The 57,531-nt window shown below is 70.3% G+C and carries 49 protein-coding genes and 2 pseudogenes (2 of these 51 running past the window's edge); 39 read left to right on the top strand and 12 right to left on the bottom strand.

What is annotated here, in order from left to right:
* The 3 genes from rpoB to ACGH7X_RS23160 form a co-directional block, all read left to right on the top strand.
* A protein-coding gene (gene rpoB / locus ACGH7X_RS23150) for a DNA-directed RNA polymerase subunit beta (RefSeq protein ID WP_399887519.1) crosses the window boundary here: on the top strand, nt 1-3,274 show its 3' portion. 212 nt of this gene lie to the left of the window's left edge; only the last 3,274 of its 3,486 coding nucleotides appear in the window; its start codon lies beyond the left edge, outside the window; it ends in the stop codon at nt 3,272-3,274.
* 97 nt (nt 3,275-3,371) lie between these two features.
* Nucleotides 3,372-7,271: a DNA-directed RNA polymerase subunit beta' gene (locus tag ACGH7X_RS23155; protein WP_399887521.1), complete on the top strand. Its 3,900-nt coding sequence runs from the start codon at nt 3,372-3,374 to the stop codon at nt 7,269-7,271.
* Nucleotides 7,272-7,399: 128 nt separating this feature from the next.
* Nucleotides 7,400-7,801, top strand: coding sequence for a DUF3592 domain-containing protein (locus ACGH7X_RS23160; protein ID WP_399887523.1), 402 nt, complete (start codon nt 7,400-7,402; stop codon nt 7,799-7,801).
* 24 nt (nt 7,802-7,825) lie between these two features.
* Here the strand turns inward: ACGH7X_RS23160 and ACGH7X_RS23165 are convergent, their stop codons facing one another.
* A complete protein-coding gene (locus tag ACGH7X_RS23165; protein WP_399897276.1) occupies nt 7,826-9,118 on the bottom strand; it encodes a hypothetical protein in 1,293 nt (430 codons plus the stop codon).
* An 83-nt stretch (nt 9,119-9,201) separates the two neighbouring features.
* Between ACGH7X_RS23165 and ACGH7X_RS23170 the strand changes: the two genes are divergently transcribed.
* The 5 genes from ACGH7X_RS23170 (at nt 9,202) to tuf (ending at nt 14,919) form a co-directional block, all read left to right on the top strand.
* Nucleotides 9,202-10,257 carry a glycosyltransferase family 2 protein gene (locus ACGH7X_RS23170; protein ID WP_399887525.1) on the top strand — a complete coding sequence of 352 codons (1,056 nt, stop codon included), beginning with the start codon at nt 9,202-9,204 and terminating at the stop codon, nt 10,255-10,257.
* A gap of 287 nt (nt 10,258-10,544) precedes the next feature.
* Nucleotides 10,545-10,916 (top strand): 30S ribosomal protein S12, encoded by a 372-nt coding sequence (gene rpsL, locus ACGH7X_RS23175; RefSeq protein ID WP_003948652.1) that lies wholly within the window; start codon nt 10,545-10,547, stop codon nt 10,914-10,916.
* Between the two features lie 2 nt (nt 10,917-10,918).
* Nucleotides 10,919-11,389, top strand: a complete 471-nt coding sequence (gene rpsG / locus ACGH7X_RS23180; RefSeq protein WP_031045724.1) for a 30S ribosomal protein S7 — start codon at nt 10,919-10,921, stop codon at nt 11,387-11,389.
* Between the two features lie 39 nt (nt 11,390-11,428).
* The gene (fusA, locus tag ACGH7X_RS23185) at nt 11,429-13,555 is read left to right on the top strand and encodes an elongation factor G (RefSeq protein ID WP_399887528.1); all 2,127 of its coding nucleotides are present in this window, start codon (nt 11,429-11,431) and stop codon (nt 13,553-13,555) included.
* 170 nt (nt 13,556-13,725) lie between these two features.
* The gene (gene tuf, locus ACGH7X_RS23190) at nt 13,726-14,919 is read left to right on the top strand and encodes an elongation factor Tu (RefSeq protein ID WP_399887529.1); all 1,194 of its coding nucleotides are present in this window, start codon (nt 13,726-13,728) and stop codon (nt 14,917-14,919) included.
* Nucleotides 14,920-15,089: 170 nt separating this feature from the next.
* Here the strand turns inward: tuf and ACGH7X_RS23195 are convergent, their stop codons facing one another.
* Nucleotides 15,090-17,573, bottom strand: a complete 2,484-nt coding sequence (locus ACGH7X_RS23195) for an FtsX-like permease family protein (RefSeq protein ID WP_399887531.1) — start codon at nt 17,571-17,573, stop codon at nt 15,090-15,092.
* Between the two features lie 121 nt (nt 17,574-17,694).
* Nucleotides 17,695-18,464: pseudogene (locus tag ACGH7X_RS23200) on the bottom strand (ABC transporter ATP-binding protein).
* Nucleotides 18,465-18,643: 179 nt separating this feature from the next.
* Here ACGH7X_RS23200 and ACGH7X_RS23205 point away from each other — a divergent pair.
* The 3 genes from ACGH7X_RS23205 (at nt 18,644) to ACGH7X_RS23215 (ending at nt 21,841) form a co-directional block, all read left to right on the top strand.
* On the top strand, nt 18,644-19,969 hold the full coding sequence (locus ACGH7X_RS23205; protein ID WP_399887533.1) for a sensor histidine kinase: 1,326 nt from the start codon (nt 18,644-18,646) through the stop codon (nt 19,967-19,969).
* The gene (locus ACGH7X_RS23210) at nt 19,942-20,601 is read left to right on the top strand and encodes a response regulator (RefSeq protein WP_399897279.1); all 660 of its coding nucleotides are present in this window, start codon (nt 19,942-19,944) and stop codon (nt 20,599-20,601) included. The genes ACGH7X_RS23205 and ACGH7X_RS23210 overlap by 28 nt, the downstream gene beginning before the upstream one ends.
* A 106-nt stretch (nt 20,602-20,707) precedes the next feature.
* Nucleotides 20,708-21,841, top strand: a complete 1,134-nt coding sequence (locus ACGH7X_RS23215) for a hypothetical protein (RefSeq protein WP_399887535.1) — start codon at nt 20,708-20,710, stop codon at nt 21,839-21,841.
* 114 nt (nt 21,842-21,955) lie between these two features.
* Here the strand turns inward: ACGH7X_RS23215 and ACGH7X_RS23220 are convergent, their stop codons facing one another.
* The 5 genes and pseudogenes from ACGH7X_RS23220 to ACGH7X_RS23240 form a co-directional block, all read right to left on the bottom strand.
* Entirely contained in the window at nt 21,956-23,335 is a 1,380-nt protein-coding gene (locus ACGH7X_RS23220; protein WP_399887537.1) for a carbohydrate-binding protein, read from the bottom strand.
* 143 nt (nt 23,336-23,478) lie between these two features.
* The gene (locus ACGH7X_RS23225; protein WP_399887539.1) at nt 23,479-24,426 is read right to left on the bottom strand and encodes a LysR family transcriptional regulator; all 948 of its coding nucleotides are present in this window, start codon (nt 24,424-24,426) and stop codon (nt 23,479-23,481) included.
* A gap of 282 nt (nt 24,427-24,708) precedes the next feature.
* Nucleotides 24,709-24,888, bottom strand: a pseudogene (locus ACGH7X_RS23230) (hypothetical protein); the annotation flags it as partial.
* A gap of 16 nt (nt 24,889-24,904) precedes the next feature.
* Nucleotides 24,905-25,897, bottom strand: a complete 993-nt coding sequence (locus ACGH7X_RS23235; RefSeq protein WP_399887540.1) for a helix-turn-helix domain-containing protein — start codon at nt 25,895-25,897, stop codon at nt 24,905-24,907.
* 258 nt (nt 25,898-26,155) lie between these two features.
* Entirely contained in the window at nt 26,156-26,587 is a 432-nt protein-coding gene (locus ACGH7X_RS23240) for an ATP-binding protein (protein WP_399887542.1), read from the bottom strand.
* A gap of 705 nt (nt 26,588-27,292) precedes the next feature.
* Here ACGH7X_RS23240 and ACGH7X_RS23245 point away from each other — a divergent pair.
* The 7 genes from ACGH7X_RS23245 to ACGH7X_RS23275 all read left to right on the top strand — a co-directional run bounded on the left by ACGH7X_RS23245 (nt 27,293) and on the right by ACGH7X_RS23275 (nt 34,778).
* Complete coding sequence (locus tag ACGH7X_RS23245) at nt 27,293-28,180, top strand: helix-turn-helix domain-containing protein (RefSeq protein ID WP_399887544.1); 888 nt, start codon at nt 27,293-27,295, stop codon at nt 28,178-28,180.
* Nucleotides 28,177-28,386 (top strand): DUF397 domain-containing protein, encoded by a 210-nt coding sequence (locus ACGH7X_RS23250; RefSeq protein ID WP_399887545.1) that lies wholly within the window; start codon nt 28,177-28,179, stop codon nt 28,384-28,386. The genes ACGH7X_RS23245 and ACGH7X_RS23250 overlap by 4 nt, the downstream gene beginning before the upstream one ends.
* Nucleotides 28,387-28,925: 539 nt before the next feature.
* The gene (locus ACGH7X_RS23255) at nt 28,926-29,675 is read left to right on the top strand and encodes a Crp/Fnr family transcriptional regulator (RefSeq protein ID WP_399887547.1); all 750 of its coding nucleotides are present in this window, start codon (nt 28,926-28,928) and stop codon (nt 29,673-29,675) included.
* 94 nt (nt 29,676-29,769) lie between these two features.
* Nucleotides 29,770-30,552: a hypothetical protein gene (locus tag ACGH7X_RS23260; protein ID WP_399887549.1), complete on the top strand. Its 783-nt coding sequence runs from the start codon at nt 29,770-29,772 to the stop codon at nt 30,550-30,552.
* Nucleotides 30,549-32,846 carry a hypothetical protein gene (locus ACGH7X_RS23265; protein WP_399887551.1) on the top strand — a complete coding sequence of 766 codons (2,298 nt, stop codon included), beginning with the start codon at nt 30,549-30,551 and terminating at the stop codon, nt 32,844-32,846. Before ACGH7X_RS23260 ends, ACGH7X_RS23265 begins: the two co-directional genes overlap by 4 nt.
* Nucleotides 32,843-34,267, top strand: coding sequence for a hypothetical protein (locus tag ACGH7X_RS23270; RefSeq protein WP_399887553.1), 1,425 nt, complete (start codon nt 32,843-32,845; stop codon nt 34,265-34,267). The genes ACGH7X_RS23265 and ACGH7X_RS23270 overlap by 4 nt, the downstream gene beginning before the upstream one ends.
* Complete coding sequence (locus ACGH7X_RS23275; protein ID WP_399887555.1) at nt 34,260-34,778, top strand: Pycsar system effector family protein; 519 nt, start codon at nt 34,260-34,262, stop codon at nt 34,776-34,778. Before ACGH7X_RS23270 ends, ACGH7X_RS23275 begins: the two co-directional genes overlap by 8 nt.
* A gap of 44 nt (nt 34,779-34,822) precedes the next feature.
* Here the strand turns inward: ACGH7X_RS23275 and ACGH7X_RS23280 are convergent, their stop codons facing one another.
* Nucleotides 34,823-35,692 (bottom strand): helix-turn-helix transcriptional regulator, encoded by an 870-nt coding sequence (locus ACGH7X_RS23280; RefSeq protein WP_399887557.1) that lies wholly within the window; start codon nt 35,690-35,692, stop codon nt 34,823-34,825.
* Between the two features lie 78 nt (nt 35,693-35,770).
* Here ACGH7X_RS23280 and ACGH7X_RS23285 point away from each other — a divergent pair, with 78 nt between their 5' ends.
* The 6 genes from ACGH7X_RS23285 (at nt 35,771) to ACGH7X_RS23310 (ending at nt 40,969) form a co-directional block, all read left to right on the top strand.
* Nucleotides 35,771-36,541, top strand: coding sequence for an SDR family oxidoreductase (locus ACGH7X_RS23285; RefSeq protein WP_399887559.1), 771 nt, complete (start codon nt 35,771-35,773; stop codon nt 36,539-36,541).
* 1 nt (nt 36,542) lies between these two features.
* A complete protein-coding gene (locus ACGH7X_RS23290) occupies nt 36,543-36,752 on the top strand; it encodes a 4-oxalocrotonate tautomerase family protein (protein ID WP_399887561.1) in 210 nt (69 codons plus the stop codon).
* 192 nt (nt 36,753-36,944) lie between these two features.
* Nucleotides 36,945-38,303 carry an NADP-specific glutamate dehydrogenase gene (gene gdhA, locus ACGH7X_RS23295; protein WP_399887563.1) on the top strand — a complete coding sequence of 453 codons (1,359 nt, stop codon included), beginning with the start codon at nt 36,945-36,947 and terminating at the stop codon, nt 38,301-38,303.
* Nucleotides 38,304-38,562: 259 nt separating this feature from the next.
* Entirely contained in the window at nt 38,563-38,766 is a 204-nt protein-coding gene (locus ACGH7X_RS23300) for a cold-shock protein (RefSeq protein ID WP_399887565.1), read from the top strand.
* Nucleotides 38,767-39,027: 261 nt separating this feature from the next.
* Nucleotides 39,028-40,470: a DEAD/DEAH box helicase gene (locus ACGH7X_RS23305; protein WP_399887567.1), complete on the top strand. Its 1,443-nt coding sequence runs from the start codon at nt 39,028-39,030 to the stop codon at nt 40,468-40,470.
* Between the two features lie 85 nt (nt 40,471-40,555).
* Nucleotides 40,556-40,969: a CBS domain-containing protein gene (locus ACGH7X_RS23310; protein ID WP_399887569.1), complete on the top strand. Its 414-nt coding sequence runs from the start codon at nt 40,556-40,558 to the stop codon at nt 40,967-40,969.
* Here the strand turns inward: ACGH7X_RS23310 and ACGH7X_RS23315 are convergent.
* Nucleotides 40,954-41,313 carry a hypothetical protein gene (locus ACGH7X_RS23315; protein WP_399887571.1) on the bottom strand — a complete coding sequence of 120 codons (360 nt, stop codon included), beginning with the start codon at nt 41,311-41,313 and terminating at the stop codon, nt 40,954-40,956. The two genes, ACGH7X_RS23310 and ACGH7X_RS23315, sit on opposite strands and share 16 nt — an antisense overlap.
* 50 nt (nt 41,314-41,363) lie before the next feature.
* Nucleotides 41,364-41,720 carry a MerR family transcriptional regulator gene (locus ACGH7X_RS23320; RefSeq protein WP_399887573.1) on the bottom strand — a complete coding sequence of 119 codons (357 nt, stop codon included), beginning with the start codon at nt 41,718-41,720 and terminating at the stop codon, nt 41,364-41,366.
* A 529-nt stretch (nt 41,721-42,249) separates the two neighbouring features.
* Between ACGH7X_RS23320 and ACGH7X_RS23325 the strand changes: the two genes are divergently transcribed.
* From ACGH7X_RS23325 to ACGH7X_RS23355, 7 genes are all read left to right on the top strand, one after another.
* The gene (locus ACGH7X_RS23325) at nt 42,250-42,897 is read left to right on the top strand and encodes a hypothetical protein (protein WP_399887575.1); all 648 of its coding nucleotides are present in this window, start codon (nt 42,250-42,252) and stop codon (nt 42,895-42,897) included.
* 136 nt (nt 42,898-43,033) lie between these two features.
* Entirely contained in the window at nt 43,034-43,177 is a 144-nt protein-coding gene (locus ACGH7X_RS23330; RefSeq protein WP_399887577.1) for a hypothetical protein, read from the top strand.
* A 261-nt stretch (nt 43,178-43,438) separates the two neighbouring features.
* On the top strand, nt 43,439-43,828 hold the full coding sequence (locus ACGH7X_RS23335; RefSeq protein WP_399887579.1) for a hypothetical protein: 390 nt from the start codon (nt 43,439-43,441) through the stop codon (nt 43,826-43,828).
* A 229-nt stretch (nt 43,829-44,057) separates the two neighbouring features.
* A complete protein-coding gene (locus ACGH7X_RS23340; RefSeq protein WP_399887581.1) occupies nt 44,058-45,194 on the top strand; it encodes a PP2C family protein-serine/threonine phosphatase in 1,137 nt (378 codons plus the stop codon).
* 105 nt (nt 45,195-45,299) lie between these two features.
* Complete coding sequence (locus ACGH7X_RS23345; RefSeq protein ID WP_399887583.1) at nt 45,300-49,859, top strand: DUF6531 domain-containing protein; 4,560 nt, start codon at nt 45,300-45,302, stop codon at nt 49,857-49,859.
* Nucleotides 49,859-50,467: a hypothetical protein gene (locus ACGH7X_RS23350; protein ID WP_399887585.1), complete on the top strand. Its 609-nt coding sequence runs from the start codon at nt 49,859-49,861 to the stop codon at nt 50,465-50,467. Before ACGH7X_RS23345 ends, ACGH7X_RS23350 begins: the two co-directional genes overlap by 1 nt.
* Nucleotide 50,468: 1 nt before the next feature.
* The gene (locus tag ACGH7X_RS23355) at nt 50,469-51,074 is read left to right on the top strand and encodes a hypothetical protein (RefSeq protein ID WP_399887586.1); all 606 of its coding nucleotides are present in this window, start codon (nt 50,469-50,471) and stop codon (nt 51,072-51,074) included.
* Between the two features lie 226 nt (nt 51,075-51,300).
* Here the strand turns inward: ACGH7X_RS23355 and ACGH7X_RS23360 are convergent, their stop codons facing one another.
* Entirely contained in the window at nt 51,301-52,845 is a 1,545-nt protein-coding gene (locus ACGH7X_RS23360) for an FMN-binding glutamate synthase family protein (protein WP_399887588.1), read from the bottom strand.
* Between the two features lie 466 nt (nt 52,846-53,311).
* Here ACGH7X_RS23360 and rpsJ point away from each other — a divergent pair, with 466 nt between their 5' ends.
* The 8 genes in view from rpsJ to rpsC are tightly spaced (at most 42 nt apart) and all read left to right on the top strand, a layout consistent with a single transcriptional unit that may run on beyond the window.
* On the top strand, nt 53,312-53,620 hold the full coding sequence (rpsJ, locus tag ACGH7X_RS23365; protein ID WP_003948644.1) for a 30S ribosomal protein S10: 309 nt from the start codon (nt 53,312-53,314) through the stop codon (nt 53,618-53,620).
* Between the two features lie 17 nt (nt 53,621-53,637).
* On the top strand, nt 53,638-54,282 hold the full coding sequence (rplC, locus tag ACGH7X_RS23370; RefSeq protein WP_398322243.1) for a 50S ribosomal protein L3: 645 nt from the start codon (nt 53,638-53,640) through the stop codon (nt 54,280-54,282).
* 7 nt (nt 54,283-54,289) lie between these two features.
* A complete protein-coding gene (gene rplD / locus ACGH7X_RS23375) occupies nt 54,290-54,949 on the top strand; it encodes a 50S ribosomal protein L4 (RefSeq protein WP_310871732.1) in 660 nt (219 codons plus the stop codon).
* Nucleotides 54,949-55,368, top strand: a complete 420-nt coding sequence (gene rplW / locus ACGH7X_RS23380; RefSeq protein ID WP_399887591.1) for a 50S ribosomal protein L23 — start codon at nt 54,949-54,951, stop codon at nt 55,366-55,368. Before rplD ends, rplW begins: the two co-directional genes overlap by 1 nt.
* A gap of 39 nt (nt 55,369-55,407) precedes the next feature.
* Nucleotides 55,408-56,244 (top strand): 50S ribosomal protein L2, encoded by an 837-nt coding sequence (gene rplB / locus ACGH7X_RS23385; protein WP_030400225.1) that lies wholly within the window; start codon nt 55,408-55,410, stop codon nt 56,242-56,244.
* Nucleotides 56,245-56,256: 12 nt separating this feature from the next.
* Nucleotides 56,257-56,538 (top strand): 30S ribosomal protein S19, encoded by a 282-nt coding sequence (gene rpsS / locus ACGH7X_RS23390; RefSeq protein WP_055418366.1) that lies wholly within the window; start codon nt 56,257-56,259, stop codon nt 56,536-56,538.
* 42 nt (nt 56,539-56,580) lie between these two features.
* A complete protein-coding gene (rplV, locus tag ACGH7X_RS23395) occupies nt 56,581-56,928 on the top strand; it encodes a 50S ribosomal protein L22 (RefSeq protein ID WP_030619142.1) in 348 nt (115 codons plus the stop codon).
* A protein-coding gene (gene rpsC, locus ACGH7X_RS23400) for a 30S ribosomal protein S3 (protein ID WP_399887593.1) crosses the window boundary here: on the top strand, nt 56,928-57,531 show its 5' portion. The gene runs 245 nt beyond the window's last position; only the first 604 of its 849 coding nucleotides appear in the window; it begins with the start codon at nt 56,928-56,930; its stop codon lies off the right edge, out of view. Before rplV ends, rpsC begins: the two co-directional genes overlap by 1 nt.

Consider the following 57,531-nt stretch of genomic DNA (forward strand, 5'->3'; position numbering starts at 1 on the left):
GTCCGGTCTGGAAGAGATCTTCGAGGAGATCTCGCCGATCGAGGACTTCTCCGGGTCGATGTCGCTGACGTTCCGCGACCACCGCTTCGAGCCCCCCAAGAACAGCATCGACGAGTGCAAGGACCGCGACTTCACGTACGCGGCCCCGCTCTTCGTCACCGCCGAGTTCACCAACAACGAGACCGGCGAGATCAAGTCCCAGACGGTCTTCATGGGCGACTTCCCGCTCATGACCAACAAGGGCACCTTCGTCATCAACGGCACCGAGCGTGTCGTCGTGTCGCAGCTGGTCCGTTCGCCGGGTGTCTACTTCGACTCCTCCATCGACAAGACGTCCGACAAGGACATCTTCTCCGCCAAGATCATCCCGTCCCGGGGTGCCTGGCTGGAGATGGAGATCGACAAGCGCGACATGGTCGGTGTGCGCATCGACCGCAAGCGCAAGCAGTCCGTGACCGTCCTGCTCAAGGCCCTCGGTTGGACGACCGAGCAGATCCTCGAGGAGTTCGGCGAGTACGAGTCCATGCGCGCCACCCTGGAGAAGGACCACACCCAGGGCCAGGACGACGCGCTGCTCGACATCTACCGCAAGCTGCGTCCGGGCGAGCCCCCCACGCGTGAGGCAGCGCAGACGCTGCTCGAGAACCTCTACTTCAACCCGAAGCGCTACGACCTCGCCAAGGTCGGCCGCTACAAGGTGAACAAGAAGCTCGGCGCCGAGGAGCCCCTGGACGCCGGCGTCCTCACCACCGACGACGTCATCGCCACCATCAAGTACCTGGTGAAGCTGCACGCCGGTGAGACCGAGACGGTCGGCGAGTCGGGCCGGGAGATCGTCGTCGAGACCGACGACATCGACCACTTCGGCAACCGCCGCATCCGCAACGTCGGCGAGCTCATCCAGAACCAGGTCCGTACGGGTCTCGCCCGTATGGAGCGCGTCGTGCGCGAGCGCATGACCACCCAGGACGTCGAGGCGATCACGCCGCAGACCCTGATCAACATCCGGCCGGTCGTCGCCTCCATCAAGGAGTTCTTCGGCACCAGCCAGCTGTCCCAGTTCATGGACCAGAACAACCCGCTGTCGGGTCTGACGCACAAGCGTCGCCTCAACGCGCTCGGCCCGGGTGGTCTCTCCCGTGAGCGGGCCGGCTTCGAGGTCCGTGACGTCCACCCGTCGCACTACGGCCGCATGTGCCCGATCGAGACGCCGGAAGGCCCGAACATCGGCCTGATCGGCTCGCTCGCCTCGTACGGCCGGATCAACCCGTTCGGCTTCATCGAGACCCCGTACCGCAAGGTCGTCGAGGGTCAGGTCACCGACGACGTCGACTACCTGACCGCCGACGAGGAGGACCGCTTCGTCATCGCGCAGGCCAACGCCACGCTCAACGACGACATGCGCTTCTCCGAGGCCCGCGTCCTGGTCCGCCGTCGTGGCGGAGAGGTCGACTACGTCCCCGGTGACGACGTCGACTACATGGACGTCTCGCCGCGCCAGATGGTGTCGGTCGCTACCGCGATGATCCCGTTCCTCGAGCACGACGACGCCAACCGTGCCCTCATGGGCGCGAACATGATGCGTCAGGCCGTGCCGCTCATCAAGAGCGAGTCCCCGCTCGTCGGCACCGGCATGGAGTACCGCTCCGCGGCCGACGCCGGTGACGTGGTCAAGGCCGAGAAGGCGGGTGTGGTCCAGGAGGTCTCCGCGGACTACATCACCACCACCAACGACGACGGCACGTACATCACGTACCGCCTGGCCAAGTTCTCCCGGTCCAACCAGGGCACCTCGGTCAACCAGAAGGTCATCGTCGCCGAGGGCGACCGGATCATCGAGGGCCAGGTCCTGGCCGACGGTCCGGCCACCGAGAACGGCGAGATGGCGCTCGGCAAGAACCTGCTGGTCGCGTTCATGCCGTGGGAGGGTCACAACTACGAGGACGCGATCATCCTGTCGCAGCGCCTCGTGCAGGACGACGTCCTCTCCTCGATCCACATCGAGGAGCACGAGGTCGACGCCCGTGACACCAAGCTCGGCCCCGAGGAGATCACCCGGGACATCCCGAACGTCTCCGAGGAGGTCCTCGCCGACCTCGACGAGCGCGGCATCATCCGCATCGGTGCCGAGGTCGTCGCCGGCGACATCCTCGTCGGCAAGGTCACGCCCAAGGGCGAGACCGAGCTGACGCCGGAGGAGCGCCTGCTCCGTGCGATCTTCGGTGAGAAGGCGCGCGAGGTGCGCGACACCTCGCTGAAGGTCCCGCACGGCGAGATCGGCAAGGTCATCGGCGTCCGCGTCTTCGACCGCGAGGAGGGCGACGAGCTTCCCCCCGGTGTGAACCAGCTGGTGCGCGTGTACGTGGCGCAGAAGCGCAAGATCACCGACGGTGACAAGCTCGCCGGCCGCCACGGCAACAAGGGCGTCATCTCCAAGATCAACCCGATCGAGGACATGCCGTTCCTGGAGGACGGCACGCCCGTCGACATCATCCTCAACCCGCTGGGTGTCCCGTCCCGAATGAACCCGGGACAGGTCCTGGAGATCCACCTCGGCTGGCTCGCCAGCCGCGGCTGGGACGTCTCCGGCCTCGCGGAGGAGTGGGCCGAGCGGCTCCAGGTCATCGGTGCCGACAAGGTCGAGCCCGGCACCAACGTCGCCACCCCGGTCTTCGACGGTGCGCGCGAGGACGAGCTGGCCGGCCTGCTCCAGCACACCATCCCGAACCGCGACGGCGAGCGCATGGTGCTCCCGTCCGGCAAGGCGAGGCTGTTCGACGGCCGCTCCGGCGAGCCGTTCCCGGAGCCGATCTCGGTCGGCTACATGTACATCCTCAAGCTCCACCACCTGGTCGACGACAAGCTGCACGCCCGCTCGACCGGCCCGTACTCGATGATCACCCAGCAGCCGCTGGGTGGTAAGGCCCAGTTCGGTGGCCAGCGCTTCGGTGAGATGGAGGTGTGGGCGCTGGAGGCTTACGGCGCCGCGTACGCCCTCCAGGAGCTGCTGACCATCAAGTCCGACGACGTGACCGGCCGCGTGAAGGTCTACGAGGCCATCGTCAAGGGCGAGAACATCCCTGAGCCCGGCATCCCCGAGTCCTTCAAGGTGCTCATCAAGGAGATGCAGTCCCTGTGCCTCAACGTGGAGGTGCTGTCCTCGGACGGCATGTCCATCGAGATGCGTGACACCGACGAGGACGTCTTCCGCGCAGCGGAGGAGCTCGGCATCGACCTGTCCCGGCGCGAGCCGAGCAGCGTCGAAGAGGTCTGACGGGAGTCAGGCGGGGCCTCCCACGCAGAGGCCCCGCCGATCCCGCGACCCCCGTTTCAGACCACAGACTTACAACCCTGAGAGGGATTGACGCATAGTGCTCGACGTCAACTTCTTCGACGAGCTCCGGATCGGTCTGGCCACCGCTGACGACATCCGTCAGTGGAGCCACGGCGAGGTCAAGAAGCCCGAGACGATCAACTACCGCACGCTCAAGCCCGAAAAGGACGGACTCTTCTGCGAGAAGATCTTCGGTCCGACCCGGGACTGGGAGTGCTACTGCGGCAAGTACAAGCGTGTCCGCTTCAAGGGCATCATCTGTGAGCGCTGCGGCGTCGAGGTCACTCGCGCCAAGGTGCGCCGTGAGCGGATGGGCCACATCGAGCTGGCCGCTCCCGTCACCCACATCTGGTACTTCAAGGGCGTCCCGTCGCGCCTCGGATACCTGCTGGACCTCGCCCCGAAGGACCTCGAGAAGGTCATCTACTTCGCGGCGTACATGATCACGTTCGTCGACGAGGAGCGCCGCACCCGCGACCTGCCCTCGCTGGAGGCCCACGTCTCCGTCGAGCGCCAGCAGGTCGAGCAGCGCCGCGACTCCGACCTGGAGGCCCGCGCCAAGAAGCTCGAGACCGACCTGGCCGAGCTCGAGGCCGAGGGTGCCAAGGCCGACGTGCGCCGCAAGGTGCGCGAGGGTGCCGAGCGTGAGATGAAGCAGCTGCGCGACCGTGCGCAGCGCGAGATCGACCGCCTCGACGAGGTGTGGAACCGGTTCAAGAACCTCAAGGTCCAGGACCTCGAGGGCGACGAGCTGCTCTACCGCGAGCTGCGCGACCGCTTCGGCACCTACTTCGACGGCTCGATGGGCGCCGCCGCGCTGCAGAAGCGCCTGGAGTCCTTCGACCTCGACGAGGAGGCCGAGCGCCTCCGCGAGATCATCCGTACCGGCAAGGGCCAGAAGAAGACCCGTGCGCTCAAGCGCCTCAAGGTCGTCTCCGCGTTCCTGCAGACCAGCAACAGCCCCAAGGGCATGGTGCTCGACTGCGTGCCGGTCATCCCGCCGGACCTGCGTCCGATGGTGCAGCTGGACGGTGGCCGCTTCGCGACCTCCGACCTGAACGACCTGTACCGCCGTGTCATCAACCGCAACAACCGCCTGAAGCGGCTTCTCGACCTCGGCGCGCCCGAGATCATCGTGAACAACGAGAAGCGCATGCTCCAGGAGGCCGTCGACGCGCTCTTCGACAACGGCCGTCGTGGCCGCCCGGTGACGGGCCCCGGCAACCGTCCGCTGAAGTCGCTGTCCGACATGCTCAAGGGCAAGCAGGGCCGCTTCCGTCAGAACCTGCTCGGCAAGCGAGTCGACTACTCGGCGCGTTCCGTCATCGTCGTCGGCCCGCAGCTGAAGCTGCACCAGTGCGGTCTGCCCAAGGCCATGGCGCTGGAGCTCTTCAAGCCGTTCGTGATGAAGCGCCTGGTCGACCTGAACCACGCGCAGAACATCAAGAGCGCCAAGCGCATGGTCGAGCGCGGCCGCACGGTCGTGTACGACGTGCTCGAAGAGGTCATCGCGGAGCACCCGGTTCTGCTGAACCGTGCGCCCACGCTGCACCGCCTCGGCATCCAGGCCTTCGAGCCGCAGCTGGTCGAGGGCAAGGCCATCCAGATCCACCCGCTCGTCTGCACCGCGTTCAACGCGGACTTCGACGGTGACCAGATGGCCGTGCACCTGCCGCTGTCCGCGGAGGCGCAGGCCGAGGCCCGCATCCTGATGCTGTCCTCGAACAACATCCTCAAGCCGGCCGACGGCCGTCCGGTGACGATGCCGACCCAGGACATGGTCCTCGGTCTGTTCTTCCTCACCACCGACTCCGAGGGGCGTGGCCCCAAGGGTGAGGGCCGTGCCTTCGGCTCCGCGGCCGAGGCGATCATGGCGTTCGACGCGGGAGACCTGACGCTTCAGGCGAAGGTCGACATCCGCTTCCCGGTGGGCACCATCCCGCCCCGCGGCTGGGAGCCCCCGGCCCGCGAGGAGGGTGAGCCGGAGTGGCAGCAGGGTGACACCTTCACCCTGAAGACCACGCTGGGCCGCGCGCTCTTCAACGAGCTGCTGCCCGAGGACTACCCCTTCGTCGACTACGAGGTCGGCAAGAAGCAGCTCTCCGAGATCGTCAACGACCTCGCCGAGCGCTACCCGAAGGTCATCGTGGCGGCGACGCTCGACAACCTGAAGGCGTCCGGCTTCTTCTGGGCCACCCGTTCCGGTGTCACCGTCGCCATCTCCGACATCGTCGTTCCCGACGCGAAGAAGGAGATCGTCAAGGGCTACGAGGCGCAGGACGAGAAGGTCCAGAAGCAGTACGAGCGCGGTCTGATCACCAAGGAAGAGCGCACGCAGGAGCTCATCGCGATCTGGACCAAGGCGACCAACGAGGTCGCCGAGGCGATGAACGCGAACTTCCCGAAGACCAACCCGGTCTCCATGATGGTGAACTCGGGTGCTCGCGGAAACATGATGCAGATGCGTCAGATCGCCGGTATGCGCGGTCTGGTGTCGAACGCCAAGAACGAGACGATTCCCCGTCCGATCAAGGCGTCGTTCCGTGAGGGCCTGTCCGTGCTGGAGTACTTCATCTCCACGCACGGTGCCCGTAAGGGTCTGGCGGACACCGCGCTGCGCACCGCCGACTCGGGTTACCTCACGCGTCGTCTGGTCGACGTCTCCCAGGACGTCATCATTCGCGAGGAGGACTGCGGCACCGAGCGCGGTCTCAAGCTGCCGATCGCCACGCGCGACGCGGACGGCACGCTGCGCAAGGCCGAGGACGTCGAGACCAGCGTGTACGCCCGCATGCTCGCCGAGGACGTCGTCATCGACGGCAAGGTGATCGCGCCGGCCAACGTCGACCTCGGTGACGTCCTGATCGACGCCCTGCTCGCCAACGGCGTCGAGGAGGTCAAGACCCGTTCGATCCTGACCTGCGAGTCCCAGGTCGGCACCTGCGCCATGTGCTACGGCCGCTCGCTGGCCACCGGCAAGCTGGTCGACATCGGTGAGGCGGTCGGCATCATCGCCGCCCAGTCCATCGGTGAGCCCGGTACCCAGCTGACGATGCGTACCTTCCACACCGGTGGTGTGGCCGGTGACGACATCACGCAGGGTCTGCCGCGTGTCGTCGAGCTCTTCGAGGCCCGTACCCCGAAGGGTGTCGCCCCGATCTCCGAGGCCTCCGGCCGCGTCCGGATCGAGGAGACCGAGAAGACCAAGAAGCTCGTCGTCACCCCGGACGACGGCAGCGACGAGACGGCGTTCCCGATCTCGAAGCGTGCCCGTCTCCTGGTCGGCGAGGGTGATCACGTCGAGGTGGGCCAGAAGCTCACCGTGGGTGCCACCAACCCGCACGACGTGCTGCGCATCCTGGGTCAGCGTGCCGTCCAGGTCCACCTGGTCGGCGAGGTCCAGAAGGTCTACAACTCGCAGGGCGTGTCGATCCACGACAAGCACATCGAGATCATCATCCGGCAGATGCTGCGCCGCGTGACGATCATCGAGTCCGGCGACGCCGAGCTGCTGCCCGGCGAGCTGGTCGAGCGCACGAAGTTCGAGACCGAGAACCGTCGTGTGGTCCAGGAGGGCGGTCACCCGGCCTCCGGTCGTCCGCAGCTGATGGGTATCACCAAGGCCTCGCTGGCGACGGAATCCTGGCTGTCGGCCGCCTCCTTCCAGGAGACGACCCGAGTCCTGACGGACGCGGCGATCAACGCCAAGTCCGACAGCCTCATCGGCCTCAAGGAGAACGTCATCATCGGTAAGCTCATCCCGGCCGGTACGGGCCTGTCCCGCTACCGCAACATCCGGGTGGAGCCGACCGAGGAGGCCAAGGCCGCGATGTACTCGGCCGTCGGCTACGACGACATCGACTACTCGCCGTTCGGCACCGGCTCCGGCCAGGCCGTTCCGCTGGAGGACTACGACTACGGTCCGTACAACCAGTAAGCGGGCAGGTTGAACGAAGGGCGGTCACCCCGTGGGGTGGCCGCCCTTCGGCGTGCACGGGCGTGGGGCAGAATCACGTGCGTCGTTCGAACCGCGCACCATCCGCCCTCCGACCTTGGGAGTTGTCCGTGCTCGCGATAGGAATTTTCCTCGTCGTCATGGTGTGCGGCACGTCGCTGGTGCTGTGCACCAACCTGTACGCCCTGCGGAAGGCGAGGCGCCTGGAGTCCGCGGGCGCCCGCGTCGAGGGCGAGTGCGTCAGCCACTACTGGCCGAGCGGCGGCTACGTGGGCGCCGTCTGTACGTACTCCACGGGGGCCGGTCAGGAGCTCACGGTCCGCTCGTCGAGGTACTCCGTCGCCCCGGTGGAGGTGGGGGACGTGGTGGAGGTCGTCCACGAGCCGGGGCGGCCGGAGCGCGCGATGCTGCTGTTCGAGGCGACCCGGCGGGTGGGGTACGACACGGCCCTGACGGCCGTCATGGGCGCGATGTGGGCGGCGGCGGTGACGGGGCTGCTCTTCACGCTGTGACGGCGCCGCCGCACCGCACGGTGGCTACGGCACGCCCAGTTCGAAGATGACGTAGTGCGCGTACCAGCCGGAGGCGATCGACGCCGTGGTGAAGAAGACCACCAGGCCCGGCAGCTTCAGGCGGCTCAGGGCCGCGGCCGGGGCGAGGAGGAGGGGGAAGGCGGGCAGCAGGTAGCGCATGGTGTTGCCGAACATCTGCTGGGTGCCGAGGACCGTGATGACGGTGGCCAGGGTGTAGGCGACGAGCACCAGCGGGGGCTTCTTGCGCAGCATCAGGGCGATGAGGAAGGGCAGCGCCAGGACCAGCTGGAGGGAGAGCAGGTCCGGGGTGGAGAAGGCGAAGTGGTAGTCGCCGTGGCCCACCGCGAGGTTGCGCAGCACGTCCCAGGTGTAGGCGCCGTAGTCGAAGAAGTGCGCCCAGCCCTCGCGCTGGAGCGTGAAGTACGCCGTGGCCTCGCCGGTGCTGTAGCCGACCCAGGCGATGTAGGAGAGCAGGCCGAGCGGTGCGACGAGCATCGCGTACACCGGGCCGCGTACGCCGTGCTCGCGCCGGGACTCGGGGCGGGCGAGGGTCACCAGGGCCGCGAGGCCCACGGCGCCTATGAGCACGGCCGAGGTGGGGCGGTTCAGGCCGGCGACGAAGGCGAGCAGGCCGGCCGCCACCCAGCGCCGGGTCATCACGGCGTAGCAGGCCCAGGCGGCGATGGCGACGAACAGGGACTCGGAGTACACCGCCCACTCGACGCCCGCGCCGGGGGCCACCGCCCACAGCCCGGCCGCGATGGTGCCCGCCCGTGCTCCCGCGACCAGCGAGATCACGGCGTAGATCCCGGCCGCGGCGACGAACGACGACACGACGGAGACCAGGATGCCGGAGCCGTACAGGCCGAGGCCGGTGGACTCCGAGACCATGCGGATCAGGGCCGGGTAGAGCGGGAAGAACGCGACCGAGTTCTGCTGGACCGTGAACAGGCCGTCCGAGTCGAGGTGGACCAGGGAGGGGCTGTAGCCGTGTTCGGCGACCTGGAGGTACCACCAGCCGTCCCAGGTGGCCAGGACGTCCCACCAGTGGGCGCCGCCGCCGAAGCGCGGGTTCTTCCCCCGGAAGTCCCCGGCGTACGTCAGCAGGGAGGCGAAGACACCGAGGCCGACGAGCTTGGTGACGCCGTAGAGGAGCAGCGGGGCCAGGTAGGGCCGGGTGCCTGCCGGCAGGGCCGGGGGCCAGGTCCGCCAGGAGCGCTCCCGGCCGTCGTCGGAGCCTCGTCGTGCGGCGTCGGCCGACCCGTCGGTCATCGTGTCGTCGGCAGCCGTGTCCATGGCTGTCATCCCCCTCGGGCCACCCTCAACCGTCCATTGCTGCCATAAGATCGCACAAGAGTCGCACATCTGTACTCAAGGTCATGGAGAGGGGAGGCGCGGTGCCCGAGGAACGGGACGCGGAGCGGCGAGAACCGGTCGTACTGTCGGTCGTCATTCCGATGTTCAACGAGGAAGAGGTCCTGCCCGCGCTGGTCAGCAGGCTGCGTCCGGTTCTGACGGAGCTGGGCGTCCCCCACGAGGTCGTCGCGGTGGACGACGGCAGCGGCGACCGTACCGCGGAGCTGCTCGCCGCCTTCCGGCTGGGCTGGCCGGAGCTGCGCGTGGTCGCGCTGCGGCGCAATTCCGGCCATCAGGCGGCCCTCACGGCGGGTCTCGAGCGGGCGCGCGGCGCGTACGTGGTGAGTCTGGACGCCGATCTGCAGGACCCGCCGGAGAAGATTCCCGACATGCTGGCGCTGGCCCGCGCGCAGGGGCTCGACATCGTCTACGGCGTGCGCGCCGACCGCAGCAGCGACTCCGGGTTCAAGCGGTGGTCGGCGGGCGTCTACTACCGCCTCATACGACGCCTGGCGGGCCCCTCGGTCCCCGCGCAGGCGGGCGACTTCCGACTGCTCAGCCGGGCCGCCGTGGATGCCCTGAAGGCCCTGCCGGACCAGCAGCGCGTGTACCGCCTGCTGGTGCCGTGGCTGGGCTTTCCGAGCGGGCAGGTGACGTACGAGCGCGCTCCGCGCACGGCGGGGCGTACGAAGTATCCGCTGGGCCGGATGATCCGCCTCGCGGTCGACAGCGTCACCGGTTTCTCCGCGGCCCCGCTGCGCATCGCCACCTGGCTGGGCGCCGGCGCCTTCGTGGTCTGCCTGGGGCTGCTGGTCTACACGCTGACCGCCTTCGCGCTGGGCCGCACGGTCCCCGGCTGGACCTCGCTCTTCACGGGCCTGGTCTTCATCGGCGCGGTGCAGCTGATCTGCGTCGGGCTGCTGGGTGAGTACGTCGGGCGCATATACACGGCGGTGCAGAACCGGCCGACGTACTTCGTCCGCCACGACACGGCGGCGGACGCACCGGGCACCGGACCGGCCGGCGGCGAGCCCGCCGCACACCCCGACGAGCCGCGCGTCCCCCTGCCGCGGGCCTGAGACCCCGCCGCCGAACCGGACGAAGCGGCAGCAAACGGGCGCGGACCGCGGTCTCACCCATTTGTTTTGACCGCAGCGAATGCGATAGGTACGCTCAGACCTTGTGCCTGGGGTGTGCCCTGGCCCTCGTGCGTGCCTACAACCGCACCGGGGCCGTGACCGGCCACCGCAAATCGCGCCTCTTTCCGCCTCGCGGCCGGAGTCCGCGGCTTCGACACACCCGACCGCGTGGGTCGGCGAAGTTCCAGGTTAGCTTCACCATTCGGCACACAGAAACCGGAGAAGTAGTGCCTACGATCCAGCAGCTGGTCCGGAAGGGCCGGCAGGACAAGGTCGAGAAGAACAAGACGCCCGCACTCGAGGGTTCCCCTCAGCGCCGTGGCGTCTGCACGCGTGTGTTCACGACCACCCCGAAGAAGCCGAACTCGGCCCTGCGTAAGGTCGCGCGTGTGCGTCTGACCAGCGGGATCGAGGTCACCGCTTACATTCCGGGCGAGGGGCACAACCTGCAGGAGCACTCCATCGTGCTCGTGCGCGGCGGCCGTGTGAAGGACCTGCCCGGTGTTCGCTACAAGATCATCCGCGGTTCGCTTGACACCCAGGGTGTCAAGAACCGCAAGCAGGCCCGCAGCCGCTACGGCGCCAAGAAGGAGAAGTAGAAATGCCTCGTAAGGGCCCCGCCCCGAAGCGCCCGGTCATCATCGACCCGGTCTACGGTTCTCCTCTGGTGACCTCCCTCATCAACAAGGTGCTGATGAACGGCAAGCGCTCCACCGCCGAGCGCATCGTCTACGGCGCCATGGAGGGTCTGCGCGAGAAGACCAGCAACGACCCGGTCATCACGCTCAAGCGCGCTCTCGAGAACATCAAGCCGACCCTCGAGGTCAAGTCCCGCCGTGTCGGTGGCGCGACCTACCAGGTCCCGATCGAGGTCAAGCCGGGCCGTGCGAACACGCTCGCCCTGCGCTGGCTCGTCGGTTACTCCCGCGCCCGTCGCGAGAAGACCATGACCGAGCGTCTGCTCAACGAGCTCCTCGACGCCTCCAACGGCCTCGGCGCCGCTGTGAAGAAGCGCGAGGACACGCACAAGATGGCCGAGTCCAACAAGGCCTTCGCGCACTACCGCTGGTAGTCGCTACCCACATCGAGACCGAGAGAAGACTGAAGCCTTATGGCTACCACTTCACTTGACCTGGCCAAGGTCCGCAACATCGGGATCATGGCCCACATCGACGCGGGCAAGACGACCACCACCGAGCGGATCCTGTTCTACACCGGCGTTTCGTACAAGATCGGTGAGGTCCACGACGGCGCCGCCACGATGGACTGGATGGAGCAGGAGCAGGAGCGTGGCATCACGATCACGTCTGCTGCGACCACCTGTCACTGGCCGCTCGAGGACAACGACTACACGATCAACATCATCGACACCCCCGGGCACGTCGACTTCACCGTTGAGGTGGAGCGCTCCCTGCGTGTGCTCGACGGTGCCGTGACCGTGTTCGACGGTGTCGCCGGTGTCGAGCCGCAGTCCGAGACGGTGTGGCGTCAGGCCGACCGTTACGGCGTGCCCCGCATCTGCTTCGTGAACAAGCTGGACCGCACCGGCGCCGAGTTCCACCGCTGCGTGGACATGATCTCGGACCGCCTGGGCGCCCAGCCGCTCGTCATGCAGCTCCCGATCGGTGCCGAGGCCGACTTCCAGGGCGTCGTGGACCTCGTCCGCATGAAGGCGCTCGTGTGGTCCGCCGACGCGGCCAAGGGCGAGATGTACGACACCGTCGACATCCCGGCCACGCACACCGAGGCCGCCGAGGAGTGGCGCGGCAAGCTGGTCGAGGCCGTCGCGGAGAACGACGAAGAGATCATGGAGCTGTACCTGGAGGGCCAGGAGCCCACCGAGGAGCAGCTGTACGCCGCGATCCGTCGTGTCACCATCGCCTCCGGCAAGTCCGAGGACACCACGGTCACCCCGGTGTTCTGCGGCACCGCGTTCAAGAACAAGGGCGTCCAGCCCCTGCTCGACGCGGTCGTGCGCTACCTGCCGACCCCGCTCGACGTCGAGGCCATCGAGGGCCACGACGTCAAGGACCCCGAGGTCGTCGTCAAGCGCAAGCCGTCGGAGGAGGAGCCGCTCGCCGCGCTCGCCTTCAAGATCATGAGCGACCCGCACCTCGGCAAGCTCACCTTCGTCCGGGTGTACTCCGGCCGCCTGGTGTCCGGCACCGCGGTGCTGAACTCCGTCAAGGGCCGCAAGGAGCGCATCGGCAAGATCTACCGCATGCACGCCAACAAGCGTGAGGAGATCGAGTCGGTGGGCGCCGGCGACATCGTCGCGGTCATGGGCCTGAAGCAGACCACCACCGGTGAGACGCTGTCCGACGACAAGAACCCGGTGATCCTGGAGTCCATGGACTTCCCGGCGCCGGTCATCCAGGTCGCCATCGAGCCCAAGTCGAAGGGCGACCAGGAGAAGCTCGGCGTCGCGATCCAGCGTCTGGCCGAGGAGGACCCGTCCTTCCAGGTCCACACGAACGAGGAGACGGGCCAGACCATCATCGGTGGTATGGGCGAGCTGCACCTCGAGGTGCTGGTCGACCGTATGCGCCGTGAGTTCAAGGTCGAGGCCAACGTCGGCAAGCCGCAGGTCGCGTACCGTGAGACGATCCGCAAGACCGTCGAGCGCGTGGACTACACCCACAAGAAGCAGACCGGTGGTACCGGTCAGTTCGCCAAGGTGCAGATCGCGATCGAGCCGATCGAGGGCGGCGACGCCTCGTACGAGTTCGTGAACAAGGTGACCGGTGGCCGCATCCCGAAGGAGTACATCCCTTCGGTGGACGCCGGTGCGCAGGAGGCCATGCAGTTCGGCATCCTGGCCGGCTACGAGATGACGGGCGTCCGCGTCACGCTCATCGACGGTGGCTACCACGAGGTCGACTCCTCCGAGCTCGCCTTCAAGATCGCCGGTTCGCAGGCGTTCAAGGAGGCCGCGCGCAAGGCTTCGCCCGTGCTCCTCGAGCCGATGATGGCCGTCGAGGTCACCACGCCCGAGGACTACATGGGTGACGTCATCGGTGACATCAACTCCCGCCGTGGCCAGATCCAGGCCATGGAGGAGCGGATGGGTGCCCGCGTCGTGAAGGGCCTCGTGCCGCTGTCGGAGATGTTCGGCTACGTCGGAGACCTCCGCAGCAAGACGTCGGGTCGCGCAAGCTACTCGATGCAGTTCGACTCCTACGCCGAGGTTCCCCGGAACGTCGCCGAGGAGATCATCGCGAAGGCCAAGGGCGAGTAACGGACTCCGTTCAACGGACCCGGTTCACACGCTTTAGGCTTGACCCCGGAGCCTGCATGGGGCATTCCGCCGCGAATCCGGCGGAATGCCCCCGGCACCCGGGCTTTCCAGCAAAGATCACCTGGCGCCGATGAGTAAGGCGTACAGAACCACTCCACAGGAGGACCCCAGTGGCGAAGGCGAAGTTCGAGCGGACTAAGCCGCACGTCAACATCGGCACCATCGGTCACATCGACCACGGTAAGACGACCCTCACGGCCGCCATTACCAAGGTGCTGCACGACGCGTACCCCGAGCTGAACGAGGCCTCGGCCTTCGACCAGATCGACAAGGCTCCCGAGGAGCGCCAGCGCGGTATCACGATCTCCATCGCGCACGTCGAGTACCAGACGGAGACGCGTCACTACGCGCACGTCGACTGCCCCGGTCACGCGGACTACATCAAGAACATGATCACGGGTGCGGCGCAGATGGACGGCGCCATCCTCGTGGTCGCCGCCACCGACGGCCCGATGCCGCAGACCAAGGAGCACGTGCTCCTGGCCCGCCAGGTCGGCGTTCCGTACATCGTCGTCGCGCTGAACAAGGCCGACATGGTGGACGACGAGGAGATCCTGGAGCTCGTCGAGCTCGAGGTGCGTGAGCTCCTCTCCGAGTACGAGTTCCCGGGCGACGACCTGCCGGTCGTCAAGGTCTCGGCGCTCAAGGCTCTCGAGGGCGACAAGGAGTGGGGCAACTCCATCCTCGAGCTCATGAAGGCCGTCGACGAGAACATCCCGCAGCCCGAGCGTGACGTCGACAAGCCGTTCCTGATGCCGATCGAGGACGTCTTCACGATCACCGGTCGTGGCACCGTCGTCACCGGTCGTATCGAGCGCGGCATCCTCAAGGTCAACGAGACCGTTGACATCGTGGGCATCAAGCAGGAGAAGACCACCACCACGGTCACCGGCATCGAGATGTTCCGGAAGCTCCTCGACGAGGGCCAGGCCGGTGAGAACGTCGGTCTGCTGCTTCGTGGCATCAAGCGCGAGGACGTCGAGCGCGGCCAGGTCATCATCAAGCCGGGCTCGGTCACCCCGCACACCGAGTTCGAGGCGCAGGCCTACATCCTGTCCAAGGACGAGGGTGGCCGCCACACGCCGTTCTTCAACAACTACCGTCCGCAGTTCTACTTCCGTACGACGGACGTGACCGGCGTCGTGACCCTCCCCGAGGGCACCGAGATGGTCATGCCGGGTGACAACACCGAGATGAAGGTGGAGCTCATCCAGCCCGTCGCCATGGAAGAGGGCCTGAAGTTCGCCATCCGCGAGGGTGGCCGGACCGTGGGCGCCGGCCAGGTCACCAAGATCAACAAGTAGGCTCCGCCTGCTTGACGGTCGACCCGGCCCGACATGGGTTGATGCCTGAAAGGGCCCGTACGACTTCGGTCGTGCGGGCCCTTTCGCCTTCCATGCGACTGCTCGTTGAAATGGATCGCGTCAGCCGCTGTTGCCGAGATGTTCGGCTCCGGCGGGGGCCGAGAGGGCGGTCATTCGCGGAGGGCCGCCGCGTCCACCGGGCGGCGTCGCAGGGTCAGGCCCGCGGATGCGACCGAGGCGACGACGGCGAGTACGGCGCAGGCGCCCGCGGTCGTACCGATGGCCGTCCACGGCAGTACCGGTGCGGCGGGTACCGAGAGCAGGCCCAGTGCCGCCCACATGCCGGCCAGGTTGAGCCCGGCGACGGCCAGACCCAGGAGTGCGCCGACCGCGACGACCGTCAGGGACTCGGCGCCGACCAGGCGGAGTACCTGGCCGTTGGTGGCCCCGGCCAGGCGCAGTACCGCGAGGTCGCGGACCCGGTCGGAGGTGGCCATCACCATGGTGTTGACCAGGGAGATGGCGGTGTAGAGCAGGGCGATGCCGAGGACCAGGAGGAGGCCCAGCCGGGTCGTGCCGTCGGTCTGCGGGTGGGCGGCCTCGATCCACTCGTCCCTGGTCGACACCTGACCGCCGGCCGGTCCCACCGCTTCCCGCAGCCCGCCCGCCACCGTGTCGGCGTCGGCGCCGTCCGTGAGGGCGACGTCCACCCGGTCGACCGGGGCGCGGGGCGCGTTGGCCGGGGTGACGTAGACGCCGTTGCCGCCGGTGCCGGTGTGCATCACCGCGGCGATGCGCAGGGTCCTCTCCGTGCCGTCCGAGAGCCACACCCGCACGTTCCGGCCGACCGTGTGCTCTTCCCACTCCTCGTTCACGATGATCGAGTGGTCGTCCAGGTCGGTCGCCTTCCCCGCCGAGAGTGGCAGCCGGGCGGTGGCGGTGAGCGCGTCGGGGTCGGCGACGGCGCGGGCGTCGGACCTGATGAGTGCCACGTCGTCCTCCAGGACGTACACCGCGCTCGACGCGGACGGTGAGATCTCCGTCCCGGGGATCGCGCGCAGCCGGTCCAAAGTCCGGCGGTCGAAGCCCGCGCCGGCGTCGCCGGGTGCGGTGATCACGAAGGCGGCGACGGTCCGCTCGCGCGTCTCGGCGGCCTTCGCCTCGTTCAGGGTCGCGGTGGCGCCGAGCAGTGAGCCCGCGAGGCCGACCGTGACCAGCACCGGTGCGGCGACGGCCGCGGTACGGCGGACACCGGCGGCCGCGTTCTCCCGCACCAGCAGGCCCACGGCGCCCGGCAGCCGGGCCGGCAACCAGGTCAGCAGCCGGGTCAGCGGGCGCACCACGACCGGGGCGAGCAGCGCGGCCGCGGTGATCAGCAGCATCGGCCGGCTCACGTACGTCTTGCGGTGCAGCAGGTCGCCGGGGTCCCCGGCCAGGGAGACGCCGAGCGTCACCAGCGCGGTCAGCAGCAGCCCCGCGCCGCACAGCCACCGGCCCCACGTCATCGCCCCGGCGTCCACGGAGGCCTCGCGCAGCGCCTCGACGGGGCCGGTCCGTCCCGCCCGCCACGCTGCCGCGACCGCGCCGCACAGGGCGACGACGAGCCCCGTCCAGAAGGCCGCGTGGTACGGCCAGGTGTGGTCGCCGATGGTGAACCAGGCCGGTGCCAGGCCGCCCTCGACCACCCGTGCCGCCAGGTGCGGAGCCCCGTACGCGCCGAGTACGCAGCCGGCCGCGGACGCGAGGACACCGACCCCGAGCGCCTCCGCCAGCACCGTCCGGCGGAGCTGCCCCGGCGTCGCACCGGCCGTGCGCAGCAGCCCGAACTCCCGGCGCCGCTGGGCCACCGCGAAGGCGAAGGTGGACGCCACGACGAACACCGACACGAAGGCGGTGACGCCGCCGGCCGTGCCGAACAGGGCGTTCATCGCGGTCAGCGCCTCGTCGTCCCGGTCGGGGTCGGCGTCGGCGTACCGCCGTTCGTCCCCGGTGAGCACCCGCACACCCGCGCTGTCGCGCGGCACCGCCCGGACCGCGTCCCGCACCGGGGACGCCTCCGCGTCGACCGCCAACTGCACGCTGACCGGCTGGAGCCGGGCGGCCCGCGCGTCGGTGAAGAAGACGGCGTCCTCGAACCCGAGGCCGGGCACGGTCCCCACGACCCGCAGGGTGCCCCGGTCCGTGCGCACGTGTTCGCCCGGCGCGGCCCAGCCGCCGGTGACGACCACCTCGTCGGCGGCGCGTGGCGCGCGGCCCGCGTCGATCCGGTACGGGGCGAACGCGGCGGTGGACCAGGGGTGGCCCACGAGGCCGCCCGGCGCACGCCGGCCGTGGACGCGCACCGGGAAGGACCGGTCCTCGACGACCGTACCGAGCCGCTCCAGCCGGGCCACGACCCCGGCGGGCACGGCACGCGGCCGCGCCAGCTCCTCCGTACGCTCACCGACGGGCGTCGGCACCCGCAGGGTGTCCTGCCCCCGGACCACCACCGGCGCGGCGGCGAACCGCTCCGGCGCACGCTCGGGCGCGTCCAGCGAGGAGGCGAGCGCCAGCCCCATCACGGCGAGCAGCGCGACCCCCAACGCCAAGGCGACGAAACTGCCGACGAAGGTGACCCAACGGCTGCGCAGGGTGTGCAGGGCGACGCTCAGCACGGTGTGGTCTCCGGTCGGGTTGGGTGGGTGGTGGCGGGGGTGGCGGGGGTGGCGGGGGCGGCGTTCGGTGAGGCCGGTCGGTGGGTGACCCCGCAGGGGCGCATCGTGGGCGGGGCGCTGCTCAGCACGGCGCGGCCTCCAGCCCGGTCAGGTGGGCGGCGATGGTGTCGGCGCCCGCGCCGGGCAGGTCGTCGTGCACGTGGCCGTCGACGAGGAACACCACGCGGTCGGCGTAGGAGGCGGCGACCGGGTCGTGCGTGACCATGACGACGGTCTGGCCCTCGCGGTCGACCATGCCGCGCAGCAGGGTCAGCACCTCGCGGCCGGTGCGCGAGTCCAGGGCGCCGGTCGGCTCGTCGGCGAACAGCACCTCGGGCCGGGTGATCAACGCGCGGGCGAGGGCGACACTCCCCCAGTGCCTGAACGGCCTGGGGGCACCCCCATCTGCTGGCCGCCGGACAACTGCGAGGGCCGGTGCCGGGCGCGGTCACCGAGGCCGACCTGTCGCAGCACCTCACGCGCCCGGCCGCGGGGAGGGCGGCGGCCGGCCAGGCGCAGGGGGAGCGCCACGTTCTGCTCGGCGCTGAGCGACGGCAGCAGGTTGAACGCCTGGAAGACGAACCCGACGCGCTCACGGCGCAGCAGGGTCAGCCGCCGCTCGCTCAGCCCGGCCAGCTCGGTGCCGCCGACGACGACCGACCCCGACGTGGGCCGGTCCAGGCCCGCGGCGCACTGCAGGAGGGTCGACTTGCCCGACCCCGAGGGGCCCATGACGGCGGTGAACGTGCCCCGGGGGAAGGCCACGGAGACCGCGTCGAGGGCCGTCACCCCGCTGTCGCCCGCCCCGTACCGCCGGCTGACGGACCGCAGCCGTATCGCGTCGTCGTTCATGTGTCCCCATGTCCCACTCGTCGGGTGCCGTCTGCCTCGCTGACCTGCACCACGAAACCGTCCGCGACCACCCCGGCGCAGTGCGGCAGGGGCGAGAACCGGGGTAGGTCCTGCCCTACCCCCAAGACGCCCACTGGACCGATGGCCCCGCCACGCGTACGGGTTCTACGGTGATCCGCATGCACCCCCGCCCCCTCTCCCGCAACCTGTGGCAGGCCCTGTCCGCCCGCGGCTACCTGCTGTCGGCGTGGCCCTGGCGCGCGGTCGCCTACCTGGTGACCGGAGCGTCGGCCGGCGCCCTGACCCTGGTGGCGATCACGGCCGCGGTCGCCCTCGCGGGAGTACTCGCCGTCGTCCTGGTGGGCCTGCCCCTGCTGGTGCTCACCGCCCTCGTGGGCATCCCCGTGGCCCGGCTGGAACGGCACCGGCTGCGCCTGGTCGACCGTGCCCCCGCCCCCGTCCGCCCCGTACGGCAGCCGCCCGCCACCGGCCCGTGGGCCTGGCTGACCACGCGGCTGCGGGAGCGGGCGACCTGGCGGGAGCTGGGCCACGCCCTGCTGTTCGCCCTCGTGCTCTGGCCGCTGGACGCGCTGGTCGTCGTGTTCGCCCTGGCGGTACCCCTCCACCTGGCCGCGACCCCGCTGCTGATGGCCACCGCCGGTGGCGGCGAGGAGGCGAAGGTCCTCAAACAGTGGACGGTCACCACCTGGCCGGCCGCACTCGGCGTCGCGGTGCTCGGACTGCTCCTCCTCGCCCTGGGCGCCTACGCGCTGGGCCTGGCCGCGGGCGCGCGGGCCGAGCTGACCCGCGTCCTCCTGGGTGCCCCGCACGAGGGCGGCCTGGACACCAGGGTCGTCGAACTCACCCGCTCCCGCGTGCGGTTGGTGGACGCCTTCGAGGCCGAGCGGCGCCGCATCGAACGCGACCTGCACGACGGCGCACAGCAGCGCCTCGTCGCCCTGGCGATGACCCTCGGCCTGGCCCGCCTGGACGCGCCGCCCGGTCCGCTCGCCGACCAGCTCGCCAAGGCGCACGGCGAGGCGGCCAAGGCCCTGGAGGAGCTGCGCGAGCTCATCCACGGCATCCACCCCAAGGTCCTCGCCGACTACGGCCTGCCGGCGGCCGTCGCCGACGCCGCCGACCGTTCCGCCGTGCCCGTGGACGTCACCCTGGAGCTGGCCGGAAGGCTGCCCCAGGCGGTCGAGGCCGCCGCCTACTTCGTGGTCTGCGAGGCCCTCGCCAACCTCGGCAGGCACAGCGGCGCCGCCCGCGCCGAGGTGAGCGGCGGCCACCGCGACGGACGGCTCGTCCTCCACGTCCGCGACGACGGCCGGGGCGGGGCCGACGCCGGGGCGGGCAGCGGGCTGACCGGACTGGCCGACCGGGTGTCCGTCCTCGATGGCAGACTCTCCCTGTCCAGCCCGCCGGGCGGACCGACCCTGCTGAGCGTGGAGATTCCTTGCGAGCCTTGCGATCCCTGCGAGCGGACCGGGCCCTGCGCGTAGTACTGGCCGAGGACAGCGTGCTGCTGCGGGACGGTCTGACCGGCCTCCTCGCCCGCTTCGGCCACCAGGTCGTGGCGGCCGTCGGCGACGCGGAGGCCCTCGTCGCGGCCGTCGTGGAACACACCCCGGACATCGTCGTCACCGACGTCCGCATGCCGCCCGGCTTCCAGGACGAGGGCCTGCACGCCGCGGTGGGCCTGCGTCGGACGCGTCCCACCCTTCCCGTCCTCGTCCTCAGCCAGTACGTGCAACGGGCCTACGCCGCCGAGCTGCTGGACTCCGGTGACGGCACCGGCGTCGGCTATCTGCTGAAGGACCGCGTCGGCCAGGTCGAGGAGTTCGTCGACGCGCTGACCGAGGTCGCGGACGGCGGCACGGTCGTCGACCCGGAGGTGGTACGCCAGTTGCTGCGCCGCCGACGGGATCCGCTGGAGCGGCTCAGCCCGCGCGAGCGGGAGGTGCTCGCCCTGATCGCGGAGGGCAGGTCCAACGGCGCCATCGCCCGCGAACTCGTCGTCTCCGAGGCGGCCGTGGGCAAGCACATCGGCAGCATCCTCACCAAGCTCGACCTGCCCCCGGCGACCGAGACGCACCGCAGGGTGCTGGCGGTGCTGACCTATCTGAGGTCCTGACGTACGGGTTCGGTCACAAATCCCTCACGGCCCGGCACTTTTCCTCCATGTGGCGGCACGATTGATCGCCGAAAGCCCCGGCCCCGCCACGCAGGAAAGTGAGCCCGTGAGTTCCGTCCCGCCTCCCGACCGTTCCGACGACGAGCCGTCCTCCCTCTCCGACGAGCAGTTGGAGTCGTTCCTGCGGGAGGCCGCCGAAGGCGGTGGCGCCTCCGCGCCGAAGGAGCCGTCGGCGCGGGCGCGGATGGTGGCCCGGCGGTTGCGCGAGCAGGAGGAGCCGACGCCATGGCGTGCACCGCAACGCGCCACCAAGGGCGCCGGCCGCCCCCGCCGGCGCCGGATCGGCACGGTCGTCGGCGTGCTGGTGCTGGCGGCGGTCGCGGTCGTCGCCGTACGGCCCTCACTGGTCCTGGACCGGCTGCCCGGCGGGGACGGTGCTTCCGAGACGACGCCGCTGGCGGCCGAGACGGCGCGGCCGACCGGTGCCCCCGGGGAGCCCGCCGAGTCGGAGCGGGCCACGCGCGAGCACCCCTTCCGCGGTTCACCGGCCGAGCGGTGGGCCGAGGGCGCCGACGCCATCGAGGTGCCGAAGGCGAAGGCACTGTCCGGCATGAGCGAGGACGACGTGGCCTTCGCGCTGCGCCGCACCAAGGAACTCCTGGTCGCCGCCAACCTGGACCCCGCCGTACTGCGCGGGGAGCGGCCGGACGAGGCGCTGGCCGTCCTCGACCCGAAGCAGCCGGAGCTGCTGCCGAAGCTGCGCCGGTCCCTGAGCGACCCGGACGAGGGCCACGACCCGCTCCGCCTCTTCACCCGCTTCGACCCGTCCGAGACCCGCCTGGCCGGCGACGTCGTCAAGGTCCGCGGCCGCATGACGCTCGCCGCCGGCGAACCGGGCGTCGTGAAGGTCGACGCGGACTACACCTTCGTCTACCCGCTGGTGCGCACCGGCGAGGACGACGGACCGGTCGCCCGCACCATCATCCGCCGCGTGCTCACCCTGACCCTCAACGACCCGGCCAAGTGGAACGTGACCGAGGGCAAGCTCCTGGTGGAGAAGTACTTCTCCGAGTACGGCAACACCGACTGCGACGTCTACGACGGCTACCTGCACCCCGGCTTCCCCGACGACGGCCCCGGCGGCGCGCGGCCCACCGGCCCCCCGACCGACCCGTACGACCGCAGCCGGCCCCTCACCGGGTCCGGTTCGGAAGGCTGCGGGCAGGTCACCCGCACCTGACCCCGCGTGTGACTCATGTGACCAGCGCGACGACGCGACCGGGCCCGGGCGCTCTCCCTCACGCGCACCCGGACCCGTCCCCCGTTGTCCCCTGTGGGGGTCAGCGGCCGTGACTCACACCCGCTGCCACAGCGCGGGCACGTTCGACGGCTCCCAGCCCTGCTGGGCCTGGTGGCCCTGGAGGCAGCGGTAGGTGGCGCCGCCGTACGTCACGGTGTCGCCCGGCTGGTAGACGGTGCCGGACGCCCAGGTGCCGCCGGGCTCTCCCGGCTCACCCGGGTCCTCGCCGCCGTCACCGGTCGTCTTCAGGGTGAGCCCGTAGTTCTGGAGCAGCGCGTTGATCGGCTGGAAGAAGGTCTCGCCGCCGGACCGGCAGTCGCCCGAGCCGCCCGAGGTGACGCCCTGCGCCTGGCTGCCGGAGATGTACGAGCCGCCGGAGTCGCCGGGCTCGGCGCACACCGTGGTCCGGGTGACGGGGGAGATGGTGCCTTCCGGGTAGGTGACGCTGGTGTTGAGCTGCTGGATGGTGCCGCAGTGCCAGCCGGTCGTCGAGCCGGAGCGGCAGACCGAGGAGCCGACCGGAGCCGCCGTGGAGCCGGTGACCTGGACGTTCTGCCCGCCGGCGCCGTTGACGTACGGGGTCGCCGTCCAGCTGGAGTTGGTGGCCACCCACGCCATGTCGCGGCCGGGGAAGATCGAGCCCTGGAAGGTGCCCTGGGCCGCCCGGTTGGCGCCGGTCGTACTGGAGCCCGCCCGACCGCAGTGGCCCGCGGTGGCGAAGCCCTGCTGGGTGCCCTTGGTGATCGGGAAGCCGATCGAGCAGCGGCTGCTGTTGTTGATGTAGTACGCCTCGCCGCCGCGCAGGTCGTAGAACGTGCGGGGCCGCTCGGTGCGGGCCTCGACGCGGGCGAGGGACCGGTCGACACCGGCCGCCGCCAGCAGCGAACGGGCCGCGGCCGGACGTATCGCCTCGACGACGAGCGCGTTGCCGCGCGCGTCGACGTACCAGACCGGTGCGTCGGCGGTGTTGAGACCGGTCGCCGCGTGGTCCAGGCGGGCCTTGGCCGCGTCCAGGTCGGCGAGCGAATGGCGGACGACCTTCGCCTCGGCGCCCCGCGCCTCGATCGCCGCGACGTCGTGCGCGTCGGTCGTGGCCACGGTGAGGGTGCCGGACTCGGCGCCCCGTACCCACGCGCCCGCGAAGTCGCCGCCGAGCGCGGCCCGCAGCCGGCCCGCGGTGGCCCCCGCCTCGGCCTCGTTGACGAGGCGGCGCTCGGCCTGTTCCTGGCCGAGGCCGAGGTCGCGCCGCATGGCGTTGAGCAGCGCGGGCGGCGCGGCGTCGGTGCGCAGGGCCTCGGCCGCGGTGGGGGCGGGGGCGGGGGCGACGGGTGCCGTACCGGCGCTCGCGGAGCCGCTGAGCCCGGCCACGAGCAGGGCAGCGGTCGCGGCGACCGCGGCACCCATGGCTCTGGTGTGGCGGTGTCGGTGGGACATGGGGGATCTCCTCGGTCTCGGTGGGGAGGTGCCGAAACCGTAGGGAGGGGCGGCGGACGCCGGTAAGACATCGGTCGGCCCTCTGCCCGGCGTTATGGAAGCCAGTACGACCGGTCCGACCGGTCCGACCCGACGTCACGGCGTCACGGGACGCGGTGGGCCGCCATCCACTGCGTGTAGCTGTCGCTGCTCGCGGCGACCCCCGCGTGCGCCATGCGCGCCTGCGAGAGCACGGTGGCGGCGATGTCCTGCCGCTGCGTCACCCCGTGCCAGCCGAGCAGATGCCGCCAGGCCAGCGGCGTGCCGGTCAGGGGCCGGGTGACGATGCCGGGCGTGGTCGGAAAGGTCGCCCGGCACAGCCCGACCGCCCGCCCCACCTGCACCAGATGGACCAGCGACGCGGTGTCCGTCTCGTACATGCGGCGCGGGGTGAACCCGGCGCGGGCACACGACGCGGTGAAGCAGTCGCCGAAGCAGCCGTCGCCCGGTACGCAGGCCCACTCCTCGCCCGCCAGCTCGGTCAGCCCCACCTCCGCGCGGTGGGCGAGCGGATGCCCTTCGGGCATCATCACGAACACCGGATCGACGGCGACCTCACGCCACACCAGCCCCTCCGCGCCGGGCGGCGAGGCCGATCCGCAGGTCCCGGCGAGAGCGAAGTCCAGCCTGCCCTCGGCCAGTTGAGCGGCCAGCTCCCGCTCGGACCAAGACGTGCAGGTCGTCATCCGGGCGTCGGGCACCACACCGGCCAGCCGGTCCACCAGGGCGCCCAGCAACGGCCCGTGGGTCCCGCCGAGGCGCAGCCGCTCCGCCGTACGCGGCGCCCGCGCGAACCGGGCCGCCTCCTGCTGCAACTCGGTCACCGCCGGCAGCACGATCCGGCTGCGCTCCAGCACCAGTTCGCCCAGCGCGGTGGCCCGCACCCCGTGCCGCCCCCGCACGAACAGAGCCCCGCCCAGGGCCCGTTCGATCCGCTTGAGCTGAGCGCTCAACGCGGGCTGCGCGAGCCCGAGAGCCGTCGCCGCCCTGGTGAGGCTGCCGGCGTCGGCAATGGCCCGGACCGTCTTGAGATGCCGCAACTCCAGCTCCATGAGGGGAGCTTGCGACGAGGGAGGGACGGGGGCAAGAGGTCGGTACGGACCTGGTACGGACCTCTGTAAGCAGGCAGGTCAGGACGTCGCCTCGCCGTTGCCCGCCGGCAGTTCCCGGGTCCGACGCACCAGCGCCTCCCGCACGGAGAGCCCGACGCCGGCACGCGCAGGGGCGTGCCAAGACCCAGCAGATACCTGGCCAGCCCCTCCGCGTCCGAAGGTCCGCCACTCGCCCCGCCCGACGTCCCGCGCCACGAAGTACCAGCGCCGCCCGGTGTGCACGATGCGCAGGAGAGTGCCGATCCTGCGGTCCACGGGCTTGGTTTCGGTGACGTCGTTGGGCAGCTCGCTGATCGCGGTGGGTGCGGGAAACGGGATGCCGAGCGTTTCGGAGACGCGGGAGAACAGCGTCGGGTGGTCCTGGAAGATGCGGTGCATCGCCTCGTGGGACGAGCTGACCATGGGCCCCTTGCTGGGGTTACGGGTGGGCGGCTGTGCGGCAGTCGCGGCAGCGGTCTTCGGTCTCGGAGGCGCGGAAGCCGCGGTCGCAGCCGTCGCAGTTGCGTACCTCGTAACGGGGTGGTGGCGGACCTGCCGGTGCTTTGAAGGGCGGTGGGTACGGGAGCTGCGCGGTGAGGCGGTGGGCGAGCAGGGCTGCGGGGCGGCGCAGGGGGTCGTCCGGCAGGTCGGTGGTCAGGGCGTGGCGTACGGCGGTGGGGGCGACGTCCCGTTCGAGCCAGGCGGCGACGCCGGGGGCCAGGTGGGCGGTGTCGGGTGTGGAGAGGAGGAGGCGGGGGTCGTGTCGGCGCAGGGTGGTGAGGAGGTCGGTGGCCTGTTGGAGGAGGGCGGGGGCGGTGCAGCTGGGCTGGGGGACGGCGGGGAGAGCCTTGCGGGGGCGAGGGGTGGTGCGGGTGCCGGTTCCGGCTGGTGTGGTGGAGTGCGGGTGGGGCGGCGGCGCTTGCTCCGGTGGCGCGGACGGCTGCTCTGCCGGGCGGGGCTTTCGGGGCGGTGCGGTCGGTTCGGTGGATGACCGGGGCGTTGGGCGGCGGTCCGGGCGGCCGCCGGTGTCGGCCGGCTCGCGGTGGGTGGCCGTGTGCGGCTGGTTGCAGGAGACCGTGCGGCTGACGATGCGGCCGGTCGTCGTGCGGTGGCGTTCGCGGCGCAGGTAGCCGTGGGTCTCGAGTTCGCGCAGGGCTGCGGCGATACGGGTGGGGCCCTCGGGGAAGCGGGCGGTGAGCGTCTTGATGTCGGCGCCCGCACCGGTGGGCAGCGACTGGAGGTGGCAGCTGAGGCCGATCGCGAGGAGGGACAGCTCCTTGTGCTGGACCAGGTGGTTGCCGATCACCACGAAGCGGGTGGTGTGGCGGGTGTTGTCGTGGGTGATGCCGCCGCCGTGGCGACGCGTACGGGTCGGATTGTCGGCGGGGGCTGACTGGGCGCGCGGGGGCGCGCTAGGGTTTTGGGTATCCATCGGGAAGTTCCTAGGGTTGGCTTCCTTGGTGGTAGGCCCTCGCACCGGGATTGCAGTCCCAGCGGGGGCCGAAGTCTGTTTGGGGTGGTGTGTGCTTGCTTGCGCTGAGAGTAGGGGAGTTGGGGGCCCGGAAATCCAGCTGAGCCGGTGATGTTCACCCGCCCGGGTGACGAGCGCCTCGGGCGGGAGGGGTGGGGCTTGGTGGGGTGCTTTCACCCCGAGTTCTTTCCTTGGTTAGGCGCCGACGGCACCGCAGCATCAGAACGTGGGTTGCGGTGGCGTGAAGTGCAGTTCGGCCCAGACGGTCTTGCGCGGAAAGCGGCCCTCGGTTACTCCCCAGCGGTCCGCCAGCGCCTCGATGAGCAGCAGCCCACGGCCGGATTCGGCGTCGGGGGAGGGCGTTTGGGGCCGGGGGAGCTCCTGGCCACGGGTGTCGGTGACCTCGATGCGGAGGGTGGCGCCGATGACGTAGAGGGTGAGCCGGAAATCGCGGCCGGGGACGCGTCCGTGGTCCGCCGCGTTGTTGGACAGTTCGGCGACGAGATGACGTGCCGGGTCGAGGGGCAGGCCCCAGGAGCGGAGTTGCTCGGTCGCGAGCAGACGGGCGAGACGGGCGCCGCGTGGCGTGGGGGAGAGCTGCACGCTGAAGTTGCGGACGGGGGTGACGAGTTCGGCGGATTCCTGGTTCACGTCACTCAGCGTGGCGACGTGTGTGCGCCGGGAGAAGCGACTTGGCGGCTACGTAGGGTGACTGTCCGGCGTTGTCCTGTGGTGTCGGTGCTGTCGGAGGCGCGGGGTGCCGGGGTTGGCGGAGGGGTCGGCTCCGGGGTGGAGCCGATGTGGATGCTGGGCAGCCCCGTGTCCGGTCGTTGCCGGGCGGGTGGGTTCGCGTACGGGCTGCTGTCCTCTTCAGTCCATGGCCAGTCGATGTTGCCGTCGCCGGTGGGGCGGGCGAGTGCCGAAGGTTCGGTCAGGTCAATCCCTTGGGTGGGCACCCGGTTCTCGTCGTCTGCGCAATGGCTTTGGGAGGGCAGTGCCGCGCGTGCGTGTGCGTACGGAGCGACTTGGGGCGGCTGTCTGGAGCGGTGCTCGGCAAGCGTGAACACTTCGGCTGAATTTGTCCGTGGGGCGCTCTGATGAGCGGGGAGTGAACAGTTTTGGGGGAGTGTTCACGGTATTTGGGGGTGGTGGTTGAGGCGGCGGGGTGGGTGGTGCCTAAAAGTATGAATTGTGCATGTGCTTCACCGAGAGGCAGTGTCGCGATCTAGCGTGAGTCGTGACCAGTCGGATACGTGGCGTGACTGTCCGTCGGTTGTCCGGTGCTGTCCGGACGGTCGGGGTGGTTGGTACGGGTAGGGCGTCGCGGTACGGCGCGGGACGACGGAGGGGTGCGGCATGACGGCGGTGGACGGTGAGGCGGTACGGCCCGTGGAGGCTGCGGGTGAGGTGGACGAGCCGGGGTGGGAGGTGGACCCGGACGACGAGTGGGGCGTCGCGGTCATCACCACGGTGGGACGGCAGTTGAGGCTCCGACGCGAGGCCGCGGGCATGCGGGCCGGTGAGTTCGGGGCGGCTGTGGGGTATGGGGAGGACCTCGTCTACAAGGTGGAGGGCGGCAAGCGGATCCCCCGCCAGGAGTACCTGGACAGGGCCGACGAGATCTTGAACGCGGGTGGCCTCATCTCGGCCGCCTGGGAGGACGTGAAGAAGGTCCGGTATCCGAAGCGGGTGCGGGAGCTGGGCAAGTTGGAGGCGAGGGCCGTCGAGATCGGGGTGTACGAATGCAACATCATCCCCGGCTTGTTGCAGACATCGGAACACGTGCGGATCTTGATCAGGGCAGCGCAGCCCCCGTACTCCCCGGATGATGTGGAGCGCATGGTGGCCGCTCGGCTGGCCCGGCAGTCTGTGTTTGAACGCGACCCCGCCTCCTCCATCCACTTCGTGGTGGAAGAGGCGCCGCTGCGCCGACAAGTTGGGGGCACAATGGTGTGGCAACAGCAGCTCGAACGCCTGCTGGAGGTGGCGCGATTGAACAGCGTCACGCTTCAGGTCATGCCGACCAACACGGAAGCTCACCCGGGCTTGGATGGCAGGATTGAGTTGCTGAAGTTCCCGGATGGTACGGCTGTGGGGCGCGCCGACGGGCTGTTCAACGGTCGGCCCGTCGGCGACCCGAAGCAACTCCGCATCCTGGAGTTGCAGTACGGCACCATCCGGGCGCAGGCACTCCCGCCTCGGGAGTCGCTGGCCTTCATCGACAGACTGCTGGGAGAGACATGATGCGCAAGGCCTCCGCCGGGAATGCCTCCGAACTGGCATGGTTCAAGAGCAGCTACAGCGGCGGTACCAACGGCGAGTCCTGTGTCGAGCTCGCCCTCACTCCCGGCACCGTGCACGTCCGCGACTCCAAGACCGCCGATGGGCCACGCCTGATGCTCACACTTGGTGCGTGGTCGAAGTTCGTGACGTACGCCTCGGAGAGCTGACGTCCCAATGCCCTGCGTCCCGTGCCCGGTAGACACCAGACGCGGGGCGCATTTGTGTATGGCTACAGGAAACGTCCAGCGTGGAGAAGAGCCCGCCGTCGTCCTCTGAACTTCCTTGTAGCGAGCATGATTCAGCTCTAGGAGACTGTCCAGGTCTCATGGAATCCGACGGTGACCAGCTGGACGGGGGCGACGGGGCGCCGCGCCGTCGGCCGCGGCGTCGTCGGTGTCTTCGGTTCCCGGCCGCACAGCCGCCCCACCCCTTGTCATGACGCCCTTTTCTCCTGTCCCGCCAAGATCGGCGACCGCCGCACGCGGCTCATACGCCCCGACGGGGGCCTAAAGGGCGTTCCAGGTGATGTCGTCGGTTATGGCGATGGTGCTCGCCTCGTCGACCGGCCGCCTTCCGAGTCCGCTCCGCAGGCGCCGACCGCCACCGGCCCGCCTGCCGAAGTTGAAACGTTCTGCCCTCTGATTCGGCTGAAAACGAGTGACGCAGGGAATACTCTGTGTGTCGCGCGGAGCCGGTGGGGGGCCACATGGGGCTGTTCGGGGAACGCCGGGCGTTTCTGGAGAAGTTGAGCGACGCCGATCGCCAGGCCCTGTCGGGGCTCGGGCGTCGGCGTGATTACGGGCCGCAGGAGCAGCTCCTCGGCGAAGGCGAGTCCGGCACGTCCGTGCTCGTCATCCTGGACGGCTGGTGCACCGTGTGGCGGGCGACCGAGCGGGGGCGGCTCATCCTGGCCCTGCGTCAAGGCGGCGAACTGGTCGGCGAGATGGCCGCGCTGGACGGACGTCCACGCAGCGCCACCGTGACCGCGCTGGAGAGCGTGCGGGCGCTCGCCGTGCCCGGTGACCGCTTCCGGCACTTCATGGCGGCGCGCCCCTTCGTGTCCGGGCTGGTGATGGCGCAGCTCACCGAGCGACTGCGCAGCGCGGACGATCAGCGCAGCTCCCTCGCCTCGGCCACCGTCCTCGAACGGCTGGCCGCCTGCCTGGTGGAGCTCGCGGACCGTACCGGTGACAAGCAGAGCGACGCGGTGGTCATCCGACTCCCCCTGTCCCAGCACGAGATCGCCGCCGCGGTAGGGGCGACCCGCGAGGCCGTGGCCAAGGCGCTGCGGCTGCTTCGCGAGCAGGGACTGGTGCACACCGGGCCGAAGGTCATCACCGTCGCCGATCTGGAGCCGCTGCGGCTGCTCGGCCGCACCGGGACGCCGCACGGCACCGGCGCCCGCACCGCGCACAACGGCACACAGTCCGCGCGCGGCCGACGGCCGGGTGTGTAAACGGCTACAGCGCGGCGCGCGGTACGACGGGAGAGTGGCGGCAGACGGTCGGTCGTGGCCGATGCCGTAAAGGCCGGGCGAGAGGCAGGGGACCATGCACGGCGGAGCAGAGCACGGACAGTACGGATTCATCATCAGCCTGGACACGCAGGGCTCGGGATCGATCCCCGATCCCGACCGCCCCACCCTGCGCAAGCGGATCTACCGCGCCGCCGAGGACGCCTTCGCCCAGGCGGGCATCGGTGACGCCCGGCTGGCCCAGGAGGACCGCGGCGACGGCATCCTCGCTGTGGTGGAACCGCGCCGCCCCGAGGCGCTCGTGGGTGAGTGGACGGAGTACCTCCACCAGAACCTGCGCCGGATCAACCGCGAGCTGAGCCGGCCGCTGCGGCTGCGGGCCGGGCTCGACGTCGGGCCGTTCACCCCCGACTCGCACGGCTTCTCCGGCGCCGCGGTCGACCTGGCCTGCCGGATCGGCAACTGCGCGGAGGCCAAGGCGGTGCTCACCGCCTTACCGGACGCGCCGCTGCTGGTGGCCGTCACCGACCGGCTCTACCAGGACGTCGTACGGCACGGCGGCCGCTGGATCGAGCCGGAGCACTACCGCCGGTACGGGGTGCGGCTCAAGGAGGGGGAGCGGCAGGCGTGGTTCACGGTTCCGGGACGCGGCGCGCCGCCACCCGCTGCCGGGGACGACGGCGCCCCCGACCCGACCCCGCGGCCGGACCGGCCCGACAATCCGGACCGGGACGCAGAAGCCCGCTTCCACTTCGGCGAAGTCACCGTCCAGGACCAGGGGCAGTCGCTCCAGGGGAACTTCGAGAACATCACCATCGACCACCGTCGCGGCGGCACCGGCCCCGGAGCGGCGTCATGAGCGGCAGCGACGCGGACGCACAGCAGGGCGGCCACGAGGACCACGGGAACCAGGGAGGCCGGCAGGGCCAAGGGGACCGGGGACAGGGACACACACGGGAACCGGACGGTGAAGGCGGCCGGGCGCGATCCGGCAGGGCGGCACACGGACAGCGCGACGACGCCGGCAACCGGGCCGCGGGCGCCGAGGAAGACCTCCTGGGCGGCGACTCGGACACCGACCCGTCGGCCAAGGGCGGCGGGGCCACGGTGGGGCCGGGTGCCTCCCACTTCGCCCGGGAGACCCGATCGGTCTTCCTGCGCGGCGCCAGTACCTACGTCGGCGGCACCATCAACTCGGTCAACTTCCGCTTCGGTGAGACCGCACGGGGGGCCCTGCTCGCGGGGCCGCTGCCCGACGACGAACTGCTGCGGCTGCGACGCCGGTTCATCTCACCGCCGGACTACGACGACTTCAAACGGCAGTTGCGCCAGGAGCACCTGCTCGTGCTCTGCGGCCAGCCCGGCAGCGGGCGCATGTACACCGCCCTGTCGCTCCTCGACGACCTCGGCCGGGGCAACGTGTCCCGCCTCGACCCGCGCTCGGACCTCACCGGTCTGGACGCCGCCGACGACGACAGCCGTATCGCCAAGGGCCACGGCTACGCCCTGGAACCGGCCGACGGGCGCCTGCCCGCCGAGCTGCACCTGGACCGGCTCCGCCGCCTGCTGGCCGACCGCGAGTCCTACGCCGTTCTGCTCTCCGTACCCGAACCCGGCGACAACGGAACGGGAAGCGGCAGGGCACGATACGAGCGCAGGCACCGGCCGGCCGCCGAGGACGCCGTGCTCGACGGCCATCTGGAGGCGGAACTCGACGGCGGACCCACCGAAGCCAGGGAAGCGGCCCGGCGCATGGCGCGCGACGGGCGGGTGCGCGAGGCGCTGGGCCTGGAAGTGCTGCTTCCCGCGGAGGCAGCCCGGCTCGCCGGCCTCGTCGCCCGGCGCGTCTCCGACGGACTGACCGAAGCGGAGCTCCTGGCGGAGTGCCGCGGCTTCGCCGCCGAACAGGTGCGCGCGTGGTTCGCGGGCGGTACCGGGACCGAGACGCTGCCGGTGCTGCGGGACGCGGCGTTCCGGGTCTCGCTCGCGGTGTTCGGCGGCAGTTCGGTCAACATCGCCGCCGAGGCGGCGGAACTGCTGGCCTGGGAACTCGCGGTGACCGTCGACCCCGAGCGGATGCCCGGGCGGCCCGTGCTCGGCGACGGTCTGGCGGCCCGCCTCACCTCGGCCCGGGCCACGACGGAGACCCGCGAGCAGCCGGTGGTCGCGGGGAAGCTCATCCCCGTCCGCACCGTACGGTTCCGCGGTGCAGCCCTGGCCCCTGCCGTCCTCGCCCATCTGTGGGAGCACCACCACAACATGCGCGGCCCGGTGCTGCGCTGGCTGGACTCCCTCTGCCAGGACCGGCGCGAGGAGGTGTGGATCAGGGCGGCGGTGGCGGCGGGCGAGCTGTGCCGGCTGGACTGCGCGCACACCCTCGGGGAGCTTCTCCTGCCGATGGCCGAGGCCGACCAGGCCCGCCGCGGCCTGTTCGTCGCCACCGCCCTGCAAGTCGTACTGGAGGACGCGCAGGCCGGGGACGCGCTCCGCGCGCTGGTCAAGACGTGGAGCAGGAGCGACCGGGCCAACCTTCGGTGGACCGCCGCCGTCGCACTCAGCTGGGGCACGGCGACCCGGAGCGTGGGCGAGGCGCTGACGGCGCTCGGCGGGATCGGCACCTGGCACGACGGGCGGCTGCGGACCGTCGCCGCACAGGGCGTGGCACACCTGGCCGCATTCGCCACCGACCGTGAGCCGCTGGCCAGGATCAGGTCCTGGCTGGGCGACAGCAGGCGGCAGCACCAGAACCTCGGTCTGGTTGCCACGCTGCGCCTGGCCGACATGAGGGTGGAGAGCGTCTGGAACCCGGCCGAAGAGCTCGGCGGACGCGAGCGGTGGCCACTCGCCCTGGCGATCTGCGCGACCCGTCCGGACCTGGCCGCCGACGTCGCCGGACTGCTGTGGACCGCGCTGAACACCAACCGCTCCTACCGGGCCGCACTCGACATCCTGGCCGGGTGGCTGCGGGACTGCCGCGGCAAGGCGTGGGAGGCCGACGTCCTGCGCTTCCTGCCGCTGCTGGTCCTGGAAGAGGAAGACCGGCAGCGCATGGCATGGCTGATCGCCGAACTGTCACAGGACCCCGACGAACCGTTGGAACCGGAGCATGCCCACCGCCTGCTGCAGGCGGCCCAGGCGGGAGGAACCCGATGAGCCAGTACAACCCCCAGGCGGCGCCGCACCAGCCCGGCGCCACGGACCCGGCACTGCCGGACGACCTGCGCGGACCGTTCCTGGACGAGATCTTCCCGGACGGCCCGTACAAGCACCGCGGACTGCAGCGCGCCGCCGTCGTGTTCTACCGCAACGGCGGCCACAGCGTCATCACCGCACAGCGCGCGGAGCACTTCGGCCGGCCCATGCTCGGCAAGAAGCCCAAGTCGGTCTGCCTCATCGCCCGCGGCCGGTACCAGGCCTCCTTCCAGATGCCGTTGCCCAGCCGCGGCGACCAGGGCGACTTCCTGTGCGCTGTGGACGTCCACTGGGAGGTCGCGGACTTCGCCCTGACGGCGGAGAAGCAGGTACGGGACGTCGAGAAGATGCTGCGCGCCCCGCTCCTGGCACGGCTGCGGATACTCACCCGGCGCTACGGACTCGAGGCCGCCCAGGCGGCCGACGAGGCGATCCAGGCCGAGCTGGCGGGCGGAGCCTGGGCCGACTTCGGCACCGAACTCGGCCTGAGCACCGTGGTCTACGTGCGCGTCGACCTGGGGCAGGCCGCCAGGGACCACCAAGCGGAACTGGTGGACGTGCGGTACGCCGCCGGCCGGCAGTCGGCCCAGGACCAGGCCGACGCCGCCCGGGTGCAGGCCAACCTGTCCGCGGCGCGCGAGCTGATCGCCGCGGGGGAGACCGAGCAGTACGCCATCCTGCTCGCGCAGGACCCGTCCCAGGCCAAGGAGCTCCTGGGCGAGCTGCAGAGCCAGGCACGGGAGAACCGGGAGGACGCGCTGGCGTTCCTGTCGCGGCTGATCGAGAACGACATGGTGCAGAGCCACCAGATCGACAGAGCGGTCGTGCAGCAGCTCCTCGATTACGCGAAGGTGACCGGCGGCGCGCTGTTCGCCGGAGGGCTGCCGCAGCCCCCGGCCCCGCTCGCGGCGCAGCAGCCCTCGCCCGCGCTGCCCGCGCCTCCGGACGGGGCCGGGTACCCGGGGTACCCCACGGTGCAGCAGCCGACCGCCTCGGGCTGGAGCCCGACCGCGCCGACCGCGCCGGGGGTGCCGCCGCAGCCGCCGACCGCGCCGCCGGTGCCGCCCCAGCCGCCGGTGCCGCCCACGGCCGACTTCCCGTTGGCGCCGCCCGCGCCGCCCACGGTCGACGTTCCGCTGCCGCCGCCGACCGTGGTGGCGGCGGTCGTACCGCCTCAGCCACCCGAAGCGGCACCACGCGAGGCACCGGCACCGGCGGACCCGCCCACCCTGCTCGCGCCCTCCGAGCCGCCTGCGGCGAGCCCGTCGCCCTCGCGGTCGGCGACCGGCGACGGAAAGATCAACTACGTCAGACAGGGGCGGCGCCGCTCCCGCCCGGAACCGGGCGAACCGGGTGGCCCGAGCGGCGGGCACGATGCCTGACCCGGCTTCCGTCACGCCCGCGAACGGGCGGGAGCCAGCCCTCTACGTGGCCGAACGGCTGCTCGCCCACGCACGGGAGGACCTCGCCCGGGCCGACAGCAAGGCCGCGGTGCTGCTGTCGGGGGCCGCCTTCGCGCTCCCGGCACTGCTGCTGGGCCGGGCCTGGGGGCCTTCGGCGCCGGTCACCGGTGGCGCGCTGGCCCTCCTGGTCGCCGGGGGACTGCTGTGGGCGGCCGGTACGGCCCTGCTGGTCCGGGTCGTCCTGCCGCGCACCGGTACGGCCCGCACCGGGCCCGGCGTGACCTTCTTCGCCGACGCCCTCGGCTCGTCGGACATCGACCGCCTCGTCCGGGCGGTCACGGCCGCGGCCGAGGACCGGGTGGCGTGGCTGGCGGTGCAACTGGTGGACATCAGCCGCATTCTCGCCGCCAAGTACCGCTGCCTTCGGGTGGGCACCTGCTGCCTCGTGGCCGGCCTCGCCCTGGGCGGCACCGCAACGATGCTGCTCTGAACTCTCACCCGGTCTGCGGGTCTGCGGGTCTGCGGGTCTGCCAGTCAGCCCGCCGGCTCGACCACCTCCTGCGTGCCGACCACCGAGAGCAGCTCCAGCAACCCCGCGCTCTCGGTCCCCACGGCCGGAGTGAACCAGAGGAGCCGCTGACGGCCGTCCTCGCTGAAGAGGTGGAGGCAGTTGACCTCGATCACGCCGAGCGCGGGATGGACGAGCCGTTTGCGGTCCTCCCGCCGGAAGGCCACCTCGTGGTCGGCCCACAGCGCGGCGAACTCGGGGGAGACGTCGAGCAGCGTACGGATCATCGAGCCGGCCTCCGCGTCCTTCGCGTCCCTGCGCGCGACGGCGGCCCGCAGGTCCGCGACGAAGGAGCGGGACTTGCCCTCGTGCTCGTCCTCCGGATACAGGCGCCGGGCGTCGGGCTCGGTGAACCACCGGTGGACGAAGCTGGCCCGGGGCCCACGGAACCCGGAGTGGTCCCCGAGCAGCGCCACGGCCAGCGGATTCTGTACGAGGGTGACGTGCAGGTCGGTGATCACCTGCGCCGGGGTCGAGGTCATCCGGCCGAGCAGGTCCAGCATGCCGGGGTGCACGTGCGAGGCGGCGCCGCCCTGCGCGGGCACCGGCCGGTCGGCGAGCCGGTACAGGTAGTCCCGCTCGTCGGCGGACAGCCGCAGCGCACGCGCCAGCGCGGCGATCATCTGCTCGGACGGCTGGGACCCGGCGCCGCGCTCCAGCTCGTTGTAGTAGTCCACGGAGGCCCCGGCGAGCTGGGCGACCTCCTCACGGCGCAGCCCCGGCACCCGGCGGCGCGGCCCGGCCGGGAGCCCCACGTCGGCAGGGCGGATGCGTTCCCGGCGCGACCGCAGGAAGGCCCCCAGCTCGGCGTACTTCACAGCGCTCATGCCGTCCATTCTGCGCCCGGCCGGTGCCCGCGACCCAGGGGATGACATCCCCTGGCTGCGACGGCCGAGGACGCGCATCGTGGAGCCATGACCACGCACACGCATCAACAGGAACCCGCACCGGCATCCGCCACCCGGGTCGCCGTCGTCACCGGCGGATCCCGCGGCATCGGCCGGGCGGTCTCGCAGAAGCTCGCCGAGGACGGCCTGGCCGTCGTCGTGAACTACGCCCGCGACGCCGCGGCCGCCGACGAGACGGTGACGGCGATCACCGGAGCCGGCGGACGGGCGATCGCCGTACAGGCGGACGTGGCGGAGGAGAAGGAGATCGCCGCGTTGTTCGACCGGGCGGAGGAGGAGTTCGGCGGCGTCGACGTGGCCGTCAACGCGGCCGGGCGGATGACCCTGTCGACCGTCGCCGACCTGGACCTGGCGGCGCTCGACGCCATGCACCGCACCAACATCCGCGGCACCTTCGTCGTCGCCCAGCAGGCGGCGCGGCGGCTGCGTACGGGGGGCTCCTTCGTGGGGTTCTCGACGTCCGTCGTCGGCACGCAGTTCCCCACGTACGCCGCGTACGCGGCGAGCAAGGGCGCCGTGGAGGCGATGACGCTGATCCTGGCGCGGGAGCTGCGCGGCCGGGACATCACGGTGAACACGGTCGCCCCCGGCCCCACGGCCACCGACCTCTTCCTCGACGGCAAGACGCCCGAGCAGATCGACCGGCTCGCGAAGACCCCGCCCCTGGAGCGGCTGGGCACCCCGGACGACATCGCCGCCGTGGTCGCCTTCCTCGGCAGCCCCGCCGGGCACTGGGTGAACGGCCAGATCCTGCGCGCCAACGGGGGGATGATCTGACATGCCCTTCGCCCACTTCAAAGTCCCCGCGGGCACCCTCACCGCCGAGGACAAGCAGAAGATCGTCGAGCGCACCACCGACCTGTACGCGGAGATCTACGGAGAACGCGCCCGTCCCACCACCGTCGTCCTGGTAGACGAGGTCCCCGACGGCGGCTGGGGCGTCGCGGGCAACGTCCTCACCGCGCGGATGCTCAACGGGGACGCGTAGCCTGCTCCGGGAGGCCTTCGTCTCATCCATTGATCGGGTGCTGGCCACGGCCTTTACATGCGCGTAACACTTAAGTGTCCCGCGCGCGGCAACGGCGCCGAGCGCCCACCACCGGACCGACCGACCGGGCAGAGACCTTCGGGCTCTGCCCCGTCCTGGTCTCCGGTGTCAGCCGTGCCAGAAAGGGCCTACGTGACGACGCGAAGCGAGACCAGGACCGCGCTCGACCACCTGCTCACCGAGATCGAACACCGCAACCCGGCCCAGCCCGAGTTCCACCAGGCAGCTCACGAGGTCCTGGAAACGCTCGCGCCCGTACTCGCGGCCCGCCCCGAGTACGCCGAGCCGGGCCTCGTCGAGCGGCTGGTCGAGCCGGAGCGCCAGGTGATCTTCCGGGTGCCGTGGCAGGACGACCAGGGGCGTGTCCACGTCAACCGGGGGTTCCGCGTCGAGTTCAACAGCGCGCTGGGCCCGTACAAGGGCGGCCTGCGCTTCCACCCGTCGGTCAACCTGGGCGTCATCAAGTTCCTGGGCTTCGAGCAGATCTTCAAGAACGCGCTGACCGGCCTCGGCATCGGCGGCGGCAAGGGCGGCAGCGACTTCGACCCGCACGGGCGCAGCGACGCCGAGGTCATGCGGTTCTGCCAGTCGTTCATGACGGAGCTGTACCGGCACATCGGCGAGCACACGGACGTCCCCGCCGGGGACATCGGCGTCGGCGGCCGGGAGATCGGCTACCTCTTCGGCCAGTACCGCCGGATCACCAACCGCTGGGAGGCCGGCGTCCTCACCGGCAAGGGCGCGGGCTGGGGCGGCTCGCTGATCCGCCCGGAGGCGACGGGCTACGGCAACGTGCTCTTCGCGGCGGCGATGCTGCGTGAGCGCGGCGAGGACCTGGAGGGCCAGACCGCGGTCGTGTCGGGCTCGGGCAACGTCGCGATCTACACGATCGAGAAGCTGACCGCACTCGGCGCGAACGCCGTCACCTGCTCGGACTCCTCCGGCTACGTCGTCGACGAGAAGGGCATCGACCTCGACCTGCTGAAGCAGATCAAGGAGGTCGAGCGCGGCCGCGTCGACTCGTACGCCGAGCGCCGGGGCTCCTCGGCCCGCTTCGTGCCCGGCGGCAGCGTCTGGGACGTCCCGGCCGACCTCGCCCTCCCGTCGGCCACGCAGAACGAGCTGGACGAGAACGACGCCGCGACCCTGATCCGCAACGGCGTGAAGGCCGTCTCCGAGGGCGCCAACATGCCGGCGACCCCCGAGGCCGTCCACCTCCTCCAGCAGGCGGGCGTCGCCTTCGGCCCCGGCAAGGCGGCCAACGCGGGCGGCGTCGCGGTCAGCGCCCTGGAGATGGCGCAGAACCACGCCCGTACGTCGTGGACGGCGGAGCGCGTGGAGGAGGAGCTGGCGGACATCATGACCAACATCCACACCACCTGCCACGAAACCGCCGAGCGCTACGACGCCCCCGGCGACTACGTGACCGGCGCGAACATCGCCGGCTTCGAGCGGGTGGCCGACGCGATGCTGGCGCAGGGCGTCATCTGATCCCCGGAAAATGGGCACCCTTATATCTTCACCCGCGGTATGAGGGTTTTACAGAACCGGCGGACAGTTTCCCTGCAGCAACGAACGGAGTGGAATTACTCAGCACACACTGGCCGCCGCAACGTGCTACTGTCGATATCAGTTGCAGTTGTGGTTCCCGAATTCTTGACACCGGTCTTTTCCGGTCGGGGTGATCATCGCGGCGACACGGCGTCCGTACAGTGCGGACGCCGGCGCACTGCCCCGAAGGAGACAAGACATGACTACTGGCACCGTGAAGTGGTTCAACGCGGAAAAGGGCTTCGGCTTCATCGAGCAGGACGGCGGCGGCGCGGACGTGTTCGCCCACTACTCGAACATCGCCGCCCAGGGCTTCCGCGAGCTGCTCGAAGGCCAGAAGGTGAGCTTCGACATCGCGCAGGGCCAGAAGGGCCCGACGGCCGAGAACATCGTCCTCGCCTGACGCCCGCGCGCGCCCTCGGGCGCACATTTTCGTAGCTGGGGCCCGCATCCCTCGGGGTGCGGGCCCCAGCTGCGTCCGCTTCCGCTTCCGCTTCCGCTTCCGCTTCCGCAGTGATTTTCCACCTGCGCGACAACCGCGAGGAATCCTCGGATTCACGAACGCGGATTTCCGTTTCACTCGGCCTGTTCTTGCGATTCTCCACGCGCCTCCTGCTGCGGGAATTCCTTGATATGTGCCGCACCGCATCAAGGAAGGTTCCGCATGAACCGCACACGCACGAACGACCGCTTCGCCCGCACTCGGAAAAACACCGCCGCCCCGGGACCGGGCAAGAACCGCAACGGACACGGTTTCCAGCCCCAGGGCGAGTTCGCCCTCCCGGAGACGGTCACCCCGGCGCTGCCCGCCGCGGCGAGCTTCGCCGACCTCGCCATGCCCGCCGAGCTGCTGGCCGCGCTCGGCTCGCAGGGCGTGACCGTACCGTTCCCGATCCAGGGCGCGACCCTGCCGAACACCCTCGCCGGCCGCGACGTGCTCGGCCGGGGGCGTACCGGTTCCGGCAAGACCCTCGCCTTCGGGCTGGCCCTGCTGGCCCGTACGGCCGGTCGGCATGCCGAGCCCAGGCAGCCGCTGGGGCTGGTCCTCGTACCCACGCGTGAGCTGGCCCAGCAGGTCACGGACGCGCTCACGCCGTACGCCCGGTCGGTGAAGCTGCGCCTGGCCACGGTGGTGGGCGGGATGCCGATCGGCAGGCAGGCCGGCGCACTGCGCGGCGGCGTCGAGGTCGTCGTCGCCACCCCCGGACGCCTCAAGGACCTCATCGAGCGCGGCGACTGCCGACTGGACGAGGTGTCGGTCACCGTCCTCGACGAAGCCGACCAGATGGCCGACATGGGCTTCATGCCGCAGGTCACCGCGCTGCTCGACCAGGTGCGTCCCGACGGCCAGCGCATGCTGTTCTCCGCCACCCTCGACCGCAACGTCGACCTGCTCGTACGCCGCTACCTGAGCGACCCCGTCGTGCACTCCGTCGACCCGTCGGCCGGTGCGGTCACGACGATGGAACATCACGTTCTGCACGTCCACGGCGCCGACAAGCACGCGGCCACCACCGAGATCGCCGCACGCGAAGGCCGGGTGCTCATGTTCCTGGACACCAAGCACGCCGTCGACCGTCTCACCGAGCACCTCCTCAACAGCGGGGTGCGGGCCGCCGCCCTGCACGGCGGCAAGTCGCAGCCGCAGCGCATGCGTACGCTGACGCAGTTCAAGAACGGGCACGTCACCGTGTTGGTGGCGACCAACGTCGCGGCGCGCGGGATCCACGTCGACAGCCTCGACCTCGTCGTCAACGTCGACCCCCCGACCGACCACAAGGACTATCTCCACCGCGGTGGCCGCACCGCCCGCGCCGGCGAGTCCGGCAGCGTCGTGACCCTGGTCACGCCGAACCAGCGCCATGCCGTGGCCCGCCTCATGGCGACAGCCGGCATCGTCCCGCAGACCACCCGGGTCCGCGCCGGTGCGGAGGCCCTGCACCGCATCACCGGCGCCCAGGCCCCCTCCGGCGTCCCGGTCGTCGTCACCGCGCCGGTCGCCGAACGTCCCAAGCGCGGCGCCGCCTCACGCGGCCGACGCCGCCCGGTTTCGGCGATCCGTCGCGCGCCCGCCCGGCGGACCGCCACGGACGCGGCAGCAGCGTAGAACCGTCCAGGACGTTCCAGGACAGTCCTGGACCGCCCTGGACACCCTGGTCAGAAAGCCGACCCAGCTCCGCAGGAGGCACTTCTTGACGCTGCTCCAGACGCTTCCCCGCTCAGCGAGCACCAGCGCCATGCACAGGACGGCCGCCGACGCCATGGTCGCGGCCGGGCCTCAGGTCTGGGACGACATGACGGTCGAGGTGGCCTTGTCCGTCATGACCGCCGCCCGTACGGGCCACCTCGTCGTCTGCGACCAGGACGGCCGGTACACCGACCTGGTCACCCGGGCCCGCCTGACCGCGGTGCGGAACGGTTCCGCGTACACGGACCGGGTGCGCCTGCGCGACATCGCCGACGTCGACGGGCCCTTCACCTCGCCGCTCACCACGGTGGCCGAAGCCGAGCACGCGATGCGGCACCGCCGGCTCGCGGCTCTGCCCGTGGTCGACGAAGAAGGCAACACCCTGGGCGTCCTCGCGACGGGTCAGTGGTCGGAGTAGCTGAAGTCGCCCACCGTCCAGGCACTGACGTCCTCGATCGCCACGCGGTACATCCCGCCCGTCTCCGGGATGCCCATCGTGCCCTGGAGGATCCGGGCGACATGGAAGTGCAGGTGCGTGGGTGGTCCGTCATGCTCCGCGGGAGCGTCGAAGACGGCGGAGAAGTCGCCCAGGTCGGCGGAATCCGTCAGCACATCCGACACCCGCCGCCTCCACACGGCCTCGGGTGCCAGGCGACCGGTGATGACGGCACCGTCGGTGACCACGGTCAGGGACATCCGACTGCTCCGCCCCGACTCCACAAGGGCAGCGATATCGACGATCAGCTCGTCAGGCTTCGGCATGAGACCGGATTTTATCCACCGGTCCGCGCGGGCGGACCGGTCGGTGGCACCTACCGGCCAGTACGAGCACTCCCGGTCTTGTCTCCGGAGGCCCCGGCATCGCCGCGCCGCAACTCCTCGTTGATGCGCTGGGCCTCTTCGAGCTGGTCCTCCAGGATGATGATGCGGCAAGCCGCCTCGATGGACGTTCCCTGGTCCACCATCTCGCGGGCGCGAGCGGCGATACGCAGCTGGTAGCGGGAGTAGCGGCGATGGCCACCCTCCGAGCGCAGCGGCGTGATCAGCCTGGCCTCGCCGAGGGCCCGCAGGAAGGCGGGCGTGGTGCCGAGCATCTCGGCCGCCCGTCCCATGGTGTACGCGGGGTAGTCGTCGTCGTCGATTCGGTGGAGCGGCGTGTCTGCGGTCATCTGCACCTCTGCTTGCGGGGAATGCGTCGAGGGGCCTTGGTGCCGTACGGCACCAAGGCCCCGAGGGATTTGTAACACCATCTGCCGGCTTACTGCACTGCCGGCCTTCTGTTTCCGCTCCGGCCCGCGTCGAGGGGCGGGCGGATGAGGGATCGCGGATGCGTGACCGTGGGACCACCTTCCGTTCCGGGGCCTGCGGTACCCGGTGAGAACGTTCTCGCCCGGGCGATCCTGATGGCGTCCTCCTCCTTCTCTCTCGTGCCTGTCGGTCTTGCTGGTCCTGCGTGCTGTTCCACATGCGGGCAGTTCGTGTCTGCCGCGCCTCACTGACTTCTTGAGTACAGCAGGAGATTAACCCCTGTGACTGTCACATGTCTACTGTGACCACGACAGGTTTTACTCCAAACAGGTGAGCGATTTTCTGTAGCCAGGGTGATCGGGCCACGTCGACCGCTCCTCCCGGCCGCTCGATCGGTGGGACGATGTCGGCACAACTGACCTAGCGACGAACGGGGAGGCCGGGTACGTCATGGCCCGTTACACGGAGGCACTGACCGTCGAGCGGGGCGGGTTCCGGATCAAGGTCCCGGAGTCCTGGTGGGAGTTCGACGTACGCCCGGAGTCCCGGGACGACTCGATCCGCCGCATGGTCGACGACCGCATACGCGAGCACCCGGAGCTGAAGTCCTCCCGGTCGGCGTACGTCACCTTCCTCCAGAAGGCGGCGTCCGACGCGTGGAAGTCGGGTGCGCTGTACTGCGGTTGCATGGCGGAGAGCTTCGGCGGCGACACCCCGATCACGGGCTCGGTGACGGTCTCCCTGGTCGGCGGCCGCACGTCCACCGGCGACCCCCTCCCCACCGACCCGGCCGCCATCGCCGCCCAACTCGCCGTCAAGGAGCCGAAGAAGCCCGGCGACTCCTGGCGCAAGGTCACCACGGTCGACATCCCCGGCGTGGGTCCCGCGGCCCGCACCCAGGGCGTGGAGGACATCCCGGTCCCGGACGACGCCCTGAACCGCACGGTCCGCGCGATCCTGATGCAGACGTACATCCCGGTCCCCGGCCAGGAGGGCAAGGTCGCGCTGGTCGCGGGCAGCAGCCAGGTCCTCGACCTCGCGGACTCCTTCTTCGACATCTTCGACGCGGTCACGTCCACGTTCCGGTTCGTGGGCTGACGGGGGTGGGGAGCGGTGATTGTTTCCCCGGGTGCCGAGTGACCTGCTGGAGCAGGTCGCCCCGACCCGTGCCGGATCGTCAAGGCGATGGGGCTCCCGGACGTCGCCCAGCGAGGGTTCGCCTTCAAGCATCGCGGTGAACGCCATCGACGACACCCTGACCTTCGTACCGTTCCGAAGGCTGCCGACGTGGCTGAAGTGCTGGAGCGTCGTCTCGACGGTCCGGAACAAGCTGGACGCGTGGCGGCTGAGCTCCTGTTACGCGGCGATCGACGCCTAGAAGGCGGTGCGCAGACGATGAGCCCTCGTCCTCCACACACGCAGGGCTTGCGCATGCGCAGCACCCCGTCCGGCACCCCCCGCTTCACGTGGTGGGACGAGCGGTGTGACAGGCGCAGCCGAACCCGGTCGGACTCGGCGGGGCCGGGAGCGACGGGCGCATGACGTGTTCTGGGCTGCCCCGCAGAGCAGGTCCGTGCGGAACGCTTTGCCACCGTCCGTTCTGGAGGCGATCGCCCGGTGTGATGCGGAACGGCTGGAGGTGGAGAGGTCGCGAGTCGCGCCGCACATCAGGGAGAAGACGACGGTGCCCGTGTCCTCGGTGGCGGACCGGTTCGCGTCCTGGGAGCGTGTGGTCCGCCGGATGGTGCCAGGCTGGGACGGCGACGACTTCTACCCCGTCAGCGCCTACGACAACGACCTCGATTCCAGGGACGCTCTGGACCCGGTGATCAGTGCGCTGCCCGAAGAGGCCGGCGAGGGCCCGCCGGGGCACCAGCTTGCTCGGCTCGACGCACGCTTTGGCGCCGCCACTCTCCCGGACCCGGAGCTTTCGCTCCGCCCGTGGGTACGTCCGACGACGGAGAGGCCGGAAGAGGAACTCGGCGAGTGGTGGAAACGCAAGCCGGTACGCGTCCCCTGGGCCGACTGATCCCGGACCGTACGCGCACGGCGAGCCGACGCCGGAGCTTTACGCCGCACTGCGGGCAAAGGGGCCGGGCAGCAGGAGCATCGCGGTGAACGCCATGGACGAAACCCCGACCTTCGACCGGGGCGGTGTTCCGCTCGCGGCATCCCCCGAATGCCCCGGCGAGGCGGAGGCCCGTGCGCCGGGGTCCGGCCGAGAATGCGTGGGTTCACCGCCCGACCCTGGAGATCGTGTGTCGCGAACCCGTCGCCAGCACTCCGCCCCCACGTCCTCCCGCGAAACCATTCAGCCGCCGGGGACGGGCCAACTGCTGGTCGGGATGGTGGCCGTAACGGTGCTGGTGGCGGTGATCGGGTCGCTGGCGAACTCGGGCGTGGCGCTGGTCGGGCTCCTGGTGTTCCTGCCCGCCACGGCAGCGGCACTGTGCACCGTGCGGCAGACGGCCCTGGTCTGTGCCTGGACCGCGCTCCTCGGCTCCGCCGCGTTCCTGCCGGGCGGCAGCGACGTCGCGCCGGCCGACCGGGTCCTGCTGCTGGTGCTCACCGCCTGCCTGATCACGGCATCGCTGTATGCCTGCCGCCGTCGCATCCGCAGCGAGCGCACGATGGTACGCCTGCATTCCGCGGCCGTGGCCATGCAGCGGCAGATCCTGCGCCCGCTGCCGCTGCGCACCGACGACGTCCTGGTGGACGGCGTGTACGAGCCGGTGCAGGAGGACCGGCTCGTCGGCGGAGACATCTACGACGTCGTCGAGTCCGCCTGGGGAACCCGCGTCCTCATCGGTGACGTCCAGGGCAAGGGACTGGACGCGGTGGGCACGGCGTTCGCCGTCCTCGGCAGCTTCCGCGAGGCGGCCCATCGCGAGCCCACGCTCACCGCGCTCGTCGACGCCCTCGACGCCTCCGTGGTACGGCACAACTCCTACGTGGCGCGGGCCGGCGACGACGAACGATTCGTCACCGCCCTCGTCCTCAACATTGACACCCGCGACGAGGTGGACGAGGTACAGGCCGTCAACTGCGGTCATGTGCCGCCGCATCTGCTCGACGCCGACGCGGTGACCTCGCCGCCGCTGGACAGCGGCGTTCCCCTCGGCCTCGCCGCACTCGCGGCCGAACCCGTCACCGTCGGCCGTTTCCCGTTTCCCGGCGGCGCGGCCCTGCTGCTCAGCACCGACGGCCTGACCGAGTCCCGCGCGGCGGACGGCGAGTTCTACCCCCTGGACGAACGTCTCGCCGTCCTCGGCGACCTACCGCGCAGCGACCTGCCCCGAACGCTCCACGAGGATGCCCACGCCTACGCCGGCAAGGCAGAACCACACGACGACGTCGCCATCCTGACCGTCCGCCGCGCGCCCACGCTTCCGTGAGCTGAGCCGGTTCAGGAGCCACCTTTCTTCGAACGGCTGTGCCTTGTAAGTTCACGTGTGCATACGGGTTGTTGTTGATGCGCGTGGGCTGACGGGGGTTGCGGGATGGTGGGCCACAGGCCGAGTGACTGGCATGTCCTGGACCTGGACAAGGACCCGACCCCGGGTGATCCGCAGCGGGTGCGCACGCTCGCGAAGACGCTGCACGACTTCGCCGACGACGTCTCCGAGGCGTTGCGTCTGGTGAAGGGCATGGCGGGTGAGAGCACGCTGGCGGAGTGGGCGGGAAAGTCGGCGACCGTCTTCAAGGAGGAGTTCTCCGGCGTTCCCAAGAACCTCAAGAAGCTGGAGAAGTCGTACGGGATGTGCGGCGACGCGCTCACGGACTTCTGGCCGAAGCTGGAGCGGGCGCAGGCCCTGGCGGACAGGGCGCTGGTCAAGGCGCGGGAGGCACGGGCCGACCTGTCCTCGGCGCAGTCGAAGCTGTCCTCGGCGGACTCGTGGGTGACGCGGGCGTCGAAGGAGGCGGACAAGTACAAGGACGACCCGACCGGCAGCAAGTCGGACGCGGACAAGCCGGACGAGGCGAAGGTCCGCGCCGCCACCCGTGATGCCCAGCACGCCAAGACCGCGCAGACGAATGCGCAGTCGGCCGTCGACTCCGCGCAGGGTGCGCTGGACGCGGCGAAGAAGATGGCCGAGGACGCGCGCAAGATGCGTGACGACGCGGCCCGCGAGGCCAAGAACAAGATCGACGAGGCGTCCGACGCCGGCATCCAGAACCGGTCGTGGTGGGAGGACGTCGGCGACTGGTTCTCCGACAACTGGGACAACATCGTCGCCGTCTGCAAGGTCGTCGTCGCCGTCGTCGGCATCGTCGCGATGATCATCGGCGGTCCGATCCTGGGCGCGATCGTGCTGGTCGCGGCGCTGGTCGTCCTCGCGGACACGCTCTACAAATACAGCAAGGGCCAGGCGTCCCTGTGGGACGTGGGGCTGGCCGCGCTGGACTGCATACCCGGCATGAAGGGCCTGACGACCCTCGGCGGACTCGCCAAGGGTGCGAAGGCTCTCGGCAAGACCGGGCTCAAAGGCATGGCTCTCGGCGTGAAGGGGTTGGGCAAGGGCACCCGGTCGCTCGGCCGGCAGATGAAGAAGCTGCTGACGCGTGGCGACCCGGTCGACATGGCCACCGGCGAGATGGTCATGTCCGCGACGGACGTGTCCTTGGACGGGATGCTGCCGCTCCTCTTCGAACGGCACTACCGCACCGGCACCCGGGGCGGGCAGCTGCTCGGGCGGAGTTGGACCACGACACTCGACCAGCGTCTCGTCCTGGACCCGTCCGGGGTGCGCTACGTGTCCGAGGACGGAATGATCCTCACCTACCCGGTGCCGGAGCCCGATGTGCCCGTGCTCCCGGTGGAAGGTCCGCAATGGCCCATGGCCTGGGACGGCACTCCCGACGGCGAGATCACCGTGCACCGGCCCGAGGACGGGCGGTCCATGGTCTTCCGGCCCCTGCCGCAGTGCGCGCCCGCCGAACTCCCGATCACGGCCATCAGGGACCGCAACGACAACACGATCACGGTCTCGTACACGGCCGACGGCACTCCGGAGGCCATCACACACCACGGCGGATACCGCATCGGCGTGACCTGCGAGAGCGGCAGGATCACGGCGTTGTCCCTGGACAGCGACCCGGAACGGCCCGTTCTGACCCGCTACGGCTACGACACGACCGGCAACCTCGCCTCGGTCACCAACTCCTCGGACCTCCCGCTGCGCTTCCGCTACGACGAGCACCGCCGCATGACTGGCTGGGAGGACCGGAACGGAGCCTGGTACCGCTTCGCCTACGACGACGTCGGACGCTGCACCGCCGGACAGGGGATCGACGGGTTCCTGGACTACACGTTCACCTACGACGACGCGGCACACCGAACCACCGCCGTCGACTCGCTGGGCCACACCACGGTCTACCAGTTCAACGATGCCTTCCAACTGGTCGCCGAGACGGATCCGCTGGGGCACGTGGTCCGGCAGGAATGGAACCGACGCGATCAACTCATCTCTCGCACCGATCCGTTGGGCCGTGCCACTCGGATGGAATGGGACGCGGCCGGAAACCTCGAAGCCGTCCACCTCCCCGACGGCTCCACCTCCACCGCGCGATTCAACGAGCTCAACCTTCTGGTCGAGCTGACCGGTTACGACGGGGCAGTGGTCCGACAGGAGTGGGACGACCGGGGCAACTGCACGGCCGTGACCCACCCCGACGGAGCCACCGTGACGTTCACCCGGGACGGGACCGGCGCCCTCACCTCACTCACCGACCAACTGGGCGCGACGCAGTCCTTCACCAACAACGCGGCCGGGCAGCCACTGTCCGCGACGGACCCGCTCGGATCCGTCTGGCACTACACCTACGACACCTTCGGCCGCAGCGCCACCGTCACCGACCCCCTGGGTTCCACCACCGTGACGACCTGGACCGTCGAGGGCCACCAGGCGTCCCGGCGCGACCCGGACGGCAGCGGTGAACACTGGACCTACGACGGAGAGGGAAACTGCGTCACCCACACCGACGCGCTGGGTCAGGTCACCCGCTTCACCTATGGCCCGTTCGACCTGCTGACGTCCCGGACGACACCCGACGGAGCCCGGTACGACTTCGTGCACGACACCGAGCTGCGCCTCGTCCGGGTCGGTGGTCCGCGCGGAGCCACCTGGGACTACGTCCACGATGTGGCGGGCCGACCGGTAGCGGAGACCGACTTCGACGGCCGGACGGTGACGTACGCGTACGACGCGGCCGGCCAACTGCTCAGCCGTACCAACCCGCTGGGGCAGACGACGGCCTTCCGCTACGACAGTGTGGGCAACCAGGTGGAGAAGACGGTCGACGACTCGGCCACCACCGTCTTCTCCCACGATGCCGCCGGTCGGCTCCTCGGTGCCACCGGTGCCGACGCCACGCTCAGCTACGTCTACGACGCCGCCGGACGCATCACGAGCGAGGCGATCGACGGGCGCGCGACCACGACGGCGTACGACGGACTGAGCCGGCCGGCGCGCCGTACGACGCCGAGTGGAGTCACCACTCGGTACGACTACGACGCGGCAGGCCACCGCACCGTTCTCACCGCCTCCGGTCGGGCCCTGGTCTCGTCGTACGACGCCGCCGGACGGGAGACCACGCGGCGGCTGGGCCGGTCCGGCCCCGTCCTCGCGCAGTCCTGGGACACCGAGGACCGTCTTACGGGCCAGACGGTGTCCGGCGCGCCGTCCGCCAGGCCGCTCAAGCGGCAGACGTACACCTACCGAGCCGACGGCTGCGTGACCGCGCTGGACGAACAGGGAGCGGGACGCCGCACGTTCGACGTCGACACGGTGGGACGGGTCACTGCCGTCCGCGCACCGGACTGGACCGAGACCTACGCGTACGACGAGACGGGCAACCAGACCTGGGCGTCGTGGCCCGAGGGACAGCCCGTCCCGGAAGGGCGCGGGGAGCGCGAACACTCGGGCCACCGGGTCTCGCGAGCCGGTTCGGTCCGCTACGAGTACGACGCGGCGGGCCGCGTGACCGTGCGCCGCAGAACCCGGCTCTCCCGCAAACCAGACATCTGGCGCTACACCTGGGACGCCGAGGACCGCCTGACCTCGGTACTCACGCCCGACGGGACGCTGTGGCGGTACCGCTACGACCCCCTCGGGCGCCGCGTCGCGAAGCTGCGCATGGACACTGACGGAACGACGCCGGTGGAGGAGACCCGCTTCACCTGGGACGGCCCGCACCTCGTGGAGCAGAGCACGCGCACGCACGACCTCCCGGAGGAGCACTCCCTCACCTGGGACCGCGAAGGCGTGCGCCCCGTCGCGCAGACCGAACGCACCACACTGGCCCACGCTCCTCAGGAAGTCGTCGACGAACGGTTCTTCGCCGTCGTCACCGATCTCGTCGGTACACCGACCGAGCTCGTCTCCGAAGACGGCGACCTCGTGTGGTGCTCGAAGGCCACGCTCTGGGGCATCACCGCCCCCGACCCGGACGCCAGGGCGTACACACCGCTCCGCTTCCCCGGGCAGTACTTCGACGAGGAGACAGGGCTCCACTACAACTACTTCCGGCACTACGACCCGGTGACGGCGACCTACATCAGTCCCGACCCCCTGGGGACAGAGGCCGGCCCGCATCCGCACCGCTACACGCTCAACCCGCTGCTCTGGATCGACTACCTCGGTCTTCTCACGTGCCGGCAGAACGCACGGCGCCTGCGCAGGAACATGAGGCGTGAGGGCCGCCGGGTGCCGCGCGGCCATGCCGCTGCCCATATCGTTCCGTCCGGAGGCAACGCGGGTCACTGGGTGCCCGGAGCCCGCAGCCGTGCACTGCTGGAGAGGTATGGAGTCGATGTCAACGACGCAGCCAACGGAATTCCGCTGGGTCACCCGTCCCCCCACAACTACACCCACCGCGAACCCTTCCTGCGCCGCGTCAACCAGCACCTCGAACAGGTCGTGCGTGATGGTGTGGACCAGGGAATGGGGAACCGAGCCATTCGTTCCCAGCTCCGGCGGGAACTGCGCGGCATCGGCCGCCAGGTCGAGGGTGAGCTCGCCACCGGCGCACCGGGCCCCGGTGCGGTCTGGACGGCGTGATGACGACTGACCGCCCCGCTGGGCCGCTCGCGGTCTACCGCCTGATGCCGAGCCTGGGAGACTTCCGGGCCCTGTCCCTGGAGGAGTACGCCCACCGCAGGCTGATCCGCTGGCTGCGCACCGGGGACCGCGCGGACCTGCCGGAGTCGTTCACCGCGGAATGGGTTGGCAATCCTCGGCTGCGACCGGCGGAGTTTCCCTGCGCGTACCCCGGAGCCCCCGTGTTCAGCCGCCGTGTCGCCACGCTCCTCGCGGACGAGATGTCGAGGGCGGGGCGGTACCTTCCGGTCTTCCCTGAGGGCAGCGACCCGGAGGCCGACTCCGGCTACCTCCTGTTCCTGGCGGAGAACGTCGTCGACTGTGTCGATCGGCGCCGGTCGTCGAAGCCGAAGAGGGGCACGGGCCAGATGAAGTCGACGGTCTTCCTCCCCGATGCCCTGCCCGCCGGGCTGCCGGCCTTCCGGGTGCCGGAGTTCCCGGGAGCCGTGCAGTGGAACGGGTGGGTCGTCGACCGTCTCCGGGAGATCCTGGGCGCGGACCTGGAAGCCCGCCTCATCTGGTCGGAGGACCGTTCACGCAAGCCCCACCCCGATCCGTGGGGCTTCTGACATGCCCGCCGAAACGGCCGCGTCAGGCTTCCGGGAGCACGTCGTCCGCGGCGTGCGGCACCTGGTCGAAGCATTTCCGGCCGGGCTCCGTCCCGACATCTACGTCGTGTCCCTCCGCGTCGACCACGTCGACCAGGACCCCCGGTTCCCCTACGTGGCCGTCGGCCACAACACGCGGCACGAGGTCCGCCGGGTGCTGGCCCACGAGTGCTCGCACGAGGGAACGGCCGCCTGGGAGTACGCGTACTGGCCGCTGGAGGGGTTCGCGAGGGTCGGCCACGTCCCCGAGGACCGGACCGGCAGCGCACTCCACCTGGCCGAGGCGAGGGCGGAGGGGCACTGGTACGAGGAGGACGTGGGCGGGGAGGCGGACGGGGACGAGGACGAGGACGACGAGCGTGGCGATCGGCTCGTGCGCGAGTTCGACGGCGTCTGTACCGCCGCCGCCCGCAGCCTGCACGACGCCGGCTGCCTGCGGCACGTGTTCGGCCGGACGCTGCCCGTCGTCCTCTTCGACATGGACCGCCCCGGCTGGGAGGTGGAGGCCACCGAGGCCGTCAATCCGCCCGACGTGCTCGAAGGCTTCCTGGAGCACCACCGCCCCTGAGTTGGCCGACTTCGATGTGGTGCGGCTGCACGACTGAGCCCACTGCTGTACGCCGTCGTGACCCGGAAGACGCAGCCGTGGGAGCGGTTCCCGACCTGGCCCGCGAGCTGAAGACGGCCGTAGAGACGCTGGTCGACCTTTCGCGCCATGTACGGGACGAGGCGCAGGCCTTCCTCGCCTCGCTGCCCGTGTGCCGGGGTGAACGTCCCGGGCGCCGCGCGGCGCGTCAGGCGCCCGGCGGCTGCACGGAGGCCGGTGCGGTGGCGAGCAGTGCGGTGATCTCCTCGGCGAGGTGCGGGCCCAGCTCGCCCCAGCCGTCCTTGTAGCCGTAGACGCCGAGCAGGGAGCGGGCGTCGTAGTCGCCGTTCATGATCTCGACGTCGGCGGCCGTGATGAGTGCCGGGTGGGCGACGCCGACGGCCGCCGAGAGCTTCATCAGCTCCTTGCGCAGCGTGGTCAGGTAGGCGGCGGTCCGGACGGCCTTCGAGGCGGGGTCGATGCCGCGGGCCAGCCGCTTGTTCTGCGTGGCGATGCCGGTGGGGCACTTGTCGGTGTGGCACTTCTGCGCCTGGATGCAGCCGATCGACAGCATCGCCTCGCGGGCCACGTTGATCATGTCGGCACCCAGCGCGAAGGCGACCGCGGCGTTCTCGGGCAGGCCGAGCTTGCCGGAGCCGATGAAGGTCAGCTCGTCGGTCAGGCCCAGCTCGGCGAAGGTGCCGTAGACCCGGGAGAAGCCCATCCGGAAGGGCAGCGACACGGAGTCGGAGAAGGTCAGCGGCGCTGCCCCGGTGCCGCCCTCGCCGCCGTCGATGGTCACGAAGTCGACGCCACGGTCGCCACGCGCCATCAGCGTGGCCAGTTCCTGCCAGAAGTCCATCTCGCCCACCGCGCTCTTGATCCCGACCGGCAGACCGGTCTCGGTGGCGAGCAGTTCGACGAAGTCGAGCATCGAGTCGACATCGCTGAACGCGGTGTGCCGGGACGGGGAGGCGCAGTCCTCGCCGACCGGGATGCCGCGGATCCCGGCGATCTCCGGGGTCACCTTCTCGCCCGGCAGCATCCCGCCAAGCCCCGGCTTGGCGCCCTGGGAGAGCTTGATCTCTATGGCCTTGACCGGGGCGCCGGCGACCACGTCCTTCAGCTTGCCGAGGTTGAAACGGCCGTCCTCGTCGCGACAGCCGAAGTACGCCGTACCGAGCTGAAGGACGAGGTCACCGCCGTTGCGGTGGTACGGGGATATGCCGCCCTCTCCCGTGTTCTGCAGGGCGCCCGCCAGCGCCGCCCCCTCGTTGAGCGCCGTGACCGCCGCGCCGGAGAGCGATCCGAAGCTCATCGCCGAGATGTTCACCACGCTCGCGGGCCGGAACGCCTTGGCGCGCCCGCGTGGACCGCCCAGCACCTTGGCCGAGGGCAGCGGGGCCTGCGGGTCGTGCAGGTCGGGCAGCGTGCCGGCGAACGTGCGCTGCTTCAGGTACGCGTGCCCCTGCATGTGCTCGACGTCGTTGTCGGTTCCGAACCCGAAGTAGTTGTTCTCCGCCTTCGACGACGCGTAGATCCAGGTGCGCTGATCACGGCTGAACGGACGCTCCTCGTCGTTGGAGGTCACGATGTACTGCCGCAGCTCCGGGCCGATCGTCTCCAGCAGGTACCGCGCATGCCCGACCACCGGGAAGTTCCGCAGCAGTGCGTGCTTCTTCTGGACGAGGTCGCGGGCTGCCACCGCCGCCAGCGCCGTCGCGGTGGCCAGGACGAGGTTCCGGGCGCGCATGCATGCTCCACTTCTCGGTGATCGATTCGGGCGACGGGCGCCCGGGTTTGATCTCTGCCACCCCCGGGGTATTCTCTCCGGCCCGATTGGCCAGCCCCGCGCCCCGTATGGCAGACTAGCGGGGTTGCTCGGTCGAGTGCCGATGCTGCGCGCCTCCCGCCGGGGGGACCGGAAGCGAGTCCCACAGTACTCGTCGCCTCACGCATTACATCGAGAGATGTAGGGGCGGACGTACGGGAATCTTCCGGGAAGCGTCAGCGGGGTGCAGACCAGGCACCCGGTGGGCCTCTCGCCCCCGGTCCGCGGTTCCGGAAGGGCCCGCACTCCCCATGCAGGGAAGTCCCGAAGAGGGACATCCATGTCAGCGAGAGTGCGACACGCCCGACCGCGTGGGTCGGAGGGGGAGCGGAATGGACAGGGACCACCGGGTCCAGAGCGTTACGAGAGACAGGACTACTGAGTAGCCATGGCGGGACAGAAGATCCGCATCCGGCTCAAGGCCTACGACCACGAGGTCATCGACTCTTCGGCGAAGAAGATCGTCGAGACGGTGACTCGCACTGGTGCGTCGGTCGCGGGCCCGGTGCCGCTGCCCACTGAGAAGAACGTGTACTGCGTCATCAAGTCGCCGCACAAGTACAAGGACTCGCGCGAGCACTTCGAGATGCGCACGCACAAGCGCCTGATCGACATCCTCGACCCGACCCCCAAGACCGTTGACTCTCTGATGCGACTCGACCTCCCGGCCGGTGTCGACATCGAGATCAAGCTCTAAGGGCCGGTGATCTGAAGATGACCAAGCAGATCAAGGGCATCCTGGGCGAGAAGCTCGGCATGACGCAGGTGTGGGACGAGAACAACCGTGTTGTTCCGGTCACCGTCGTCAAGGCCGGCCCCAACGTCGTCACCCAGGTCCGCACGAACGACGTCGACGGCTACGAGTCCGTCCAGATCGCGTTCGGCGAGATCGACCCGCGCAAGGTGAACAAGCCCCTCAAGGGCCACTTCGCCAAGGCCGACGTCACCCCCCGCCGCCACCTCGTCGAGATCCGTACGGCCGACGCCTCCGAGTACACGCTCGGTCAGGAAGTCAGCGCCGAGGTCTTCGAGTCCGGCGTGAAGGTCGACGTCACCGGCAAGAGCAAGGGCAAGGGCTTCGCCGGTGTCATGAAGCGTCACAACTTCAAGGGCCTCGGCGCCGGACACGGCACCCAGCGCAAGCACCGCTCGCCCGGTTCCATCGGTGGCTGCGCCACCCCGGGCCGCGTGTTCAAGGGCCTCCGCATGGCCGGCCGTATGGGCAACGAGCGGGTCACCACCCAGAACCTGACCGTCCACGCCGTTGACGCGGAGAAGGGTCTGCTGCTCATCAAGGGCGCGGTTCCCGGTCCGAACGGCGGCCTCGTCCTGGTCCGCACCGCGGCCAAGGGGGCCTGAGGTACCGATGAGCACTGTTGACATCCTTTCGCCTGCCGGCGAGAAGACCGGAAGCGTCGAGCTCCCCGCGGAGATCTTCGGCGTGGAGAAGATCAGCATCCCGCTGATCCACCAGGTCGTCGTCGCGCAGAACGCCGCTGCCCGCCAGGGCACGCACAAGACCAAGCGTCGCGGCGAGGTCCGTGGTGGCGGCAAGAAGCCGTACCGCCAGAAGGGCACCGGCCGCGCCCGCCAGGGTTCGACCCGTGCGCCGCAGTTCGCCGGCGGTGGCGTCGTCCACGGCCCGCAGCCGCGTGACTACTCGCAGCGGACCCCGAAGAAGATGAAGGCCGCGGCCCTGCGCCACGCCCTCACCGACCGGGCCCGCCACGACCGCATCCACGTCGTCACCGGCGTCATCGAGGGCGACAACCCGTCCACGAAGGCCGCCCGGACGCTGTTCGGCAAGATCTCGGAGCGCAAGAACCTGCTCCTGGTCGTCGACCGCGCCGACGAGGCCGCGTGGCTGTCCGCCCGCAACCTGCCCCAGATCCACATCCTGGAGCCGGGCCAGCTGAACACGTACGACGTTCTCGTCTCGGACGACGTGGTCTTCACCCAGGCCGCTTTCGAGTCCTTCGTGTCTGGCCCCAACAAGGCCGCTGACACCGAAGGGAGCGAAGCCTGATGGCTACGCGTCACCCGAGCATCGCCTCGAAGGCGGCCAAGGCCGCCAAGGCCGCGCGCGTCGCCAAGGCGCGTCGCCACGAGGCCGAGGGCAAGAACACCGTCGTCACGCCCGTCAGCAAGTCGTTCACGGACCCCCGTGACGTGCTGCTGAAGCCGGTCGTGTCCGAGAAGAGCTACGCGCTCCTCGACGAGAACAAGTACACGTTCATCGTCGCGCCGGGCTCCAACAAGACCGAGATCAAGGAGGCCGTCCAGGCGGTCTTCTCGGTCAAGGTCACCGGGGTCAACACGATCAACCGCCAGGGCAAGCGCAAGCGGACCCGCACCGGCTTCGGCAAGCGTGCCGACAGCAAGCGCGCGATCGTGACCCTTGCCGAGGGCGACCGTATCGACATCTTCGGCGGTCCTACCTCCTGACGGAGGTCGGATCGTCCGGAATCGGACGAGGACTGAGAAATGGGAATCCGCAAGTACAAGCCGACTACGCCGGGCCGTCGTGGCTCCAGCGTCGCCGACTTCGTCGAGGTCACGCGGTCCACGCCGGAGAAGTCGCTGGTCCGCCCGCTGCACAGCAAGGGCGGCCGTAACAACGCCGGTCGTGTGACCGTTCGCCACCAGGGTGGCGGACACAAGCGCGCCTACCGTGTCATCGACTTCCGTCGGCACGACAAGGACGGCGTGCCGGCGAAGGTCGCGCACATCGAGTACGACCCCAACCGCACCGCGCGCATCGCGCTGCTGCACTACGCCGACGGCGAGAAGCGCTACATCCTCGCCCCGCGCAACCTGCAGCAGGGTGACCGCGTCGAGAACGGTCCCGGGGCCGACATCAAGCCGGGCAACAACCTGGCGCTCCGCAACATCCCGGTCGGTACCACGATCCACGCGATCGAGCTCCGTCCCGGTGGCGGCGCCAAGTTCGCCCGCTCCGCCGGTGCCTCCGTGCAGCTGCTCGCGAAGGAGGGCTCGATGGCCCACCTGCGCATGCCGTCCGGAGAGATCCGCCTGGTCGACCAGCGCTGCCGCGCCACGGTCGGCGAGGTGGGCAACGCCGAGCAGAGCAACATCAACTGGGGCAAGGCGGGCCGTAAGCGCTGGCTGGGCGTTCGCCCGACCGTGCGTGGTGTGGTCATGAACCCGGTGGACCACCCGCACGGTGGTGGCGAAGGCCGTACCTCGGGTGGTCGCCACCCGGTGTCCCCGTGGGGCAAGAAGGAAGGCCGTACTCGTTCGCCCAAGAAGGCGTCGAACAAGTACATCGTCCGCCGCCGCAAGACGAACAAGAAGCGCTAAGGACGGGTTGAGATGCCTCGTAGTCTGAAGAAGGGGCCCTTCGTCGACGACCACCTGATCAAGAAGGTGGACACGCAGAACGAAGCCGGTTCCAAGAACGTCATCAAGACCTGGTCCCGTCGCTCGATGATCGTCCCGGCGATGCTCGGCCACACGATCGCGGTGCACAACGGCAAGACCCACATCCCGGTGTTTGTCACCGAGTCCATGGTCGGCCACAAGCTCGGCGAGTTCTCGCCGACGCGCACCTTCCGGGGTCACGTCAAGGACGACCGGAAGTCGAAGCGCCGCTAACAGCGGGGTGGAATGACCATGACAAACACTGAAGGGACAACCATGGAAGCCAGGGCCCAGGCGCGGTACATCCGCGTCACGCCCATGAAGGCCCGCCGCGTGGTGGACCTCATCCGTGGCATGGATGCCACGGAGGCTCAGGCGGTCCTGCGTTTCGCCCCGCAGGCCGCGAGCGTGCCGGTCGGCAAGGTGCTGGACAGCGCCATCGCCAACGCCGCGCACAACTACGACCACACCGACGCCGACAGCCTCGTCATTTCCGAGGCGTACGTCGACGAGGGTCCGACCCTGAAGCGGTTCCGGCCGCGCGCCCAGGGCCGTGCCTACCGGATCCGCAAGCGGACCAGCCACATCACCGTGGTCGTCAGCAGCAAGGAAGGAACCCGGTAATGGGCCAGAAGGTAAACCCGCACGGGTTCCGGCTCGGCATCACCACCGACTTCAAGTCGCGTTGGTACGCCGACAAGCTGTACAAGGACTACGTCAAGGAAGACGTCGCCATCCGTCGGATGATGACGTCCGGCATGGAGCGCGCCGGCATCTCGAAGGTGGAGATCGAGCGCACCCGTGACCGCGTGCGGGTGGACATCCACACCGCCCGTCCCGGCATCGTCATCGGCCGCCGCGGCGCCGAGGCCGACCGCATCCGCGGTGACCTGGAGAAGCTGACCGGCAAGCAGGTCCAGCTGAACATCCTCGAGGTCAAGAGCCCGGAGACGGACGCTCAGCTGGTGGCCCAGGCCGTCGCCGAGCAGCTGTCCTCCCGCGTCTCCTTCCGTCGCGCCATGCGCAAGAGCATGCAGGGCACGATGAAGGCCGGCGCCAAGGGCATCAAGATCCAGTGCGGTGGCCGCCTCGGTGGCGCCGAGATGTCCCGCTCGGAGTTCTACCGCGAGGGCCGTGTGCCCCTGCACACGCTCCGCGCGAACGTGGACTACGGCTTCTTCGAGGCCAAGACGACCTTCGGCCGCATCGGTGTGAAGGTCTGGATCT

The sequence above is a fragment of the Streptomyces sp. BBFR51 genome (assembly GCF_044591655.1).
Classification (GTDB): Bacteria; Actinomycetota; Actinomycetes; order Streptomycetales; family Streptomycetaceae; genus Streptomyces.

Coding starts and splice junctions, on each gene's coding strand:
- ACGH7X_RS23325 (WP_399887575.1), top strand. CDS start 42,250: ATGGCCCGTTACACGGAGGCACTGACCGTCGAGCGGGGCGGGTTCCGG.
- ACGH7X_RS23320 (WP_399887573.1), bottom strand. CDS start 41,720: ATGACCGCAGACACGCCGCTCCACCGAATCGACGACGACGACTACCCC.
- rpsG (WP_031045724.1), top strand. CDS start 10,919: ATGCCTCGTAAGGGCCCCGCCCCGAAGCGCCCGGTCATCATCGACCCG.
- ACGH7X_RS23280 (WP_399887557.1), bottom strand. CDS start 35,692: ATGGACGGCATGAGCGCTGTGAAGTACGCCGAGCTGGGGGCCTTCCTG.
- ACGH7X_RS23305 (WP_399887567.1), top strand. CDS start 39,028: ATGAACCGCACACGCACGAACGACCGCTTCGCCCGCACTCGGAAAAAC.
- ACGH7X_RS23270 (WP_399887553.1), top strand. CDS start 32,843: ATGAGCCAGTACAACCCCCAGGCGGCGCCGCACCAGCCCGGCGCCACG.
- ACGH7X_RS23265 (WP_399887551.1), top strand. CDS start 30,549: ATGAGCGGCAGCGACGCGGACGCACAGCAGGGCGGCCACGAGGACCAC.
- ACGH7X_RS23350 (WP_399887585.1), top strand. CDS start 49,859: ATGACGACTGACCGCCCCGCTGGGCCGCTCGCGGTCTACCGCCTGATG.
- ACGH7X_RS23260 (WP_399887549.1), top strand. CDS start 29,770: ATGCACGGCGGAGCAGAGCACGGACAGTACGGATTCATCATCAGCCTG.
- rplV (WP_030619142.1), top strand. CDS start 56,581: ATGGAAGCCAGGGCCCAGGCGCGGTACATCCGCGTCACGCCCATGAAG.
- ACGH7X_RS23235 (WP_399887540.1), bottom strand. CDS start 25,897: ATGGATACCCAAAACCCTAGCGCGCCCCCGCGCGCCCAGTCAGCCCCC.
- ACGH7X_RS23290 (WP_399887561.1), top strand. CDS start 36,543: ATGCCCTTCGCCCACTTCAAAGTCCCCGCGGGCACCCTCACCGCCGAG.
- ACGH7X_RS23225 (WP_399887539.1), bottom strand. CDS start 24,426: ATGGAGCTGGAGTTGCGGCATCTCAAGACGGTCCGGGCCATTGCCGAC.
- rplC (WP_398322243.1), top strand. CDS start 53,638: ATGACCAAGCAGATCAAGGGCATCCTGGGCGAGAAGCTCGGCATGACG.
- rpsJ (WP_003948644.1), top strand. CDS start 53,312: ATGGCGGGACAGAAGATCCGCATCCGGCTCAAGGCCTACGACCACGAG.
- ACGH7X_RS23250 (WP_399887545.1), top strand. CDS start 28,177: ATGATGCGCAAGGCCTCCGCCGGGAATGCCTCCGAACTGGCATGGTTC.
- ACGH7X_RS23245 (WP_399887544.1), top strand. CDS start 27,293: ATGACGGCGGTGGACGGTGAGGCGGTACGGCCCGTGGAGGCTGCGGGT.
- rplD (WP_310871732.1), top strand. CDS start 54,290: ATGAGCACTGTTGACATCCTTTCGCCTGCCGGCGAGAAGACCGGAAGC.
- rplB (WP_030400225.1), top strand. CDS start 55,408: ATGGGAATCCGCAAGTACAAGCCGACTACGCCGGGCCGTCGTGGCTCC.
- rpsS (WP_055418366.1), top strand. CDS start 56,257: ATGCCTCGTAGTCTGAAGAAGGGGCCCTTCGTCGACGACCACCTGATC.
- ACGH7X_RS23205 (WP_399887533.1), top strand. CDS start 18,644: ATGCACCCCCGCCCCCTCTCCCGCAACCTGTGGCAGGCCCTGTCCGCC.
- ACGH7X_RS23220 (WP_399887537.1), bottom strand. CDS start 23,335: ATGTCCCACCGACACCGCCACACCAGAGCCATGGGTGCCGCGGTCGCC.
- ACGH7X_RS23315 (WP_399887571.1), bottom strand. CDS start 41,313: ATGCCGAAGCCTGACGAGCTGATCGTCGATATCGCTGCCCTTGTGGAG.
- ACGH7X_RS23165 (WP_399897276.1), bottom strand. CDS start 9,118: ATGGACACGGCTGCCGACGACACGATGACCGACGGGTCGGCCGACGCC.
- ACGH7X_RS23255 (WP_399887547.1), top strand. CDS start 28,926: ATGGGGCTGTTCGGGGAACGCCGGGCGTTTCTGGAGAAGTTGAGCGAC.
- ACGH7X_RS23170 (WP_399887525.1), top strand. CDS start 9,202: ATGGAGAGGGGAGGCGCGGTGCCCGAGGAACGGGACGCGGAGCGGCGA.
- ACGH7X_RS23345 (WP_399887583.1), top strand. CDS start 45,300: ATGGTGGGCCACAGGCCGAGTGACTGGCATGTCCTGGACCTGGACAAG.
- rplW (WP_399887591.1), top strand. CDS start 54,949: ATGGCTACGCGTCACCCGAGCATCGCCTCGAAGGCGGCCAAGGCCGCC.
- ACGH7X_RS23355 (WP_399887586.1), top strand. CDS start 50,469: ATGCCCGCCGAAACGGCCGCGTCAGGCTTCCGGGAGCACGTCGTCCGC.
- ACGH7X_RS23275 (WP_399887555.1), top strand. CDS start 34,260: ATGCCTGACCCGGCTTCCGTCACGCCCGCGAACGGGCGGGAGCCAGCC.
- ACGH7X_RS23285 (WP_399887559.1), top strand. CDS start 35,771: ATGACCACGCACACGCATCAACAGGAACCCGCACCGGCATCCGCCACC.
- ACGH7X_RS23360 (WP_399887588.1), bottom strand. CDS start 52,845: ATGCGCGCCCGGAACCTCGTCCTGGCCACCGCGACGGCGCTGGCGGCG.
- fusA (WP_399887528.1), top strand. CDS start 11,429: ATGGCTACCACTTCACTTGACCTGGCCAAGGTCCGCAACATCGGGATC.
- ACGH7X_RS23300 (WP_399887565.1), top strand. CDS start 38,563: ATGACTACTGGCACCGTGAAGTGGTTCAACGCGGAAAAGGGCTTCGGC.